Below are 48,341 nucleotides of genomic sequence, written 5' to 3'. Positions count from 1 at the left end.
GGGGGGGCCCGCGAGCGTAGCGAGCCAGAGGCAGAGCGCCGCCTTCGGCGGCTACCCACCCCCGGCCCCTCCCTAAAAGGGAGGGGAGAAGAACGGTAGCTATCGGCCGATAACGGACATTCGATTTTGTCCCTGGCCCTAACGTTCCGGCCCCAACATCGTCCGCGGATCGACCACCCGGTCGAATGTTTCGGCGTCGACATAGCCAAGGTCAAGCGCGGCCTGCTTCAGCGTGCTGCCGGTTTCATGCGCATGTTTCGCGATCTTCGCCGCCTTGTCATAACCGATTTCGGGCGCGAGCGCGGTGACGAGCATCAGCGAACGGTTCATCAATTCGTCGATACGGGCGCGATTGGGCTCGATTCCCGCGACGCAATGCTCGGTAAAGCCGGCCATGCCGATGCTCAGCAAATCGATCGAGCGCAGCACGTTCGACCCGATCAGCGGCTTGAAGACATTGAGTTCGAGATGGCCCTGAAGGCCCCCGACGGTCACCGCCTGATGGTTGCCGATCACTTGCGCGGCAACCATCGTCAGCATCTCGCACTGGGTCGGATTGACCTTGCCCGGCATGATCGAACTCCCCGGCTCGTTCGCGGGCAGGTCGAGCTCGCCGAGCCCGGCGCGCGGGCCGGAGCCGAGCAGGCGGATGTCGTTCGCGATCTTGGTCAGCGCGACGGCGAGCGTATTGAGCGCCCCCGAGAAGAAGACCAGCCCGTCGTTCGATGCCAGCGCTTCGAATTTGTTCGGTGCGGGCGCGAAGGCGATGCCGGTGCTGCGCGACAGGTCTTCGGCGATCGCCTGGTCGAAGCCCGCCGGTGCGTTGAGCCCGGTGCCGACGGCGGTGCCGCCCTGCGCCAGCTTGCAGATATCGTGCGCCAGCGCGCCTTCGATCCGTGCGGCGCAGGCGGTCAGTTGCGCGACATAGCCCGAAAATTCCTGGCCGAGCGTCAGCGGCGTCGCATCCTGCAAATGGGTGCGGCCGATCTTGACGATATCGACCCACTCGGCTGCTTTCGACGCCAGCGCGTCGGTCAGTGCCGTCAGCGCAGGCAGCAACCGCGCCGTCGTTTCGACCGCCACCGCCACATGCAGCGCGGTCGGAAAGCTGTCGTTCGACGACTGGCCCATGTTGACATGGTCGTTGGGATGCACCGGCGACTTGCCGCCGCGTGTCCCCGCCAGCGCCTCGTTGGCGATGCCGGCGATCACTTCGTTCGCGTTCATGTTCGACTGGGTGCCGCTGCCCGTCTGCCAGATGGCGAGCGGAAACTGGTCGTCATGGCGTCCCGCGACCACCGCATCGGCGGCGGCGGCGATGGCGTCGGCGAGTCCGGCATCGAGTCCATGCGCGCGATTGACGCGTGCCGCGGCGCCCTTGATTCGCGCCAGCGCATGGACGATCGGCAGCGGCATGCGTTCGTGCGGCGGGAAGGCGAAATTATGCCGGCTGCGCTCGGTCTGCGCGCCCCAATAGGCGTCGGCGGCAACCGCGATCTCGCCGATACTGTCGCTTTCCATTCGCGTGCTCATGCCACCAGCATCCTTGTTATCAAAACCGCGCCGGTCCAGATCATCGCGACGATGCCGAGCAGTTGCCAATATCCGCTGTCGCCCACCCGGCGCCGCAGCCAGGCCGCAGCGAGCCAGATGAGAACGAGCGCCGGCGTCAGGACGATCAGGCTGAAGCGCAGCAATCCGTCGGCGACCGGCCCGCGCGGATAAGGGCCTTCGAACATCGCATAGCCTTCGACCCCCCACCAGAAGGCGGCGGTCAGGACCAGCATGCCCGCGAGGGCCCAATATTGCCAGAATCGGCTGGAGCGCCAGTCGGCTCCCACGGCGCTAGCGCTTCTTGCCGAAGTCCACGGTCACGACGTTCGACCCGTCCTCGCTCGAAACGTCGGGGCGGTCGTTGTCGGCTTCGTCATGCGGCTCGGGCTCGGCCACCTCGTCGTCGCTGACCTGGAACTGCAGCCCGAAATCGACCGACGGATCGACGAAGGCGGTGATCGATGCGTAGGGGATGGTCAGGATCGACGGCGTCTGGTTGAACGACAGGCCGACACTGAAATGATCCTCGCCGACGCTGAGATCCCAGAAACGATTCTGGAGGACGATCGTCATCTCGTCGGGGAATTTGGCGACCAGATGCGCCGGAATATCGACGCCGGGTGCCTGCGTCTTGAAGGTGATATAGAAATGATGCTCGCCGGGCAGGCTGTCATACCCCTCGATCTGGCTCAGCACACGGCCGACCACGGCGCGCAGGGCATCCTGCACGATTTCGTCATAGGGAATCAGGCTGTCGCGGACGTCGTCACTCATGGCGAAGGGGGATGAACGGGCCGTGCGCGCCGGTCAAGGGGGGAGAGTCACCTTGCATGGCGAAAAGTCGCTGCTATGGGGCGTCTCATGCGTACCGCCACAGTCCAGCGCACGACCAAGGAAACCGACATCGCGATTTCCGTCAATCTCGACGGAACGGGCGATTATTCGGTATCCACCGGTATCGGTTTCCTCGACCATATGGTCGAGCAATTGTCGCGCCACTCGCTGATCGACATCTCGATGACGGTGAAGGGCGACCTGCACATCGACCAGCATCACACCGTTGAGGATAGCGCGCTCGCGCTGGGCGAAGCGATCGCCAAGGCGCTCGGCGACAAGCGCGGTATCGCGCGCTACGGCGAGGCGCACTCGCCGATGGACGAAACGCTGACGCGCTGCGTGCTCGACATTTCGGGGCGCCCGCACTGCGTCTACAAGTCGAGCTTCTCGCAGCCGCGGCTCGGCGAGATGGATACCGAAATGTTCCCGCACTGGTTCGCGAGCTTCGCGCAGACCGCCGGGATCACGCTGCACATCGAAATGCTGTACGGCGAGAACAACCATCATATCGCCGAAAGCATGTATAAGGCGCTGGCCCGCGCGCTGCGCCAGGCGGTCGAAATCGACCCGCGCAAGGGCGACGCCATCCCCTCGACCAAGGGGGTCCTTTAAGGACCGGCGTATGAGCGTCATTGCCCTGATCGACTATGGCGCGGGCAATCTTCGCTCGGTGCATAATGCGCTCGTCGCGGCGGGCGCGGCGAATGTCGCCGTCACCGCCGATCCCGATGTCGTCGCCAAGGCCGACCGGATCGTCTTGCCCGGGGTCGGTGCTTTTGCGGCCTGCATGAACGGGCTGTCCGCCATCGGCGGCCTGATCGATGCGATGGAGCAGCGCGTGCGCGGTGAAGGCGCCCCGTTCCTCGGCATTTGTGTCGGCATGCAATTGCTCGCCGACGCGGGCGAGGAGCATGGGCGGCACGCCGGGCTCGGCTGGATCGGCGGCACAGTGCGCGCGTTCGATCCGCGGCCGGGCTTGCGCATCCCGCACATGGGGTGGAACGACGTCGTTCCCGCTTTCGCACATCCGGTGATCGCGGCGGGTGAGGCCTATTATCTCCACGGCTATCATTTTGCGGGCGCCGTCGATGTCGCGGCGACGAGCAGCCATGGCGAGACCTTCACCGCCGCGGTCGCCAGGGACAATATCGTCGGCGTCCAATATCACCCCGAAAAAAGCCAGGCCTATGGCCTCGCGACATTAGAGAGATTCCTTGCATGGCGGCCCTAGTTTCCGACCTCACCATCTTCCCCGCGATCGACCTCAAGGGCGGGCAGGTGGTGCGGCTCGCCGAGGGCGATATGGCGCGCGCGACCGTCTATGGCGACGATCCGGCGGCGCAGGCGCGGCTGTTTGCGGCGGCCGGGGCATCGCATCTGCACGTCGTCGATCTCGACGGCGCCTTTGCGGGTGCGAGCGTCAACGGCGCCGCAGTCGAAAGCATCATCGCCGCCTTTCCGGGCAAGGTGCAGGTCGGCGGCGGCATCCGCGATCGCGCCGGCGTCGATCGCTGGCTGGCGCTCGGCGTCGAGCGGGTGATCATCGGCACCGCGGCGCTCAAGGACCCTGAATTTGTGAAGTCCGCCGCGCGCGATCTGCCCGGCCGGATCGTCGTCGGCGTCGATGCGCGTGACGGCATGGTCGCGACCGAGGGCTGGGCCGATGTGTCCGACGTCCACGCCCGCGATCTCGCCCGCCGTTTCGAGGATGCAGGCGTCGCGGCGCTGCTGTTCACCGACGTCGGCCGCGACGGGCTGCTCAAGGGCTGCAATGTCGAGGCGACGGTAGCGTTGGCACAGGCGGTCGCCATTCCGGTGATCGCGAGCGGGGGTGTCGCGGATATCGGCGACATTCACGCGCTGCGTCCGCATGTCGCGAGCGGTATCGAGGGCGTCATCACCGGCCGCGCGCTCTACGACGGACGGCTCGACCTGGCCGAAGCGATTGCGGCGGGGGCTTCATGACCGTCCGCGTTCGCGTCATTCCCTGCCTCGACGTCGCCGACGGACGCGTCGTCAAGGGCGTCAATTTCGTCGATCTGCGCGATGCCGGCGATCCGGTCGAGGCCGCGCGCGCCTATGATGCGGCGGGGGCCGACGAACTCTGCTTCCTCGATATCAGCGCGAGCCACCAGGGACGCGGCACCCTGCTCGACATGGTGAGCCGCACTGCCGAGGTCTGCTTCATGCCGCTGACCGTCGGCGGCGGCGTGCGCAGCGCCGACGATGCCCGCGCGCTGCTCCTCGCGGGCGCCGACAAGGTCGCGGTGAACAGCGCCGCGGTCGCGCGGCCCGAACTCGTCGCCGATATCGCCGACCGTTTCGGCAGCCAGTGCGCCGTCGGCAGCATCGATGCGCGCCGCGTCGAAGACGGCCGCTGGGAAATTTTCACGCACGGCGGGCGCAAGCCGACCAGCATCGATGCGATCGCGCATGCCGTCCGCCTCGCCGAACTCGGCGCGGGCGAATTGCTCGTCACCAGCATGGACCGCGATGGCACCAAGGACGGTTACGACCTCGCGCTCGTCCGCGCGATCGCCGATGCGGTTCGCGTGCCGGTGATTGCATCGGGCGGGGTCGGCAACCTCGACCATCTCGTCGCGGGGATCGTCGAAGGCCATGCCAGTGCGGTGCTCGCGGCGAGCATCTTCCACTTCGGCGAAGCGACGATCGCCGAGGCGCATGCGCGACTTGCCGCCGCCGGATTGCCCGTACGCGCACATTAAATCCCGCGCGGGGGTGGTCATGCCGGAAGGGGGCTGCAATAGAAGCCCCATGACATCGAAACTCCGCCTCGCCGACCGCACCAATGATCTTTTCCCGATCCTCGGCTTCGTTGCCGCGATGGCGAGCCTTGCGATGCCGCTCAACGCATGGATGGTCGCATTCATTCTGATGGGCGCGGTCGTCGCGGCGGTTCACCATGCCGAGGTCATCGCGCACCGCGTCGGCGAACCGTTCGGGACGCTGATCCTCGCGCTCGCGGTGACGGTGATCGAGGTCGGGCTGATCCTGACGCTGATGCAGGCCGAACCCGAAAAGGCGCAGACGCTGGCGCGCGACACGGTGTTCGCGGCGGTGATGGTGATCCTGAATCTGTTGATGGGCCTGTGCCTGCTCGCGGGCAGCATCCGCCATCACGAGCAAAGGTTCCAGCGCACCGGGATCGGCGCGGCGCTGGCGACGCTGACGGTGCTGACGGTGGTGACTTTGGTGCTCCCCAATTTCACCTCGAGCGTACCCGGGCCCTTTTATTCGGCGACGCAGCTCGGCTTCGTCGCGGCGGTGTCGCTGATCCTCTACGCGACCTTCGCGCTGGTGCAGACGGTGCGGCACCGCGACTATTTCCTTCCCGACGGCGATGCCGACGGCGACGGTGTGCCCGACGCGCACGCCGCGCCGCCGAGCGTCCAGCGCACCGCGATTTCGAGCGTGCTGCTGCTTGCCAGCCTGTTCGCGGTCGTCCTGCTCGCAAAGAATTTGTCGCCGGTGATGGGTGCACTCCTCGCTGATTGGGGCGCACCGCCCGCGGTGCTCGGCGTGCTGATCGCGGCGCTCATCCTCGCGCCCGAAGGGCTTGCCGCGGTCCGCGCGGCCAAGGCCGACCGCCTGCAGACCAGCCTCAACCTCGCGCTCGGCTCGGCGCTGGCGACGATCGGGCTCACCATCCCGGCGGTCGCGATCCTGTCGATCATGACCGACCTGCCGATCAGCCTCGGCCTCGACGCCAAGTCGACCGTGCTGCTGTTCCTGTCGCTGATCGTGTCGGTGCAGACGCTGGCGAACGGCCGCACCACGGTGCTGCAGGGGGTGATCCACCTGATGCTGTTCGCGATCTACCTGTTCACGACCTTCGTGCCGTAACGCATCGGCCTTTTTTGGCCGTGTGTCCCCGCGAAGGCGGGGACCCATCTCCCGCCGGCTCAAAATGGCGCCCACCGGAGATGGACCCCCGCCTTCGCGGGGGTACACAATGTGGTTTTATGTTTTGCGCACGAACACCGTCCCCGCGCTGTAGCCCGCCCCGAACGAACAGATCAGTCCGGTATCGCCCGCCGCCATATCGTCATGATTGAGGTGAAAGGCGATGATCGACCCGGCGCTCGACGTATTGCCATAGGTGTCGAGCACCGTCGGGCTCTCGTCCTCGCTCGCCTCATGGCCCAGCACGCGCTGCGCGATCAGCCGGTTCATGTTGGTGTTCGCCTGATGGAGCCACAGGCGGCGCATGTCGCCGCCTTCGAGCCCCAGCCGCTCCATCTGCTCGACGATCATGGCCGCGACCATCGGCACGACTTCCTTGAACACCTTGCGGCCTTCCTGGACGAACAGCTTGTCGCTCTTCGGTCCCGACTGGTCGATGCCGCCGTGGCCGCGGTTGAGAAAGCCGAAATTGTTGCGGATATTGTTCGAAAAAACCGTCTTGAGCTTGGTGCCGAGGATATCCCAATGCCCCGCCGGCGCGATATCCTTGTCCTCGACGAGGATCGCGGTGGCGACGTCGCCAAAGATGAAATGGCTGTCGCGGTCGCGCCAGTTCAGATGCCCCGAGCAGATTTCGGGGTTGACGACGAGCACGCTCTTCGCATGCCCCGCGCGGATATAATCGGCGGCGGTCTGGATGCCGAAGGTCGCCGACGAGCAGGCGACGTTCATGTCGAAGCCGAAGCCGTCGATGCCGAGTGCGTCCTGAATCTCGACCGCCATCGCGGGATAGGGGCGCTGCATGTTCGACGCGGCGCACAGCACGGCATCGACATCGGCGGCATCGCGGCCGGCACGGGCAAGCGCATCCTTTGCCGCGGCCACGCCGATTTCGGCGAGGATCGACAGGTCGTCGTTGCTCCGTTCGGCGATGCGCGGCGCCATATGTGCGGGATCGAGGATGCCCGCCTTGTCGACGACGAAGCGCGATCCGATGCCGCTCGCCTTCTCGATGAATTCGACGCTCGATTCAGCGAGTTCGGCGACGTCTCCCGCCGCGATCGCCGCCGCATTTTCCCTATTGTGCAGCGCAACATACTGGTTAAAACTGGCAACAAGTTCTTCGTTGGAGATGCGTTCGGCGGGGGTGAAGAGGCCGGTTGCGGAAATGACCGGCTGCGGTGCTGGCGACATGGTGGCTCTCATGTGTCTTACAGTTTCAAGACACGATGATTAAGCGCCGCCGCCGCATCGCGCAACGCCCCACGGTTCAGCTGAACATTGTCCGACATCATGGTTAACCTGCCACTAACCATTTTGGTGGCAGACTGGCAGATGCAGGCCTCCGGGGGGATGGCTCCCCGGGCGCCGTGCGGGAGCATGACCATGGCGACGCGTTCTGGACCGGCCGCAGGCGACCTGTCCCTTTCCGAGATCAAGGAATTTGCGGGTTTTCCCGCCTCCACCCAGCGCTATATCCGCCGTTCGCTCGATATCGGGCTCGAGCGCGACGATGCGATCGCACGCTGGTCGCGCGACATGGTCGAGGAAACCGCGATCCGCGTCCAGGCGCGCGTCTATCAGCGGCTGATCGATGTCCGGGCGCATATTCCCGACGATAGCGGCCTCGACGCGCTCGAACATTTCATGGCGCCGCTGATCGCGGTGTCGGCGTTCGACCTGGGGCAGGACCGGCTTCCGGCTTTCGCGCCCTATCGTTTCCTCTACGAACGGTTGCTCGGCGCGCATGCGCGGCCGTGGCTGCCCGGCGCCTTTTGCGCCGCGGCGTCGCTGCCGCACCTGCATCCCGACAAGCGCAAGATTTTGCTCCAGTCGATCAGCGAAGCCGCCGCGACCGCACCCGGCTGGTCGGCGCGCGAGCCGAGCTTCTATCCCGAATGGGTCGACAAGATCGACGAGACCAAGCCGGCGAATTAAGGGCAAGGGGCGGCTTTGGGGTGGGGAGGGGCCATAGGCACCACCCATTTTCGTCATCCCGGGCTTGACCCGGGATCCCGCTTTTTTTTGAGGGCGCCGGCGGTTTTCGAGGTCAAGCGGGACCCCGGATCAAGTCCGGGCTGACGATGGACGGGACGGCAACTCTCGGCCGCTAGCCGACGTCCCGCACAAGCGCGTCAGTCTCACATCAGCGCGCGGTAGAGTCCGAAGGCGCTCGTCGCGGTCAGCACGAAGCCGACCAACGTCAGCATCAGCTTGACCGAGAAGCGCTTCGCCATGAAGGCGCCGAGCGGAGCGGCAAGCACGCCGCCGATCAGCAGGCCGAGCGTCGCGCCGGCGACATCGGCGATGCCGAGGTTCCAGATAAAGGTCGCCGAGACGGCGAGCGTCAGGAAGAATTCGACGCTGTTGACGGTGCCGACGACCTTGCGCGGCTCGGCGCCCTGGACGAGCAGGTTCGACGTGACGACCGGCCCCCAGCCGCCGCCGCCCGCGGCGTCGAGGAAACCGCCGACGAGGCCGAGCGGCGCGATGACCGTCGGTTTCTGGATCTTGGGCGGATAAAGCAGACCGCGGACGAGCAGCCAGACGCCGATCGCCGCCAGATAGGTGAGGACGAAGGGTTTCACGATATCGGCATGGAACGACGTCAGCACATAGGCGCCGAGCACGCCGCCGATGACCCCGGGAATGAGCAGCCGCCAGAACAGCGTCCATTCGATATTGCGGTGGAGGAGATGGCTGATCCCCGACACGCCGGTCGTGAATACCTCGACAACATGGATACGCGCCGACGCGACGGCCGGCGGCACGCCGAGCACCGCGACGAGCAGGGTGTTGCAAATGACGCCGAACGCCATGCCGAGCGCGCCGTCGACGAGCTGGGCGGCAAAGCCGATGAGGATGAACGGAAGCAGCGCGGAAAAGTCGATGGCCGCAAAGTCTATCATGATGTCATCCCAACCCGGTTAGTTGACAACTCGCTGCCGCCTTTTCGGAGGATTCGCCAGCGCAATTTTTCTGCTGGCGGCAAAGGGATTTGTTTCCGGGGCCAAGCGAAGTCGGCAGGGCGCGCTATCCGGTCACGTCATCGGGCAGGTAATCGCGCACATAATCGATAAAGGCGCGCAGCTTGGGCATCACCTGCTTGCGGCTGGGATAATAGAGGAACAGGCCCGATGTCGAGCAGGCATGGTCGCCCAGCACCAGTTCGAGTTCGCCCGAAGCGATCATCGCCTTGACCACCGGCTCCGCGGTCATGCCCATCGCGACCCCGGCGCGGACAGCGACCATCATCGCAGTGAAGTCGTTGACGATCACCGGGCCGGTCACGCCGACCTCGATCTCGCGGTTCCCCTTTTCGAAAGTCCACGGCATCAGCGCGCCGCTTCCCATGCGCATGCGGACGCAGCGATGGTTACGCAGTTCTTCAGGACTTGCCGGACGGCCATGCTTGTCGAGATAGCCGGGGGTGGCGACCGCGACGAAACGAAACGGCCCGGTCAGGCGGACGGCAATGACGTCGGCGTCGAGCGATTCGCCCATGCGCACCCCGGCGTCGAAGCCGCCGGCGCTGAGGTCGGCGAGCGCGTCCTCGGCATAGATTTCCAGTTCGATCTCGGGATAGGTCTCGCAGAAGCCCGCGATGATCGGCTCGAACAGGGGCTGAACCGCACCGCGCATCAGGTTGATGCGCAGCCGGCCGGCGGGACGGTTGCCAAGATTGCGCGCCGCTTCATAGGCGTCGGCAAGGCCTGAGTAAGCGGGCGCCGCCCGCTCGAGGAACATTTCACCCGCCTGGGTGAGGCCGACGCTGCGGGTCGTGCGCATGAACAGCGGCGCGCCGACGCGCGCTTCGAGCCCCTTGATCGTCTGGCTGATCGCCGATGGCGAGACGCCGAGGTCGGCAGCGGCGGCGGAAAAGCTCCGCCTTTCCGCGACGCGCAGGAAAGCTTCGATCCCGTCGAGCGCCCCATGGGGGATTGTTAAATCCTGCTTCAAGGCACTTGCAGATTATAGAGGATTATCTATTTGCGCAAGCGCACCTAAAAAGGTTGCACAAAGAAACGAAAGGAACCTCTCCCATGGCCTATCAGCTCTCCTCTTTCCGCCGCTTCCCCTCCGCTCTTGCCATCGTCGCCGCATCGGCGCTCGCGTTCGGCGGCCTCGTCGCCTCGACCTCGCCGGCTTATGCGCAAAATGGCAGCGATTATCGCTGCGCCGGTCTCGCCGACCAGGCCTCGACCGCTGCCGAAGGCGCGAGCGCCGGCCAGAAGTCCAGCGCGAAGCGCTTTGTCGCGACCGGCAAGAAGCTGTGCGAAGCGGGCAATGAACGCGCCGCCGCCAAGCAGTTCCGCGCCGCGCTGAAGATCGCCGGCGTCGCCGAAACCGAAGGCGAAAGCCAGGTCGCGGCACGCTAAGCCACGCCATAAGCCAAACACCGCAATTCTCCGGCCCGTCCTCTCCCTCTCCCCGACGGGCTCCCAACTGGGGCGGCACTCATAACGAGGCCGCCCTATTTATTTGGGCGCAGTCCTTGCGTCCGCGTTCCAGCAATCTGCCCTAGTCGAGCCGGTTCTTGACGATCTCACCCGCGCGCATGATCAGGGGCAGCGCTTCGCCGTTGCGGGCCAGCAGGCCGATGTCGGCCAGGGGGTCGCCGTCGACGACGATCAGGTCGGCGTGAGCGCCCGGCGCGACGCAGCCGAGTTCGCCTTCCATCTGCAAGACCTCGGCGCCGATCGAGGTCGCCTGGCGCAGGATTTCGATCGGGGTGAAGACTTCGCTGCGGATCGTGAATTCGGTGCACTGGCGCGTATAGGTGTCGCCGAGCAGGTCGGTGCCGAAGCCGATCTTGACGCCCGCCTGCCGCATCCGGTCCATGCCCGAGAGCGCTTCGTCGAAGACCTCGTCGAGCTTTGCCTGGCTTTCGGGCGGGAAGCCCATCGACGGCCCGAGTTCGCGCAGCGCGAAGATGATCGCCATCGTCGGCACGATGAAGGCGCCGCGTTCGGCGACAAAGGCGGCGGTTTCATCGTCGATCAGCGTGCCATGTTCGATGCAGCGGACGCCGAATTCGACACAGCGGCGGATCGCGCTGGCCGGATGGCAATGCGCCGAGGCGTAGCTGCGCCGCTCGATACATTCGTTCACGATCGCGCGGACCTCGTCCTCGCGATACTGGTTCATCCAGATCGGGTCGGTGGGCGAGGCGACGCCGCCCGATCCCATGATCTTGATCGTATGCGCCCCGCGCCGATATTCCTCGCGGACCGCCGCGATGCAGGCGTCGACACCGTCGGCGATGACGGTCAGGCTGTTGACCTGGCCGCATTGGCAGAGGCCATGGCCTTCGCTGTGGCCATCGTGGCTCATCGGGCGCATGTCGCCGTGGCCGCCGGTCATCGACACGATGCGCCCGGCATAAAGAAAGCGCGGGCCGCGGATCAGCCCCTCCTCGATCGCGCGCCACAGCGACCAGTCGCCGCCGCCGATGTCGCGCACCGTTGTGAAGCCGCAGTCGAGCGCGTGGCCGAGCATGCGCACGGCGTGCGCGGTGCGGTGCGCGGCGCCCATCGCATCGACGCGCTGGACATTCACGTCGGAGATATAGGCATGGATGTGCAGGTCGATCAGTCCCGGCATCAGCGTGCGGCCGCCGACATCGATCCGGCGCGCCTCCGTCAGCGCGATCGAACGGTCGGACACCTCCTTGATCCTGCCCCGCTCGATCGCGACCGACATGCCCGCCGGGCAATCGGCATCCTTGCCGTCGAACAGGCGGGCGTTTTCAAGGATCGTGACCGTCATCTTCGTCTCCCTCGCCGTCGGGCGCGCCTTTTTTCGCCGACGGAGCCGCCGCGAATCTATTTCATACATAAGTGTCATAAATTGCGCGCGATGCAATATCGTTTGCGACATTCGACGGGGAAAAGAGGATAGGATGCGCCCGGGGGGCGCGAATTTTGCGCCAAATTTTTCGGTGGAGGCAGCAGAGCAGAAACGAAACCGGCAACGGGTCCGGGCTTGGCATCAGTTGCCGATTGCCACGACCGCCTCGATTTCGATCAGGGCGCCAAAATGGAGCGCGCCGCAGGGTACGATGGAACGCGCTGGGCGATGCGTGCCAAAGAACGCCGCATAGGCCCGGTTCGCTTCATCCCAATGTGTAATGTCGGTCACGTAAACCGTGCACCGGACGATATCGTCGACCCGCGCACCCGCCACCCGGGCAATGGCTGCGATATTTCCCAGTGCGAAGTTCACCTGGTCCGTAATGCAGACCTTATCGGCATTCGGGGTCTCGTTCGTTACCCCGAGTTGACCTGAAATATAGAGGGTGTCGCGGTGCAGAACAGCCTGGGCGTAATGCCCTCCCGGAGGAGGTGCCGCCGCGCAGCGAATTTCCGTCGTTTTCCTGATGGCCATTTCGATCTCCGAATTTTCTCACCACCCGCTGACACGTGGCCATTGCGTGGTCAGCGTGCCGCCGCGCAGTACGTCATATGAGGGGTAGGCTGCGCAGGTCAGGCAGGCATGATTGGGCAGAATGCGAACGCGGCTGCCGATCGGCAGCCGCGCGAACCAGCTTTCATCGGGAACCGGGACATTGCCATGTTCCTGATGCACGGTCGTCACCGCCAGCGCGCCGAGCGGCTTCAACGTCGCAGCATCGCAGACCAGACCATAGCCCGCGGGCATGAAGCGGTTGGCGCCGATGTCCTTGGACAGGGCGAGAGCGCCGGCATCGAGAATGAGGCTTGGCCCGCGTCGCTGATGACCGATCACCGTGGCGAGTACCGAGACAGCAAGATCATCCTCGGCGCATATACCGCGCGACAATTGCGACAGATCCCAGAACAGGTAGATGCCCGCGCGCACTTCGGTAACGCCCTCCAGATGCCCGGCAAGGAGCGCGGTGGGGGTGGAGCCGACGCTGACGATCGGGCAGGGGCAGCCGCGTTCGCGCAGCAATTCGGCGGACGAAACCGTGGCCAGTCTTTCAACTTCGGCAAGTGCCCTGATCGATGCGAGGTCATCGAACGCATAGGAATGTCCGGCATGGGCCATCACGCCCGCCAATTCGACGTGCGGCGCGTGGGCGCCAAGCGCTTCGGCGATGGCGACAAGCTCCGCCGAGGCGGGTTCGACTCCGCTGCGATGCTCGCCGCAGTCGATCTCGATGAGGACGCCAAAGCGCGCTCCGAGCGATGACGCCTCTCTCCCGATAGCCGCGGCAACCTCTCTGTCATCGACAATCAACAGCAGCCGCGCGCCATGTTCGCGCTGAATCCGGTCGGCGCGGGCCAGCTTTGCAGGGGCGATGGCGGTTGAATAGAGGATGTCGCGCCAGCCTGCCGCAGCGAAATATTCGGCTTCGGCCAGAGTCGAGACGGTGATCGGCCCTTGCCCGCCATCCGCGGCGATGCGGGCGACGTCGACCGACTTGGCGGTCTTGAGATGCGGGCGAAGTGCGACGCCCAGGTCGTCGCAGCGGGCACGCATGCGAGCGGCATTGCGTTCCAGACGGTCGGCGTCGAGAATCAACGCCGGTGTATATAGTCCGTCGAACAGGTCGGCCGGATTCATCGCACCAGTTCCCCGAGGGGATCGAGCGTGTCCGCGATCAGAAGCGGCCGCGCGGTGTCGGCGACGAAAGGCATCCCCGCGCGATTGTGCCAGAAAACGGGCATGCCGACCCCCGCTGCACCGGGAATGTCGGCGGGCGATCCCGCGACGAAAAGCGTCCGCGCGGGATCGGTGCCGAGCCGGTCGAGGGCGGCGCGGTACGGCTCGGGCCGCGGTTTGTAATAGCCTGTATCTTCGGACGTCACGACGACAGAAAAGGGAGCGCCGACCCGGTCTGCAGCCTGCCGACCCAGATGGGTCGAACAGTTGGTGACGACGCCGAGCCGCACGCCGGCATCCGCCAGATTGCCCAGCACCCGCTGTGCCTCCGGCCATGGCTGGAGCGTGTTCCAGCGGGTGGTCAATGCGGCGGCGGCAGATGCCGCAACGCCGGCTTGGGCGGCTGCCTCGCGAACCAGATCTTCATAGGGCCGGTAGGCACCGCACCCATAGGTCAGTTCGAGATACGCGCGGCGCCAGCGCAGCCCATCTGCCGCCGACCCTGCCGCGCCGTTCCAGAGCGACCAGGAGTCGAGAAGAGCCGTAAGGAGGTCGAAGACCACCGCTTCGACGGGAGCGATCTGTTTCATAGTCTCAAGTCCAAATTCCGCAGTGCTAGTCCAAGGTTGGCGGAAACCTATTTGAGGTCCGCCGCGTCGTGGTCGTAGCGATTACAAAGACCCGGTTGCGTGCGCCAATGCCTGTTGCGGATGGTTTCATGCCGCCTCGTACGCATGATAGCGGCCCTAGGGTCACGACCCTAGGCTGCGGCCAGCTTCCAGAACGCTTCGGCCGACTGGGATTGCCGGGCGCGGGGCCGATACAGCCGGACGTCGACGGGAATATCCCAGCGCGCGTCGCCCGCCCGCACCAGCGAGCCGGTCGCCAGGTCGTCCGCGATGATGCTGAGGGGGAGCCAAGCCAGCCCTTTGCCGTCTTTTGCCATACGGGCAAGGACCAGCGTGTGCGAGGTGAACACTGGCGTGAAGCTGACCGGTATCGCATTCTTCTCGAACATCGCTGACACGATGCGGCCCATGCCGGATTCGGCTCCATAGGCGAGCAGATGGACCGCGCCGCCGACGCGGCCTGCGTCATCCGTAAGGGGGTGGAGCGGAGCCTGCTCTTTTTCACGAGGCGCACTGACCGGCACCAGCGCGTCGGCGCCGAGGGAGAGGGACTGGAAGCCCGCGCCGTCGAGAACGGACGCGGCACCGGGATAGAAATAGCACAGGCAGAAATGCGCTTTGCCGTTCAGCATGATCTGCTCGGACGCGCCCATATTGTCGGCGGTCAGCTGAATCGGGATTTCCGTGTCCGTCATCGCTTGGAGTTTCGCGAGCCATTGCGGGAAGAAGTTCAGCGCCAACGCGTGGGTCACCAGAATCTTGACTGTCGAGGCGGAAGTTCCTGCAATCTCCTGAACCTCCCGCCGTCCATGCTCGATATCGCGCAATACCGTCTCGGCGATCATGGCGAAGCGCTTGCCTGCCGGGGTCAGCGCCATTTGATGGGTGCTACGATCGACAAGCTCGACGCCGAGCCATTCTTCGAGCGCCCGAATGCGGCGACTGAAAGCCGGTTGCGTGACGCAGCGCGCCGATGCCGCACGCGAGAAATTCCCCGCGCGAATCAGGGCGCCGAAGTCTTCAAGCCACGCCATTTCCATCGTTCGCGTCCATTTTGAGCTTTGGGTGACCGTCGTAACCTTTGCGGACCCAATCGCAACGTCTGACTGCAACACAGAGGCTGGCGTATGAAATGATCCGATTTTGGCATTGGCGCATGCCCGGTCCGGTTGCCAAGGTCCGGCCATCCACAGGGGGAAGGTTCAGATTGACATGATCAAAAGCGCCGCTTCGACGACCAGGCCCGCCGGTCCCCGTTTGGCACGACGCGGGCGGTCCACCTTCGCCACGGCGGTGCTGCTTGGCGCTTGCCTGTTTTCCGGCTGGTCGAGCGCCGCATCGGCCACCTCGCCGGCCACCTTGCCGCCATCCGCGCGCGCGGAGGCGCTTGTCCCGCGCAGCGCCCTTTTCAAAGCGCCGACCTATTCGGACGTGCAGATCAGCCCGGACGGACGGCAACTCGCCTATCTTCACCCGCTGAACGATGTTCTCAATATATGGGTCGCCCCTATCGATGATCCGGCGGCGGGTGTGCCGCTGACGCGGTTCGATAAACGTCCGCCCGACAGCTTCCAGTGGAGCCCCGACGGACGTTTCATCCTGATCATGAAAGATGTCGGCGGCGAAGAGCATAGCCAGCTCTGGATCGCGAATCTGGCAAAGGGCACCGTCGTGAATGCCACGGCGGATCCGGAGGTCCAGACCAAGATCGTCAAGACCTCCGCGCGCCGTCCCGGCGAGGTTCTGGTTGGCCTCAATATCCGCGATCGTCGCTACCGCGATATCTACCGGATCAATCTCGACACCGGCGAACGCACCGAAGTTTACCGGAATGCGGATGATTATATCGATATTGTGGCCGACCCCGATTTCAACATCCGGCTGGGAGTTCGCGGCAATAGCGACGGATCGTCGACCTATTTCCGTTTCGACCCCGGCGGCCGTAACGAGTTGATGACCATTCCGCTCGCCGCGCTGCGCAACTCGCGCTTGCTGGGGCTCGATGGCAAGGGGCAGCTGTTGATGTTCGACAGCCGGCAATCCGACAAGGCGGGCCTTGTTTCGCTCGATATCGTGTCGGGTGTGCGGACACCGATGGCGGACGCGAAGCGCGCCGATATCGTCGAGGCAATTTTTGATGAAAAGACCGGGGCTTTGCTTGCGACGCGCGAGGATCCGCTGGTCAGCGAATGGACGGTGCGTGCACCCGAAGTGCAGACCGAATTTGCGGCTATCGAAACCGCGTTGAAAGGCCCCTTCAGGATCGCCGGGCAGACGCCCGACAATGAACGATGGCTGCTCCTTGAAACCGAGCCGGGGCGTCCCGACCGATATTGGTGGTGGAACCGGAAGAGCCGGACCACCACTGCGCTGTTTTCGACGCGCCCCGAACTGGACCGTGCTGCGCTTGCCAAGCGTATTCCGGTGGCCATCGCATCGCGCGACGGCCTGACCTTGCCAAGCTATCTGACCTTGCCGACCGGTGCAAAGCTGCGCGCCGATGGCATGCCCGTCACTCCGGTTCCGCTGGTCCTGCTGATCCACGGCGGGCCGTGGCTGCGCGACGAACTTTCGTTCGACAGCCAGCATGCGTGGCTTGCCGACCGGGGTTACGCGGTCCTTTCGGTCAATTTTCGCGGATCGGGCGGGTTCGGCAGCGCTTTCATGGCGGCCGGCGACAAACAATGGTCGGGAACGATGCACAACGACCTGATCGATGCCGTCGACTGGGCAATCGGTAAGGGGGTGGCATCGAGAGATAGCGTGGCGGCGATGGGGCTGTCCTACGGCGGCTATTCGACGCTTGTTTCGCTCAGTTTCACACCCGACAGGTTCCAGTGCGGGGTCGATCTTGCCGGCCCCGGTAATCTGGTACGCCAAGTCTCGGACATGCCCGTCTGGTGGACGTGGCAACGCCCGCAATTCGTCAACCGGGTGGGTGATCCGGCAACGAAAGAGGGCGCTGCGGACTTGATGCGGCGCTCCCCGATCGCGCGGGTCGATGCGATTTCCAGGCCGTTGCTCGTCACCAATGGAGCAAATGATCCCCGGATATTTCCCAGCCAGTCGGAAGAAATCGTCGATGCGCTGAAGGTGCGGGGCAAGCCGGTGACCTATGCTTTTTATCCCGATGAGGGGCACGTCTATGCGAAGGATGCGACCAATATTTCCTTCGCCGCGGTGGCCGAGCATTTTCTGGCGCAGTGCCTTGGCGGGCGCGCGGAGCCCTATGGTCGCGACCTTGTTAATTCGGGCATCGAGGTCAGGACGGGGGCGTCGCTGGTGCCCGGACTCGAGCAGGCGCTGGCGAAGCCGGAAGGATCGGGGCCGGAATGATCGGGAGCGGAGGGCGATAAAGCCCTCCGCCATTCCACTCTCTATCTGCGCGTTGGCCGATATTCGAGGGTTTCGGTCGACGCTGCGGTGGCGCGGATTTCAGCGTCGGTGAGCGGGGTTTTCTTGAGCTCGTTGGTCTCGTGCATCATCGTCTGGTCGGCAAGATGCGGATTGCCCTTGCCCTTGGGGTCGATGAACAGATTCTGCCCGCCCGCGTCAACGACCGAATAGAGTGCGCGCCGGTCGCGTCCGATCTCCATCAGCCCGACCCAGCTTTCACCGCCATTGTGCGGTGCCATCGTCGGGCCGAGGCGCAGCACCGCCGACAGGCGGTGCTCGGGAGCATCCTCGGCCATTTGCGGGCGGTCGGGGGTTTCGAGCGATGCGTCGAAATATTTCCAGTAAATCGGCTGCTTCCATTCGGCCATGTCCTGGCCGGGGAAGCGCGGTTTGACCTCGGCGATCACTGCCTGGATCGTGTCGATCATCGTCGTAGTGCGGTCGCGTCCGTTGAAATAATCGACGCCCAGCGGCGCGCCGGCCTTGTCGCCCTGAAACGCGCGCAGCAGCAGGCTCGATTGATAGGTCAGATAGCGGTCGGCATCGATCGCTTTCCACCAGTCGCCGATATCGTCGCCGAACAGCGTTTCCGGCGCGACCTGCAGCCAGCTGCGATAGAGCGTCAGTCCCGGATTGTCGTATTTCTGGTCGGCGTCGCGGTCCTGATACAGGCCGTTGAAGCCGAGCATCAGTTCGCCGGCGCGTTTGACCTCGGGATCGTCGCTGGCGGCAATCGCCTCACGGAAATAGGGCGCGAAGAAATCGGGCGCGGCCTGATTGCGGTCGACCGCGCCCAGCGCGTTGAAGATCTTGCCGTTATACTCGCGCATGTCGAGCAAAGTCAGCGACTGGCCCGCCTTCGCAAGCCGGTCGCCCATCCAGGTGCGGAAGGTCGCGCCGATCCGCGCATTGTCGCCCTCCTGCGACCAACCCGTCGCCTTGCTGTTCCACGACATGAAATAACCTTGGCGAGGGTTGATCATCTGCGGCTTTTCCGCCGGGGTCAGGAAGCCGGTCCACTCATATTCGCCGGTGCCGGGCGTCGGCAGCCGCGGATCGACCCCCGCCGCTTTCTTGGGGAGCGCTCCCGCTTCGAAATAGGCGATCGTGCCGTCTTCGCCGCCATAGCAGGCGCCGAGATTCCAGCCGAGCCGGTCGACGCCCTTGGCCTTGAATTCGGCGAGGCTTTTCGCGCGGCCCATCTCGGCAAAGGCGACCCATGTATCGAGTTCGCGGCCGTGCACGCCCATCTGCTGCGAATAGGCGGTGCCGTTTTCGACATCCCAAGCGATCACCGGGCCGTGAATCGTCCATGCGACTTCGTGCGTGAAGGGCGCTCCGTCCTTGACCTTGAAGGCTTCGGTGCGGTGCTCCATCGCCTTCCACGCGCCCTTGTACCAATATTCGTAACGGTTCTTCGGGTTCAGCTTTTCGGCGAAGGTCGTGCCGGCCTCGCTGCTGCCCGATACCAGCAGCCAGCCATGCTGCGCGCCGCGCCCCATCGTGGGGACGCCCCAGCCGGTCGAGCCGAAGCCGGTGTTGTCAAAGCCGCCGCCCTTCAGGTGGATTTCGGGGCCGTCGGCGGTGGCCTCCAGCATCAGGACCTTGCCGCTCGCCGACTTTTCAGGGCCGATGACCAGGCAACGGCTCGCGCCCTTGACCGGCTCGGTCGGCGCCGTTTGCGCCGCCGCCGAAACGAGGTCGCGGTTCGGTGCGAGCTGCGCCGGGGAGAGGACGGGCACGGGCACCGGCCGGGCGGGGGCCAAATCGTCACCGGCGGGAATGGTCGTCGGGGAATCGGGGTCGGAGATCGGCACGACATCGTTGAAGATCTGCCACGCCTTGTCCTGACCGTAGCGCGCGGTCATCGCTTTCAGAAATTCGAGATTGCGAATCTCGTAGGTGTCGCGCCCCAGCGGCGCGGCGCTGATCAGCGCCAGATATTCGGCGAGGCTCCAGCGCGTCGGCCGGATGCCCCAGCGGATGAACTCCAGCGGCGTCAGCCGTTCGGGATCGGCACCCACTTCGTCGATGCGCTTGTTGATGCCGTCGACCATCGCCTGGATCATCTTCTGATGTTCGGGCGCGAGCGCGCGATAGCGTTGCAGCAACTGCGCGTCCGACAGCCGGCGGCCGCGCATCATCTTGTCGCTTTCGATCGCCGATTTGCCGACCAGCTCGGCACGGCGGCCCTGCGTGTTATATCGCGCGAGTTCCATCGCGGCGAGGCGGTCGCTGGCGATCGCATAGCCGGCGCCGAACATCACCGCGTCGGAGGTGTCGGCGACAACGTGCGGGACGCCATATTCGCCGCGATAGATGGTCACCTTTTCCGCCGAAGCGTCCTCGGCATGGGCGCCCGAAACCGTTGCAGAGAGAAACGCCAGACAGCTGGCCCCGCGCAAGAAGGACGAACGGTGATTCCACATTGAGGCGACTCCCTGTTATTTTATCGGGCGAGGAAATTTTCCGTGATGGCAACCCACAGCGCCGCGCCGGTCGGCGAGATGCTGTCGTCATATTCATAATGATTGTTGTGCAGCATCACCGCCCCGGGGCCGGTGTCGCCGTTGCCGAGCAGCAGGAAACAGCCCGGCACGACGTCGAGGTAGCGCGCGAAATCCTCGCCCCCCATCGCCGGCGCTTCGAGATCGATGAAGCGGTCGGCGCCGATCAGCCCGATCGCGATCTCGCGGACGCGGGCATAGACGTCGGCGGGATTGTGGAGGGCGGGATAACCGCGCTCGTAATGAAGCTCTGCCTCGGCGCCGAACGAGCGGGCGACGTTTTCGACGACGTCGCGCAGCCGCTGCTCGACGCGGTCCTGGCTCTGCCGCGACAGGGTGCGGACCGTGCCCGCGAGATGCGCCTCGTCGGCGATGATGTTGAAGGCGGTTCCCGCTTCGATCTTGCAGATCGATACCACCGCGGCATCCATCGGATCGACATTGCGCGCGACGATGCTCTGCACCGCGACGACGATGTGCGAGGCGACGAGGATCGGGTCGATGGCCAGATGCGGGCGCGCGGCGTGGCCGCCCTTGCCCTTGACGCTGATCCTGAACAGGTCGGCGGCGGCATAGAGCGGACCGACACGCCCCGCGAGTTTTCCGGCGGGCAGGCCCGGACGATTGTGGACCCCGAAGATCGCCTGCATCGGGAAACGTTCGAACAGCGCATCGCGGATCATCGCGCTCGCGCCGCCCTCGGGGTGCCCGCCGGCGCCGCTGTAACCGAGCGATTCCTCGGCGGGCTGGAAGATCAGGTGGACGGCGCCGTCGAAGTTGCGCGTTGCGGCGAGATGCTTGGCCGCCCCGAGCAGCATCGCGGTGTGCCCGTCGTGGCCGCAGGCGTGCATCACCCCGGGGGTGGCCGAGCTATAGTTCGATGCACGTGCCTCGGTCATCGGCAGCGCGTCGATGTCGGCGCGGATGCCGATGGCGCGGTCCGATTGCCCGGCGCGGATCGTCGCGACGATGCCGGTGCCGCCGATCCCGGTTGCGATCTCCTCGATCCCGAATTCGCGGAGCAGGCCGATGATGAAGGCGCTGGTGTCGTGCTCGTGAAAGCCAAGCTCGGGATGCTGGTGGATATGCCGGCGCCAGCCGGTCATGTCGGCTTCGAGGTGCGAGAGATCGACGGGCATGGTGGTGTTCCTCATGGGCGAATGTGACCCGGCAGTTGGTAGAAGACCTGCGCGCCGGGTCCCAGCGGCAAGTCGAACCCGACCCACGCGACGGTCATCGCGATCCCCATCGCCATGAAGCAGAGCGCATAGGGGAGCATCAGCGCGAGCAGCGATCCGACCCCCATGCTCTTGTCCCAGCGCTGGCAGAAGACAAGGACCAGCGGGAAATAGCTCATCAGCGGGGTCATGATGTTGGTGTAGCTGTCGCCCATGCGATAGGCGGCGGTGGTCATTTCGGGACTGATGCCGAGCAGCATGAACATCGGCACGACGACCGACGACAACACGCTCCATTTTGCGGTCGCCGACCCGATGAACAGGTCGAGCAACGACGACAGCAGCAGCACGCAGACGAGCAGCAGCGGGGCGGGGAGGCCCATGCCCCGCAATTTTTCGGCACCGCTGATCGCGATGATCGGCCCGATGCCCGACCAGTTGAACATCGCGACGAAATGCGCGGCGAAGAAGACGAAGACGACATAGGGCGCGAGAGTCTTTACGCCTTCGCGCATCATCGCGATTACGTCCGACGAGTTTTTGATCACGCCCACCGCACGGCCGAAAACGGTGCCGGTGAGCAGGAACAGAAGGAACAGCGCCGCGATGATCGAGGCGTAGAGCGGTTGCAGGCGGATCGGGCCCACGGCTTGCTGATCGATGAAGGGTGTATAGCCGGGCCAGAGGCACAGCGCGGCGAATGCCGCCACGACCAGCAGCGCGACCAGACCCGCATGGCGAAGCCCGCGGCGCTCGTCCGCACCGAGTTCGCCCTTTTCGAGGTCGGCGCGCAGCTGCTCGTCGACCTCTTCGTTCCATGTCCCCAGCCGCGGTTCGACGATCCTGTCGGTAACGAACCAGATGATCGGGGTGAAGAAGACGACGATGCCGAGGATGAAATACCAGTTGCCAAGCGGGTTCATCGTCCAGCCGGGGTCGACGATGCGCGCCGCTTCCTGCGTAAAGCCGAACAGCAGGACATCGAGCTGGCCGGGCATGATGTTCCCGGCATAGCCGCCCGACACGGCAGCCAGCGCGGCGGCAATACCGGCAAGCGGATGGCGTCCGGCCGACGCGAACAATATGGCGGAGAGCGGGATCAGCACGACATAGGCGGCGTCGGCGGCATGATGCGATACCATGCCGATCACCGCGATCAGCGGGGTCATGTAACGGCGCGGCGTGCCCCGCAGCGAACCGCGGATCAGCGCGAAGAACATCCCCGATCGCTCGGCAACCGCGGCGCCCATCATGATCGTCAGGACGATACCCAGCGGCGTGAAGCTGGAATAGGTGCGCGGCATTTCGGTGAACAGGCGCGTGATGTTGCCGGCGGAGAACAGGCTGGACGCGCGATAGGTGAGCATGCCGTTCGCGAGTTCGGCGTTCGCCGGCGCTTCCTTGCCCGAAAAGGGCAGCGAGGCGCTCCATCCGAGGGCGGCGCCAAGCGCCGAAACCAGCATGAGCACGACGATCAGATAGATGAAGATGATCGTCGGGTCGGGCAGCAGATTGCCGACACGTTCGACGAAGCCGAGGAAACCCTTTTGGCGGGCAGGGCGAAATGTTTCGGAACTCATGGTCGCACGTCCTGCATCAGCCGCTTTTTAGCCGGAGAGAGGAGTGGGAGCCCGCATGCCCGAAAGCGATGCGGGCTCCACCCCTGCCGGTTTGGGATCAGAAGTTCACTTCAAGGCCAGCACGGATCACGGGACCGAACTGATCGAAACCGCCCCCCGACGGATCGATGACCTGAACCGACTCCATTACCGGCAAGCGTACGTTGAACAGGTTGGTGACGCCAAAGGAGAACTTGGCTTCCTGTTTGCCCTGAATCGGCAGCGTGTAGGACGCCGAGACGTCATTGTAGAATTTCGACCCTGTCCGGTCGGGCGACAGCAATTCGCGGCTGATGCCCGGAGAAATGTCGGTCAGGCTCTGGCTCGACTGATACCGGCCTTGCCAGCCGACCGTCAGACCGCCGGTCGAATAGTTGAGACCCACGACGCCCTTATATTTCGGATAGCCGTAAAATCCCTCGAGCACGGTGTAGAGGTCGGGCCGCGCCTGGAAGGTAAAGGTCCGCAGGCGGTGCAGATAAGTGAAGGCCAGATTGGCCGAGATGCGGCCGCCGCCGAGCGGACGCGCGTAAAACACCTGCGTGTCGAGGCCCGACGTTTGCAGCTTGGAGGTATTGACATAGGTGCTGTTGCCGCCGGTGATGCTGAAGAAATTCGCTCCCGGCGTCATGTCGCGGGTGATCAGCGCACACAGTTCCGGATCCGGACCGTCGGCGCGATCGACGCAATTTTCGGCAATGGCTTGCGGGCTGAGGAAGCTGATCGCATCCTCGATCTTGATATCGAACCAGTCGGCCGAAATCTGGAGCCCCGGCAGGAAATTCGGGGTCAGGACAAAACCGGCGGTCCAGCTGTCCGAAACCTCGGGGCGAAGATTCTGGTTACCCGACACGACGAAGGGCACGCCAATCCCGCCGCTGACCGGGACGAAGCCCGCCGGACGGCCCAATATTGCGCAATTTGCGGCGCGATTGGGATTTTGACCGAGGTTGTTTTGCGAACAGGGGTCGTTGACGTTCGTTGTCTGGCCTTCGCTCGGGCGGAAGGCTTCGAAAATATTCGGTGCCCGAATGGCGCGGCTGAGGGTCGCGCGAAGGCGGAAACCGTCGGTCGGTTCCCAGATCGCACCGGCTTTCCACGAGGTCGCTTGACCGGCATGGCTGTAGTTGGCGTGGCGCACGGCGCCTTCGACCGACAGCAGCTTGGCAAAGGGCATGTCGGTGAGGAGCGGAATGCTGAGTTCGCCGAAGAATTCGGTGACATGATAGCCGCCCGAATAATCCTGCGACGCCGCCTGGTTGGTCACCCCGGCCTTGATCAGCGGATCGGTGGTGCGGCCGTTGCTTTCCTTGCGATACTCGGCGCCCAGCGCGATGCCGATCGACCCGCCGCCGGGCATCGTCAGGAATTTGCTTGTATCGCCCGAGAGCGAGAAGCCGGCGGTGGTCTGCCGCACAAAGGCATTCGATACCGTGGTGGTGCTGACGAAGTCGCGCGCTTCCTGCGAGCTGGCGGTCGAGCCGAAGGGATTGAAAGGAGCGCAGGTTCCGCCGCCGACGATATTGGGCCGCACATAGCCGGCCGGCTGCAGCGCGGGCACGTCCATGCGGCATCGCACCTCTTGCGTGACGGGGTCGATCACCGCATCGAGTGCCGCGCTGAGGTTGGGCAGCAGCATCCGGTTGTAGCCCGTGAACTTCGCCTTGGTGCGGCCGTAGGTGCCGTAGATATCGTAGCGAAGATCGGAGAAACCGGTCTCGAACTCGCCCTTGAGGCCGCCGACGAACGACAGGCTGTTGCGATCGACCTGGCTGAAGCGCTGGCCGACGTCGGTGAACAGGCGGTCGAGCAGCAGCGTCGTCGCGCCGGCCGCCAGAAGATCCTGGCGGAAATCCTCGTTGAGGAACGCATTTTGCGCGATGTTGATCGGCATCGCCGACCGCAGCACCGGCTGCCCGCGGCCATAGCTCGACGTATTGTTGTAATCGGCGCTGACATAGGCCGTCACATGATCGCTGATATCATAATGCGCGCTGAGGTTGAGGTTGTACCGCTCGATATCCGGCACCAGCGAAATCGAATCGTCGAAGCGGAAGCAGGCTTCGCCGCAATTGTCGAATTTGCCGAACAGGCTGCCGTCGGTGAAAAGCGGCGTCGGCGCGGGGCGCGGGGTGCCGTCATCGTTGAAGATGAACTCGCCGAGCCCGCCGGTATCGCCGCGCACGCCGACCGACCCATAGCCGGAGAATTGATAGGCTTCGCCGCCGGGGATGATGATCAGGTCGGGAATGCCGTCGTTGGGGCCGGTATCGGCGGGATTGATCATCGCGACATTGTTTTTCATGTCGGCCTGGCGCGGGGTGATTTCCTTCACCTTCGTATAGTCGGCCGCGACGGTGATGTTGCCGCGCCCGCCGGCGAAATTATGCCCCGCGAGGATGCTGCCGCCATAGGTGAAGCCTTCGGGCCCGCGCGCCGGCTGCGATCCGTTGAAGGACAGGCGAACGCCGTCGAAATCATCCTTGAGGATGATGTTCACGACGCCCGAGACCGCGTCCGAACCATAGATCGCCGATGCGCCGCCGGTGATGATCTCGACGCGTTCGATCAGGTTGGGATTGATCGAATTGAGGTCGACCGCCGCGCTGTCGGTGGTGCCCGACACCCGGCGCTTGCCATTGACGAGCACGAGGGTGCGGTTCGAGCCGAGGCTGCGCAGGTCGACGACGGCGAGGCCGCCGCTGGTTTCGCCGCGCGAACCCGACGCGCCGCCCTGCTGGCTCTGCTGCATGCTGCCCGAAAAGCCGATCGCGGGTTGCTGGGCCAGCGCGCGCCCGATGTCGAATTGCGCATTGTTGTTTTCGAGGGTTTGGGAGCTCACCACGCCGACCGGAGTCGGCAGGTCGAGCACGGGGCGTCCGATGCGCGAGCCGGTCACGACGATGTCGGTGCCGGCTGCGGCGTCTTCGCCGGCGACGCTATCGCCGGGCGTGTCCTGCGCCGCGGCGGGAGCCGCCATTCCGGCCAGCATCGCGATCGCGAGAAGCGAGCTGGAAATCCTGAATTGCTTGTCGAATTTGCTATGTGCAGTCGGCCCCTGGATCATGTTAATCTCCGCCCTTTGACCCCTCTGCCACTCGTTCCGTTCGTCGGGCGATGCGGGGGCCCAGCCTGTCTAGGTAAACAGTGGTGGCGATCCCAATGCCGGTTCGACATAGAATTATTCACGCAGGGATTTTGCTTTAATATCCGATATATAGCGTGGACAAGCGGGCGGCTTGATCAGGACGGGGCCTCTTCGGGGCGCTTTTTGAGCCGGCTCCAGAACGCCTCGACGCTGGGGCTGCGCCGCGCGATCGGCTTGTATATCCGGATCTCGATCGGGACATGCCAGCGGGCGTCTCCGGCAGCGACGAGCCGGCCGCTTTCCAGATCGGCCTCGGCGAGGCTGAGCGGCGTCCAGCAAACGCCGCGTCCGTCGCGGGCCATCGACAGCAGCGCCGATGCCATATGCGAGCGGAAAACGGGGCGGAGCATCGCAGCGCCCGCCGACACGACCTTGGCCGCCTGAAGAATGCGTCCCATTCCCGACCGGTCCTCGAATTCGAGATAGGGCAGGGGATGCTCATCGGAACCGGGCAGCCGGTGGACCGGCGTCCCGTCGGACAGCGGCGCGGCGACCGGCAGCAGGACATCGGTGCCCAGATGGAGCGAGGCAAAGCCGGCGGGGTCGAGGCGGTGCGATGCGGCGGCATGGTGGTGGCACAGCAGGAAGTCGGCCTTGCCTTCCAGCATGAAGCGTTCGCACGCGACCATATGATCGGCGATCAGGGTGATCGTGCCGGCCTCCTGCCCGTTGTCGAGGCTGCGCAGCCAGGACGGGAAGAAGGAGGTCGACAGGGCATGCGTCGAAGCAAAGCGGATTTCGTTGCTCAGCGTACCGCCGATTTCGCGGACATTGTCGCGGCCGAGCGCAAGCCGCCGCAGGATATCCTCGGCCAGCACGCGAAAGGCCAGCCCCGCTTCGGTCAGCGCGATCCGGTGGGTGTCGCGGTCGACCAGCGTCGCGCCGACCCAGTCTTCGAGCGCGCGAATCCGCCGGCTGAACGCGGGCTGGGTCAGGTTGCGCGCCTCGGCGGCGCGGGAGAAATTGCCTTCATCAGCGAGCTTGATGAAGTCCTCTAGCCACATGATATCCATAAGAATCCATCTGTCGCATCAATTGATACTGTCCCGGCATTGGCTTCGCCGGAACAGGGCAAGCTAAGCCCTGCCTCGCGAAACCGCATGAAGGGCAGAGGTATGTCGTCGCCAAAGACGCTTTACGACAAAATTATCGATCGGCACCGGATATTGTCTTTGGGCGGCACCGAAGGCGCGGGTGAGCGCCTGTTGCTCTATATCGATAGAACCGTGCTCAACGAATATACAAGCCCGCAAGCCTTCAGCGGTCTGCGCGACGCGGGGCGCAAGCTCTGGCGGCCCGCGGCGTCGCTTGGCGTCGTCGATCATGTGAACTCGACGGCCCCCGTCCACGGCGAAGGCACGGTCGACGACGGTGCGCGGCGGCAGATCGAATATCTGATCGAGAACGGCCGCGATTTCGGAATCGAGATTTTCGACGTGCTGGACCCGCGGCAGGGAATCGAACATGTCGTGATGCCCGAACTGGGGCTGGTGCTGCCCGGAATGGTCATCGCCGCCGGGGACAGCCATTCGACGACTTATGGCGCCTTTGGTGTCGTGGGCTTCGGGATCGGCACGTCGGACATCGAACATCTGCTCGCCAGCCAGACGCTCGTCTATCGACGGCTGAAGACGATGCGCGTCACGATCGATGGCGATCTGGCGCCAGGCGTGACCGCCAAGGACGTCATCATGGAAGTCATTCGCCGGATCGGCGCTGACGGTGCGGCCGGACATGCGGTCGAATTTGCGGGCAAGGCGATCGACGCCATGGGGGTCGAGGCGCGCATGACGATTTGCAACATGGCGGTCGAATGCGGCGCGCGCGTCGCGCTGACGGCCCCCGACGACAAGGTGACCGACTATATTGCGGCCTGCCCGCGCGCGCCGTCGCCGACGATGCTCGATCGCGCGCGCGACATATGGCAAGCGCTGCGCAGCGACGCCGGGGCGCGATTTGACGCCGAACTGTTCGTCGCTGCCGGGGATGTGCCGCCGATGGTCAGCTGGGGCACCAGTCCCGATCAGGCGCTCGCGATCACCGACCGCGTTCCCGATCCCGCCGACCTCCCCGCGGAGCGCCGCGAGGATGCGAACCGCGCGATCACCTATATGGGGCTCGCACCGCGCATGGCGCTTCAGGATATCGCCATCGACCGCGCCTTTATCGGTTCGTGCACCAACGCGCGGCTGTCGGATATTCGGGATGCGGCGCGCATATTGAGGGGGCGCAAGGTTGCGCCGGGGGTGCGCGCGATGATTTCGCCGGGAAGCAGCACTGTGCGCCGCGAAGCCGAGCAAGAGGGACTGGACCGCATATTCCGCGACGCGGGTTTCGAGTGGCGCCAGTCGGGCTGCTCGCTCTGCCTCGCGATGAACGACGATATGCTCGCGCCGGGTGAGCGCTGCGCATCGAGTACCAATCGCAATTTCGAGGGGCGGCAGGGGATTGGCGGGCGCACGCATCTGATGAGTCCGGCGATGGTCGCGGCAGCGGCAGTGACCGGAAAGCTGGCCGATGTTCGCGCGTTCGCGGTGCAGGAGCCGCTGTGATGGAGCGCTTCCTTCGCCTGTCGGGCGGCGTCGCGGCAATGCCCGGGGCCAATATCGATACCGACGTCATCATGCCCAAGGCGTTCCTGAAAGGGATCGACCGATCGGGGCTCGCCGACGGACTTTTCCACGACCTCCGCTTCGATGCCGCGGGCGCGCGCCGCAACGACTTCATCCTGAACCGGCCCGGCATGACGGATACCCGTTTCCTGCTAGCGGGCCCCAATTTCGGATGCGGATCGTCGCGCGAACATGCGGTATGGGGGATGCTGCAATATGGCATCCGCGCCATCGCCGGAACCTCGTTCGGGGCGATATTCTCGGACAATGCGGCGAACAACGGACTGCTGCTCCTCACCCTTCCGGGGTCCGATATTGCCTTGCTGTCGGATATGCTGGACGATGGTGCCGGACAATGGACCATCGACCTTGAACAGGAACGTATCGAGATCGCCGACCGCATCATCCGTTTTGACGTCGACCCGGCGGCTCGTCAGGCGTTGATGCTGGGCCTCGACCGGATCGGCGAGACGCTGACCCATGCCGCGCATATCCGCGCGTTCGAGCAAGCCTATTTCGCAAGCAATCCATGGCTGGCCGGGCCAGCCGGCGGATGACCGCGCGGCCTGAATATCCCGATTTGCTGCCCGGCTTTCGCTGGCAGGATGTCGATGCGGCCGGCATCCGGATTCGCGCCGCGATCGGCGGTGCCGGGCCGCCGCTGCTGTTGCTGCACGGTCATCCGCAAACGCATCTCACCTGGTACAAGGTCGCACCCGAACTGGCGAAGCGCTTCACCGTCGTCGCGACCGATCTGCGCGGCTATGGCGACAGCGACAAGCCGCCGGGCGATGCCGATCACCGCAATTATTCCAAGCGCGCGATGGCGGCCGATCAGGTGTCGGTCATGGCGACGCTCGGTTTCGATCGCTTTGCAGTGGTTGCACACGACCGCGGCGCGCGCGTTGCGCACCGCATGGCGCTCGATCACCCCGAACGGATCAACCGTCTGGTCCTGCTCGACATTGCACCGACGGCGACGATGTACGCCGAAACCAGCCGCGCGTTCGCCACACGCTATTTCTGGTGGTTCTTCCTGATCCAGCCTTTCGACTTGCCCGAGCGGCTGATTTCGGCCGACCCCGATTTCTTTCTCGACCGTCATATTTCGGGGCAGACTAAGATAGCGGATTCGCTCGATCCGCGCGTGCTCGCCGAATATCGCCGCTGCTATCGCGACCCGGCAACGCGCCATGCGATCTGCGAAGACTATCGCGCCGCGGCCAGTATTGACCTTGAGCACGACGATGCGGACCGTGATCGCAAAATCGAAGCGCCGCTCCTTGTTCTCTGGGGTGGGCTTGGGACCGTTGGGGCGCTGTTCGATGTTCTGGAAACATGGCGGCCGAAGGCGCGCCATGTCGTGGGACATGCGATTGCATGCGGCCATAGTCCGCAGGAGGAAGCGCCGGATGCCCTCATGCTGGCGCTGAAGGATTTTCTTGTGGACGAGGACGACAGCTAGCCCCCCGAGCAGTTCCCTTGTTTTCGCCGCTCGTGACCGGCCGCTTTTCAGGTTTGATCCCCGAAAGCAGGCAGTCTGCTCTGGCCAGCCTCGGTCATCTGGGTAGAGCATCTCGTTTACACCGAGAGGGTCTGCGATCCGCTCTTTTTTGGAATCTCATCCATCGCGATGGCGATGTCGGACCGCACCTTCGGTGGCAGCGCCTTGTTGCCAAGCGCCGGTATCCCTATTTACGCCTCCAGCGAAAATACCAGACCTCATGGCCCTGCGCGCGCGCCTTGGCCTCATAGCGCGTTTCGGGCCAGCCGCCGGGGCGGACGAGGAAATCCTGCGCGTCCTTCGCCTGCCATTCGAACTGGTGGCGATGGCGCCGCATCACCATCAGCGCATGCGCAAGATAGATGGGATGGTCGGTGCCGAAACGGAACTCGCCGCCGGGTTTCAGCTTCGCGGCGATCAGGTCGACCGGGCCGTCGTTCATCATCCGCCGCTTCGCATGGCGCGCCTTGGGCCAGGGATCGGGATGGAGCAGATAGGCGAAACTCAGGGCGCCGTCGGGAATCCGTCGCAGCACTTCGAGCGCGTCGCCATGATGGATGCGGACATTGCCGAGCGGAAGGCGCTCGCCCCCCTCTTTTGCCAGATGGCGATCACCCGCGACATGGACGAGCGCCTGCGCGACGCCGTTGACGAAGGGCTCGGCACCGATGAAGCCATGGTCGGGCAGCATGTCGGCGCGCCCTGCCATATGCTCGCCGCCGCCGAAGCCGATTTCGAAATGCAGCGGCCGGTCGTAACCGAACAGCCGTTCGGCGGTGATCTCTCCGTCGGCGGGCACCGCGATCTGCGGCAGCAGATTGTCGACGAGATCCTGCTGGCCGGCGCGCAGCGGCTTGCCCTTGGCACGGCCATAGAGGCGGTTGATCGTCGTCGGGTCGCCGGGTTTGTAAGCGGTCATGCCGGGCGCCCTAGCCGAGCCGCGGCGCTCCGGTCAACGCAGCCCCTTGGTGCGATCCCGTCAACGCGGCGGCCAGGTCGTAGTGACGCCAGTCGGCCGGTCGCCATCGGCGAGCGCGAGGACGCGCCGGGGGGAGGGCAGGCGGTCCTGCGCCACGAGGAGGAAGCTCTGCGATGCGGTGATGAAATTGACCGAATAATAGCCGCCCGGCGTCTGCGGCTGCACCGCGAACGCCTTGCCATTGTCGCCGCGCGCCAGCAGGTAGCGGTCGCGCGTGTCGGCCGGACGATAGAGGGCCTGATTGCCGGCGACGACATGGTCGAAACACCAGCGCGCGGGTGTCATCCGCGCGGCCGGGGTCTGGACGCCGGCGGTCAGTGCGGCGGGCGCCAGCGTCGAATCGGCGGCTTCGGGATTGAAATTCAGCCGCTCGCCGCAATCGGCGATCGGTTGCACCGCGGCGGCCGGGTCGGTGCGCGGAAAGCTGATCCCGGCCAGCGCGGTTTCCATCCACGCCGACAATTCTTCGGGCCCGAGCGTGGCGGAGGTCGCGCGCAGCTTCACATACCAGTCGCCGACGGCGAACAGTGCGACCCCGGTGCTGCGGATACCTTCGACCCCCGCCGGCGCAAAAACCGCCTTGAGCCCGCTGCCGGCCGCGCGGCCCGGCGGGGTGAAGGCCGTCGGCGGCAGCGCCAGCGCGGGGTTCTTCAAATCCGCGCGCAGGCTGATCGCGCGCTGCGCCTGCGCGAACCATAGCGGCACCGACCCGTTGGTGTTGCGGAAGATATAGAGGGTGAGCTGCTGCCGCCCGTCGCTCGACCCGAAATTCTGGCTGATGTCGAGTTGGGGCTCGGCAAAGCTCGTCGCGCGCATGCGGGCGAGCTCGTCAAGCGTCGCGGGGATGGTGATGCCGCTGTGAATATGCGTCCATGCGGCCCCCGTTGCGACGGGCAGCGGTTGCTGTGCCCATGCCGCGGGGGCACAAAGCATCGCGAGCCCCGCCGCCGACAAGAAACTGAAAACGCGAATATTTGCCATCGCCATTCCGTCGCGAACCGTTCGCCTTTGCTGTCAGATCGGGCCGGTGATGGCAAGCGGCGTTGCGTCGGTGGTGCAATGCTGTGCTGGGCAGGGAGGCGTCTTTTTGCAAACCCGGGAATGGCTGTTTCCGGCCAATTGCAGCCATTACCCTTATCGTCACCCCGGACTTGATCCGGGGTCCCGCTGGACGTCGAAACCTGCGCTACCTTCAAAAAAGCGGGATCCCGGGTCAAGCCCGGGATGACGAAGGTGAGTAGAGCTCATGGCAGCTCTCCACCCCAAAGCGGAAGCTATTATGGGGGTGCAATCGACATAATCGTCGCAGCTATTCAGGCCAGATCGCCATCCGCGCCTCAGGCCGCAAGCGCAGCCTTCAGCTTGTCGACGAGGTCGGTGCGTTCCCACGGGAAGCTGTCGCCTTCCGACGTGCGGCCGAAATGGCCATAGGCGGCGGTCTGCTTGTAGATCGGCTTGTTGAGGCCGAGGTGGGTGCGGATGCCCTTCGGCGTCAGGCGCACGAGCTGGGGGATGATCGCCTCCAGCTTGCCTTCATCGACATTGCCGGTGCCGTGCAGGTCGACATAGATCGACAGCGGTTCGGCAACGCCGATCGCGTAGGAGAGCTGGATCGTGCAGCGGCGCGCGAGGCCGGCGGCGACGATATTCTTGGCGAGGTAACGCGTGATATAGGCAGCCGAGCGATCGACCTTGGTCGGGTCCTTGCCGCTGAAAGCGCCGCCGCCGTGCGGGCTGGCGCCACCATAGGTGTCGACGATGATCTTGCGGCCGGTCAGCCCGGCGTCGCCGTCGGGGCCGCCGATCTCGAACCGGCCCGTCGGGTTGATGTGATAGACGGTGTTCGCGGTCAGCAATTCGGCGGGCAGCACATCGGCGATCACGCCGAGCACATATTTGCGCAGCTCGATATATTTCGCCTCGTCGCCTTCGCCATTGTGGAAATAATAACCCGGCGCATGCTGGGTCGACACGACGATCGCGGTCGCCTCGACCGGGCGTTCGTTGGCGTAGCGCAGCGTGACCTGGCTCTTGGTATCGGGTTCGAGGAAGGACGCGGTGCCCGCCTTGCGGTCGGCGGCCATGCGCTCGAGGATCTTGTGGCTGTAATCGAGCGTCGCGGGCATCAGGTCGGGGGTTTCGTCCGACGCATAGCCGAACATGATGCCCTGGTCGCCGGCGCCTTCGTCCTTGTCGCCGCTTTCGTCGACACCCTGCGCGATATGCGCCGACTGGCCGTGAAGATTATTTTCGAAGCGGAAGGTTTTCCAGTGGAAGCCGTCCTGTTCATAGCCGATTTCGCGAACGGTATTGCGGACGGTCGCTTCGATTTCCTCGAGCGCGCCCGGAGCCCATTCGCCATTTTCGAACACGCCCTTGCAGCGGATTTCGCCGGCGAGCACGACGAGCTGGGTCGTGGTCAGCGTTTCGCACGCAACGCGGGCTTCGGGATCCTTCGACAGGAACAGGTCGACGATCGAATCGCTGATCTGGTCGGCCACCTTGTCGGGATGCCCTTCGGACACGCTTTCGGAGGTGAACAGGAAGCTGTTGCGCATGGGAGACCTTCTATGACTCGGATATAAAGGATGCTTTATGTCAGGCCGCTGTTAGCGTCCGCGACGACGAAAGGCAATGGCCGCCACGAGCAGCAGCAACGCGAATCCGACGGGCAGCGCATTGCCGTAACGCGCGAAGAGCGTGGGCGGATGGGGTTTGGGAACGAAGCTGTCGATGCGTCCCGCCTGGTGCATCGGCAGCGACGCGAGGATGCGGCCGTCGGCATCGATGACCGCGCTGATTCCGGTGGGGGTCGCGCGGACGACGGGCAGCCCTTCCTCGATCGCGCGCAACCGCGCCTGCGCCAGATGCTGCGGCGGACCCCAGGCGCCGAACCACGCATCGTTCGACGGATTGAAGATGAAATCGGGGCGATGGTCGCGGTCGACCACCTGCCCCGAGAAGATGATTTCGTAGCAGATTTGCAGTCCGGCGCGGCCGAAGGCCCCCAGGTCGAGGGTGCGAGCCCCGGGGCCGGGCCAGAAATCGATGTCGCCGGGGGCGAGCCGCGACAGGCCGATGGCGGACAGGATCGGACGCATCGGCAGATATTCGCCATAGGGGACGAGGTGCGACTTGTCGTAACGCGCACCAAGCGTGCCGTCGGCATGGACGGTCATTACCGCATTGCGCGCGCCGACGGCATTGCCTTCGCGATCGAACTCAAGCTTCAGCGCGCCAAGCAGCATCAGGTCGCCGGGGTTCATCAGGCCGGTCAGCCGCCCGCGTGCGGCGGCGGGCGAGCGGTCGTAATAATAGGATGGATAGCCGGTTTCGAGATAGTCGGGGATCGCGGCTTCGGGCCACAGGATCAGGCGCGGCTTGTCATCCTTGGGCGCCGTCAGCCGCGCGAGCTTGGCGAAATTGGCTTCGGCCTTGCTGCCTTCCCATTTGTCCTGCTGTCCGACATTGGGCTGGACGACGGTGATGGCGATAGGCTTTGCGCCTTTGGAGCGAACGGCGGCGTCGACGTCACCGCTCATTTGCGCCAGAAATGCGGCGCCCCACAAGACGAGCAGGCTGGCGAACAGCGCGGCGGCGGCGACGCGGCGGCGAAACCAGGCCAGGATCAGGACGGCCGCGAGCAGGCAGATGACCCCGCTCATGCCATAGCTGCCGATCCAGCGCGCGGGCGCGGCGACGTGCGGGACGGCGATCACGCCCAGCGGATTCCAGGCAAAGCCGGTGAAGACCCAGCTGCGCAGCCATTCGGTGAACGTCCACAGGCCCGCGAAGGCCAGCAGATAGGATGGCGCCGCGAAATGCGCATCGGCTCTGGGTCTCATCATCCAGGCGCCCCACGCCGCGAGAGCGGGGTAGACCGCCAGATAGAGCGAGAGCAGCACGACCGCGATCCAGCCGAGCCACGCGGGCATCGCCGCCTGATAGGTGAAGGCAGTCGCGATCCAGTTGAGACCGATGACGAAATGGCCGACGCCGAACGCCCAGCCGAGGCCGAGCGCGCGCCAACCCTGCGGACTGCGCGCGACGAGCGCCATCCAGCCGGCGAGCGCGAGCAAGGTCAGCGGCCAGAGGTGGAGCGGCGCGAAACCGGTCGCCGAAACGGCGCCGAGCAGCAGGGCGAGAAGCTTTGGCCAGCGGTCGGCAAAAGCGGCGATGCGGGAGGAGGTCGCGGTCACACGCGCTGCTTTAGCGCTGCGTCTTCGGCCCGACAATGGCGCTTGCGTGCCGTCGGCAAGAAGTCTGTCGGCAGATGACTGGGTGCTGCCACAACTCAAGACCGTCGCCCCCGCGAAGGCGGGGGCCGCTATCGGCCTAGCGTAAGATTGCCAGCGGCCCCCGCCTTCGCGGGGGCGACGGATGGGCATGGGGCATCCGCTCCCCCAAAGCCGCCCTGAACGGCGCCAGTTCTCTACAGCATATATTTCATCTTGATCGACTGGCGCAGGTCGCCCGTCACCGCGAAGCTGGCCGACTTGAAACTCGGCGGGCCGACGGTGATCGCCGGGTTGCGCGAAAAGCCGAAGCCCTCCTTGGGCAGGAAGAGGGCGACATCCATCTTGTTGTTGCTGTTCTCGTCATGGACGACCGCGATCGCATAGGTGCCGGTGGCGGGCGCGTGGATCAGGAAGTCGCCGGCGTCGGCGGCCTTCACCGCCATCCGCACCGACGTCTTGTCCTTGCTGCAATCGGGGAACGCCTTGCGATTGGTGGTCAGGCAAACCAGGACCTGCCCCTTCGCACTGCGCAGCCCGGTGACGCTGACTTCAACCGTCGGCGCGGGCGCGCTCGCCGCGATCAGCAGCGGCAAAAGAGCCAAGCCCGATATCCGTGCCGCACGCCTTGTCCCAAAAACGGAAATAAAGCCCATAATTCCCCCGGTAAGCGGCGTGATGCTGTTCATGGTGCGTCGCGGTTATCAGCCAGCGCCCCGCGGGTCCATGAACAAGCGCGCGCGGGAACATCTCCCACCCCATATGATTGCCGACTCCCATGACGGTCATGATGGCGAGCACCAGTCCCAGCACCGCGACATGGATGGGGGTCAGGAAGACGAGCGCCGGGATGACGATCGCACCGGTGATCGCCTCGACCGGATGAAAGCTCATCGCCGCCCACGCGGTCGGCGGGCGGCTGTCGTGATGCACGCTGTGCGCGATACGAAACCAGCGGGGCCGGTGCATCCAGCGGTGCGTCCAATAGAAATATGTATCGTGGATCAACAGATAAGCGAACAGGCTGACCGGCAGGTACCAGAGCGGAAAGGCATGCACATCGGTGTAGATGCGCGTCCAGCCATGCGCCTGCCATCCCCAGGCGACGACGCCCGCCGGAACGCCATAGATGGCGGCGCTCGCGAGGCTCCAGCCGATCTCGCGCCGCATCTGCCGCTCGAGCCCGCGATAGAGGCCGGGATGCCTGCGCTTCGTCGCGAAGGCGAAGGCGCCGCTGGTGATCAGATAGCGCACGCCGACGATCACGGTCATCGCGAGCGCGGAATACAGGATCGCCCAGCCGGTCATGCGGCAAGGCTAGCCGCTTGGCGCGGCGTTGCAATGGCTTTGCGCCCGCGCGTTCCGGGAGCTAAGGCGGGGGGATGGCCGGGCGAACCACGGACAGATGCGATATTGCGATCGTCGGCGGCGGGCTCGCCGGCGGGCTGGCGGCGCTCGCGCTCGCGGCGAAGCGGCCCGACCTCGACGTGCGGCTGATCGAACCGGGGCCGGTGGGCGGCAACCATGTCTGGTCCTTCTTCGACAGCGATATCGCCAAACAGGACCGCTGGCTCGTCGCGCCGCTCGTCCGCCATCACTGGCCGAAATATGACGTGCGCTTTCCCTCGCACCAGCGCAGCGTGCGGATGGGATATAAAAGCATCACCGGCGAGGCATTGGCCGAGGCGGTCGCCGCCGCGCTGCCCGATGGCGCGGTCATCGCCGATCGCGCCAAGCATGTCGCGCCCGATCATCTGCTGCTGTCGCGCGGCGGGCGCCTGTCGGCGAAGCATGTCATCGATGCGCGCGGCGCGGTGAAATTCCCGACTTTGGTCTGCGGCTGGCAGAAGTTCGTCGGCCGCGCGCTGACGATCAAGGGCGGGCATGGGGTCGAGCGTCCGGTGGTGATGGATGCGACCGTCGAGCAGGCCGATGGCTATCGCTTCGTCTATCTGTTGCCCTTCGATGCCGAGACCCTGTTCGTCGAGGATACCTATTACAGCGACGACCCCGATCTCGACATCGCGGCGATCGGTGATCGCATCACCGCCTATGCCGCGGCGCAGGGCTGGGAGCTCGCGGCGACGGGGCGCGAGGAGACGGGGCGCGAGGAGACGGGGGTGCTGCCGGTGGTGATCGCGGGCGACTTCGAACGGCTGTGGCCCGCGTCCGACCGCACCGCGCGGATCGGGGTGCGCGCCGGGGCGTTCCATGCGACGACCGGCTATTCGCTCCCCGATGCGGTGCGCACCGCGGCGATATTGCCCGATCTGGCCGGCCGGCCCGATCTCCCCGCGATCCTTCGCGACCGCGCGGCGGCGGCGTGGCGGCGCCAGCGTTTCTATCGCATGCTCGGCGCGATGCTGTTCCGGGCGGCCGAACCCGATGCGCGCTATCGCATCTTCCAGCGCTTTTATCGCTTGCCCGCAGGGCTGATCGCGCGCTTCTATGCGGGGCGGTCGCGGACCGCGGACAAGCTGCGCATCCTGGCGGGGAAGCCGCCGGTGCGTGTCGGCCGCGCGATCGCGGCGCTGCGCAGTTTCGACTGGCAATGACCCGCCGCGCGATCGTCATCGGCGCCGGCTTCGGCGGCCTCGCGCTCGCGATCCGGCTGCAATCGGCGGGCGTTGAAACGACGATCGTCGAGGCGCGCGACCAGCCCGGCGGGCGGGCCTATCACTGGAAAACGGACGGTTTTATCTTCGATGCCGGGCCGACGGTGATTACCGACCCGCCGTGCCTGGAGGAACTTTGGGCACTGAGCGGGCAGGACATGGCGGGCGACGTCGATCTGGTGCCGGTCATGCCCTTTTACCGGCTGAACTGGCCCGACGGGACGAATTTCGACTATTCGAACGACGAGGCCGCGCTGCGCGCCGAAATCGCCAAGCTCCACCCCGCCGATATCGACGGCTACGACCGCTTTCTTGCCTATTCGAAGGGCGTCTACGAACAGGGTTATGTGAAACTCGGCGCGGTCGCCTTTCTCGACTTCGCCTCGATGATCCGCGCGGCGCCGGCGCTGATGAAATATCAGGCGTGGCGCAGCGTTTATTCGATCGTTTCTTCCTATGTGCAGGACGAGCGGCTGCGGCAGGCGCTGTCATTTCACACCTTGCTGGTCGGCGGCAATCCGATGACGACCAGCGCGATCTACGCGCTGATCCACACGATCGAAAAGGACGGCGGCGTCTGGTTCGCGCGCGGTGGCACCAACGCGCTGGTCGGCGGCATGGTGCGATTGTTCGAGCGGCTGGGCGGGGCGCTGAAGCTCGGCGATCCGGCGCTGAAGATCGACACCGCCGGCGATCGCGCGACCGGCGTGACGACGGCGGGCGGCTGGCACGCCGACGCCGACATGGTCGTATGCAACGGCGACCTGATGCACAGCTATAAGGCGTTGCTCGCCGGTCATCCGCGCGGCGCCAGGGTGGCGAAGTCGCTGACGCGCAAGCGCTGGTCGCCGTCGCTGTTCGTCGTCCATTTCGGGGTGAAGGGCGACTATCCCGACATCGCGCATCACAGCATCCTGTTCGGTCCGCGCTACAAGGGACTGCTCGATGATATTTATGGCGGCGTCGTTCCGCCGGACTTCTCGCTCTATCTTCATCACCCGAGCGTCACCGACCCCGGCATGGCGCCGCCGGGGCATTCGACCTTCTACGCGCTCGCCCCCGTCGCGCATCTCGGCAAGGCGCAGGCCGACTGGGACGGCGACTTCGGCGCGCGTTTCGCCGATGCGATATTGGACGAGGTCGAGCGCCGCGTCGCGCCCGGCCTCCGCGCCAATATCGTCACCCGCTTTCACTACACCCCCGCCGATTTCGGCCGCGACCTGTCGGCGCATCTCGGCAGCGCGTTCAGCCTCGAGCCTGTCCTGTGGCAAAGCGCCTGGTTCCGCGCCCACAACCGCGACGACCTGATTTCAAACCTTTACTTCGTCGGCGCCGGGACGCATCCGGGGGCGGGTATTCCGGGGGTCGTAGGCAGCGCCAAGGCGACCGCCCGATTGATGTTGGAAGATATATGAAACGCCTTGCCGTCTATTGCGGGTCCGCAACCCCCGAGGATCCGATCTATATCGAAACCGCGCGCCATGTCGGGCGCACGCTGGCGACACGCGGCATCGGGGTCGTCTATGGCGGCGGCCGGCTCGGGCTGATGGGTGCGGTCGCCGACAGCGCATTGGAAGCGGGCGGCGAGGTGATCGGGATCATTCCCGAGGCGCTCGTCGGCGCCGAGGTCGCGCACCGCGGTTGCACCGAATTGCACGTCGTCAGCGGCATGCACGAACGCAAGCGCATGTTCACTGACCTCTCCGACGGTTTCCTGACCATCCCCGGCGGGGTCGGGACGATGGACGAACTGTGGGAAGCGATCAGCTGGGCGCAGCTTGGCTATCATGCGAAGCCGGTCGGGCTGCTCAATGCCGCGGGTTTTTACAATGAACTGATCGCCTTCAACCGCAAGATGGCCGAGGTCGGCTTTGTCCGCGCCGCGCACGCCGGGATCATGATCGTCGATGCGGGGCTCGACGAACTGCTCGAAAAAATGGCGGCCCATGTTCCGCACAAGACGATTTTCGCGATGAAGGCCGACGATCTTTAATGGCCGAAGCGGGGGCCTATGACGCGCATGCCCTCCACGGTTTCGCGCACGACAGCATCGCGCGCGGATCGAAAAGTTTTGCCTTGGCCAGCCAGCTCTTCGACCGCGAAACGCGCGAACGCGTCTGGCTGCTCTACGCCTGGTGCCGCGCCGCCGACGATCTGACCGATGGGCAGGATCATGGCGGCGCGATGACGCCGAACCATGACCCGGCGGTGGCGGTCGCGCATATCCGGGCGCAGACCGACCGGGCGTTCGCGGGCGATCCGATCGGCGATCCGGCCTTCGACGCGCTCGGTTTCCTGCTCACCGAAGTGGCGATTCCGCGCGCGGTGATCGACGATATCGTCGCCGGTTTCGAACTCGATGCCCGCGACTGGCGACCGCGCAGCGAGGCGGACCTGCTGCGCTATGCCTATCATGTCGCGGGCGCGGTCGGCGTCGCGATGGCGCTGGTCATGGGCATCGAGCCCGCCGACGAGACGACGCTCGACCGCGCGTCGGACCTGGGCATCGCGTTCCAGCTCGCCAATATCGCGCGCGATGTCGCCGAGGATGCCGCCGCCGACCGCTGCTATCTGCCCGTCGAATGGATGGTCGAACTCGACATCCCGCCGGGGCAGCATATGCACCCCGCCTTTCGCGGGCGGCTGTCGGTGATGGCGAAATGGCTGGCCGAAATGGCCGAGGAATATGAAGCATCGGCGCGCTGGGGCGCGCGCAAGCTCGGCCCGCGCAGCCGTTGGGCGGTGCTAGCTGCGGCAGGCATTTATGGCGACATCGCGCGCGAGGTGCGGGCGCGCGGCGATCATGCATGGGACCACCGCGCGGGGACGTCGCTGTTCGGCAAGCTTGGCTGGGTCGCACGAGCCGGCTGGTCGGTGCTGCGCCGCCCGCCGCAGCGGCGGATCAGCCGCGAAGGGCTGTGGACACGGCCCCGGCTTGGCGCGGCTGAATGAGCGAGATTGAATGGATCGCGGCGGCGCTGGTCCTGATCAACGTCGCGCTCGTCGCGCTGCGCAGCGTCTGGAATTATCCCTTCGCGCTCGTCGCGGTCAGCCTTTACGCGATCGTCTTCTATGAAGCGCGGCTCTACAGCGACATGCTGCTCCAGGGCTTTTTCCTTGCGCTCAACCTCTATGGTTGGGCCGCCTGGATGCGCGCGCGTGACGAGAGCGGCGTTCCCGTCGGCTGGATGACGCCGCGGGCGCGCGCCGCGTGGGGCGGCACGACGGTCGCGGCGTGGGTCGGGTGGAGCTATATGATGCACCGCCATACCGACGCCGCCGCGCCGTGGATCGACGGCGCGGTCGCGATGCTCAGCATCACCGCGCAATGGCTGCTCGCGCGGCGCCGGGTCGAAAGCTGGTTTCTCTGGATCCTCGTCGACCTGATCGCGATCCCGCTCTTTGCATGGCGCGGGCTTTACGCGACGAGCGCGGTCTATGTCGTGCTGCTCGGCCTGTCGATCGACGGGCTGATCCAGTGGCGCCGCGCCGCCGCGCCCGGCCGGGTGGCGGCATGACGCGCCATATCTGCCTCCACGGCGCCGAAAGCACCGGCAAGTCGACGCTGGCGCCGCGGCTCGCGGCCCGGCTGGGCGGCGTGGTCGTGCCCGAATATGGCCGCATCTATAGCGAAGCCCATGGCACCGACTTCGACGCCGCCGACCTGCTCGCGATTTTCGAGGGGCATGTCGCGGCAACCGAGGCGGCGCTGGCGGCAAAGCCTGCCTGGCTCGTCTCCGACACCGATCCGCTGATGACGCAGGCATGGGCGATCATGCTGCTCGGGCGGCGCCTGCCGCGGATCGATGCATGGGACGCGGTGGCCGACCTCTACCTCGTCCCCGCGATGGACCTTGCGTGGGAAGAGGATGGCACGCGGCTGTTCGGCAGCGACCTGGCGCGGCGCCAGTTCATGGACGTCGCGATCGGCGAACTCGACCGGCGCGGGCTGGCATGGGCGTGGGTCGAGGGTGAGGGCGACGCGCGGCTCGAGAATGCGCTGGCGGCGATCGGGGCGGCGGGGTTGGGGTGAGCTGCTCAGCAGAAGGGGGCGAGTGGCGGTTTTGGGCTGGAGAGCGGACGTTTTCTTCATCGTCACCCCGGACTTGATCCGGGGTCCCGCTTGCTGTCGAAAAACTGCTTAAGCTTCCAAAAAGCGGGATCCCGGGTCAAGCCCGGGATGACGAAGGGAAAGGGCAGGAAGCGGCCGAAAGCTACCGCGCGTAGCTGTCCCGCAATTCGCGCTTCAGCACCTTGCCGATCGGGCTGCGCGGCAGTTCGTCGACGACGGTGAGGCCGCTCAGCCGCTGCGTCTTGCCGACCTTGGCGTTGCAGTCGGCGCGCACGGCTTCGGCATCGGCGCCGTCCTTCAAGACGGCGAAGGCGACCGGGGTTTCGCCCCACTCCTCGCTCGGCATGCCGACCACGGCGGCCTCGACGACGCGGTCGTCGGCGAGCAATATGCCTTCGAGGTCGCTCGGGAAGATGTTGAAGCCGCCCGAGATGATCATGTCCTTGGCGCGGTCCATCAGCGTCAGGAAACCCTCTTCGTCGATGCGGCCGATGTCGCCGTGGCGGTAGAAGAGATTTCCGTCGGCGTCGTACCAGTGCATCGCCTTCGTCGCGTCGGGGCGGTTGTTATATCCCGTCATCATCGCGGGCGAGCGCCCGACGACTTCGCCGACCGAACCCTGCGGCAGTTCATTGCCGTCCTCGTCGATCACCTTCGCGACATGGCCCGGCGCCGGGCGGCCGACGGTGTGGAGCTTGTCGGGGAACTGGTGCGCTTCGAGAATGAACGCCGCGCCGCCCTCGGTCATGCCATAGATTTCGACGAGCCCGCCCGGCCAGCGTTGCAGCACATCGGCCTTCAGCGACGCGGCGAAGGGCGCCGAGGTGCAATATTTCATGATGAAGCTCGACAGGTCGAAGCTTTCGAAATCCTCGAGCGCCATGATGCGGCGATATTGGACCGGGACGAGCATCGTGTTGGTCGCGCGTTCGCGCGCCGCCAGTTCCAGAAAGCCGCGCGCGTCGAATTTCCGCATCAGCACGGTCTGGCCGCCCGATCCGATCGTCGGCATGAAACTCGCCATCGTCGTGTTCGAATAGAGCGGGGTCGAAAGGATCGTCACCGCGGCGGGGCCATAAGCGGGAGCGCCGCGGATGATATGCTGCCAGCGGAGCGCATGGCTGTGGATGATGCCCTTCGGCGTGCCCGTCGTTCCCGACGAATAGATGATGTTGAAGCCGTCTTCGGGCTGAATATCGACCGCCACCGGCGTGTCGCCGGCGAGCGCCAGCCAGGCATCGAGCGGCGTGCCCGCGGCGCTGCCGTCGATCGCGATCCGGTCGCTGGCGGTCACCACCTGCCCCTCGAGGCTGGCCGCGGCGGCGCTGTCGAGGAAGAGGTGACGGGCGCCGGTGTCGGCGATCATCGCCGCCATCTGTTCGCCGGTCGCGCTGTTGGTCACCAGCCCCGCGACCCCGCCGGCGCGCAGCGTGCCGAGGATGGCCGCCATTTGTTCGACGCTGTTGAGCCCGGCGACCGCAGTACGGTCGCCTTTCGCGAAGCCGTCCTGCTGCAACCGCGCGGCGATACGGTCCATCAATGCGTCCAGTTCGGACCAGCTCAGCCGTCGCGCGGGGTCGGCGGCGGCTATGGCATCGGGACGTTCCGCGGCGTGGGCGCGGATCAGGTCGGGAAGCGTGGCGAAGTCGCCGGCGAGCAGGTCGGTGCTTGTCATAGGGCGATTCGTTAGCACAGCCGCGCCATGGTGCAATGGCACCGGGCGGGCCGGTGCCGGGCACGGGGGAAGGCGATGGGGCAGAGCGACGCAAGCGCCGCGACCGGCCCGCCGCTCGTCGCCATCCACCATCCGCGCGAGGAGCGCGCCGCAACGCTGGTCCGCGCGGCGGCGGCTGCCGGTTATCGCACCATCCTGTTGCCGTCGCCGGCGACCGGGCTGCGCCTATGGCATGATTGCTGTTTCGACCTGCTGGTCGTCGATCCTTTCCACGGCTGGCAGGAGCCGTCGATGTTCGTGCGGCTGGCCGAATCGATCGCCCGGCGCCGTCCGCTGCTCATCCTGACCGACCGCGACAGCCGCGAGGATCGTATGACCGGGCTCGACGGCGGCGCCGACGATGCGGTCGGCTGGGCCGACGACCCGGCCGAGGTGATTGCGCGGATGACGAGCCTGCTGCGGCGGAGCCGGCTGGCAGCGGGCCAGCTTGGCGGGGGCGAATTGCGCATCGATCTGATCGACCGGCGGGTCGAGCGGGCGGGGCGGCCAATTCGCCTGCCATTGCGCGAATTCGACCTGCTCGCGAATCTGGCCCGCGTTCCCGATTGCCCGATCTCGCGCGGCGCCCTGCTGAAGGCGGTGTGGCGGATCGACTTCGATCCCGGGACCAACCGGGTCGAGGTCCATATGTCGCGGCTGCGCGCCAAGGTCGACCGCGGCTTCGCCTGGCCGATGCTCTACACCGTCAAGGGGCACGGCTATGCGCTGCGCTCGCGTCCCGACTGAGCGGCGGAAATCCGGGTCGCCCGTTTGCACGATCTTTCGCCGCTTTTTGCGTATTTTTGACATGGGCGGCGCAATCGAGCCCATGCGTGGCGGCGTCGCTTGACCAAAAGTTTCAGCTTGCTACTGATCTTCGACATAAAGAAACCAATAACCCCCCTTGGAGATGATGGCCTGATGCACCCGTCCGTTCATGCCCGTGCGAATCCTGAAAAACCCGCGATCATCGTGGCCGAGACGGGCGAGGCGATCAGCTATGGCGACCTTGATGCGGCGTCGAATCGGGCCGCGCAATTGTTCCGCGCGCATGGACTGGGGCACGACGATGTGGTCGCCTTCATGCTCGACAACACGCCGCATTATTACGGGCTGACCTGGGGCGCGCAGCGGTCGGGCCTGCGTTACGTCTGCATTTCGTCGCGGCTGACGCAGGACGAGACGGACTATATTCTCGAAAATTCGGGCGCCCGGATTCTCGTCGTGTCGGCCAGCCTCGCCGCGGCGGCGCAGCAGTTGACGACCGGGATCAGGCGTTTTGCGATGGGCGGTACAATAGCTGGCTATGAAAGCTGGGAAGACGCCGTGGCCGCGATGCCGGCGGCGCCCGTCGCCGACGAACGCGCCGGGGTCGACATGCTTTATTCGTCGGGCACGACCGGCCGGCCGAAGGGGGTGCGTGTGCCGCTGCCCGAAGATCCGGCGATCGACGCGCCGAACAGCCTCGTCATGCTCGCCTCGGCGGTGTTTCAGATCGACGCGAACAGCGTCTATCTGTCGCCGGCACCGCTCTATCACGCTGCGCCGCTCCGCTGGTCGATGACGGTCCACCGGCTTGGCGGCACCGTCGTCCTGATGAAGAAATTCGACGAGGAAGCGGCGCTTTCCTACATCGAAAAATATCGCGTCAACGCCAGCCAGTGGGTGCCGACGCATTTCGTGCGTATGCTCAAGCTGCCAGCCGAGGTCCGCGCGCGCTATGACCACAGCAGCCTGAAGGTCGCGATTCACGCTGCCGCGCCGTGCCCGGTCCCGGTCAAGCAGGCGATGATCGACTGGTGGGGGCCGGTGCTCTTCGAATATTATGCCGGGTCCGAGGGCAATGGCATGACCTTCATTTCCAGCCAGGACTGGCTGGCGCACAAGGGGTCGGTCGGCCGCCCGATCCTCGGCGCGATCCATATTGTCGGCGAGGACAATGAGACCGAACTCGGCGTGGGCGAGGAAGGCTGCGTCTTCTTCGAAAGCGAGAATGTGTTCGAATATCACGGCGACAGCGAAAAGACCGCGTCGAGCCGCAATTCGAAGGGCTGGTCGACGCTTGGCGATGTGGGCAAGGTCGATGAAGATGGCTTCCTCTACCTCACCGACCGCAAGAGCTTCATGATCATCTCGGGCGGGGTGAACATCTACCCGCAGGAAATCGAAAACCACCTCGTCACCCATCCCAAGGTCGCCGACGTCGCGGTGGTCGGCGGTCCGCACGAGGAAATGGGCGAAGAAGTGATCGCGGTCATCCAGCCCGCCGACATGGCCGACGCGACCGATGCGTTCCGCGACGAGCTATGCGCCTATGCGCGCGAGAAATTATCGGGGGTGAAAGTGCCGCGCCGGATCGATTTCATGGAGGCCCTGCCGCGCCACGACACGGGCAAGCTATACAAGCGGCTGCTGCGCGACCAATATTGGGCGCGGACGAATTGACCGCGCGAGTCGGCGACGGACCGACGGGCCGTCGCCCCCTATTCGGGAGGCCCATATGAACACCCATATGAACAAGGCGATGATGATGACGGCGGCGCTTGCGCTCGCCGTGGGACTGGCAGGGTGTGGCAAGAAGGATGCGCCGCCTGCCGAAGATAGCGCAACCGCCGACCCGGCGGCGGCGACGCCCGCGGCGCCGATGGCGGCGCCCGCCGCGACTGCGGGGGCGGCGGCGATCGACCCCGCCAAGCCGAACGCCTGCGCCAAGCTGACCGACGTCAAACTGGCGGCGACGATCGACAAGGCGACCAATATGCTCAAGGTCAGCGGCACCGCCAATGCGCCGACCGGCGGCTTTGTGACCGGGTTGCAGGCCGGGCCGCTCGACAAGATGAACCCGCCGAACCAGGTCGTGCTGCTGCGCGCCAATGCGCCGGGCGGCATGGCGACGCAGGCGATCACGCCGGTGACGCTCAGCCTCGACATTCCGAACGCGCTGCCTGCGTATAAGTCGGTGCGCGTCGCCTGTCCGGGGTCGCCCGATGTCGAACTGAAGGTCGGCTGAAGCCGATGACGGGAACCGGGGCGACCGACGAACGCGTCGAATTCTTCTTCGACCTGTCGTCGCCCTGGACCTGCCTGGCCTTCCATAATCTGCCGGACATGCTCGAACGGACGGGCGCCACCGCGCGCTACCGGCCGATCCTCGTCGGCGGCGTGTTCAACGCCGTGAACCCGGCCGTTTATGCGGCGCGCGCGCAGACCGGCAACCGGCGGATGGACCATGGCTGGAAGGTGCTGAAGGACTGGGCGCGGCTGGCGGGCGTGCCGATGAACTTCCCGTCGCAGTGGCACCCGGCGAAGAGCGTCCATGCGATGCGCTTTGCCGCGGCGCTCGAGGATGATCAGGCAGCGCTGGTGCGTTTTGCGCGCGGCGCGTTTGCCAGCTATTTCGGACGGCAGGAGAATCTCGACGACCCCGCGGTGCTCGCGGCGGTCGCCGATGCCGAGGGGCTCGATGGCGCGGCGCTCGCCGCAGCGGCGGGCAGCGACGCGGTCAAGGCGCGGCTGCGTGCCAACACCGATGAGGTCGTCGCGCGCGGCGGCTATGGTTCGCCGACGATCTTCGTCGACCGGACCGACATGTATTTCGGCAACGACCAACTGCCGCTCGTCGAAGCGGCGCTCAGCAAGGACAAGAAGTGAAAGACCGTATTTCGATCACCATGCTGGACGGCGGCATCGCCGACGTCCGCCTGATCCGCGCCGACAAGATGAACGCGCTCGACCCCGCGATGTGGGAAGCGCTCGCCGAGGCGATCGACCAGTTGAAGGCGACCGCGGGGCTGCGCGTCGTCGTGCTGTCGGGTGAGGGGCGTGCCTTTTGCGCCGGGCTCGACCTGTCGAGCCTAAGCAATGATCGCGACCCCGGCGCGAGCAGCGCGGGCGGGACGCTGTCCGACCGCACGCGCGGACTTTCGAACAATGCCCAATATGCCGCCTGGGGCTGGCGCGAAATCCCGGTTCCGGTGATCGCCGCCGTCCATGGCGTGGCGTTTGGCGCGGGCAGCCAGATCATGGCGGCCGCCGACATCCGCATCGTCCACCCCGACACGCGCATCGCGATCATGGAGATGCGCTGGGGCCTCGTCCCCGATGTCGCCGGCATGGCGCTGTGGCGGACGCAGGTCGCTGACGATGTGCTGCGCGAGATGATCTATACCAACCGCGAGTTCAACGGATCCGAAGCCAAGCTGCTCGGCTTTGCGACGCATGTGTCGGACGA

General features: G+C 65.4%; 46 protein-coding genes (1 of these 46 only partly in view). 22 read left to right on the top strand and 24 right to left on the bottom strand.

Going from position 1 to position 48,341, the window contains the following annotated elements; all coding sequences use genetic code 11:
• Positions 1 to 138: 138 nt before the first annotated feature.
• The 3 genes from fumC to FHR22_RS20530 are packed head-to-tail and all read right to left on the bottom strand — an operon-like array spanning position 139 to position 2,328.
• Positions 139 to 1,533 (bottom strand): class II fumarate hydratase, encoded by a 1,395-nt coding sequence (gene fumC, locus FHR22_RS20540; RefSeq protein ID WP_166945756.1) that lies wholly within the window; start codon positions 1,531 to 1,533, stop codon positions 139 to 141.
• Positions 1,530 to 1,787, bottom strand: coding sequence for a hypothetical protein (locus FHR22_RS20535; protein ID WP_166945796.1), 258 nt, complete (start codon positions 1,785 to 1,787; stop codon positions 1,530 to 1,532). Before FHR22_RS20535 ends, fumC begins: the two co-directional genes overlap by 4 nt.
• A gap of 58 nt (positions 1,788 to 1,845) precedes the next feature.
• Positions 1,846 to 2,328 (bottom strand): SspB family protein, encoded by a 483-nt coding sequence (locus FHR22_RS20530; RefSeq protein WP_166945754.1) that lies wholly within the window; start codon positions 2,326 to 2,328, stop codon positions 1,846 to 1,848.
• A gap of 87 nt (positions 2,329 to 2,415) precedes the next feature.
• On the opposite strand from FHR22_RS20530, the gene hisB reads away from it, so the two are divergent.
• From hisB to FHR22_RS20505, 5 genes are read left to right on the top strand one after another with little or no spacing between them, the layout of a single operon-like run.
• Positions 2,416 to 3,003 carry an imidazoleglycerol-phosphate dehydratase HisB gene (gene hisB / locus FHR22_RS20525; protein ID WP_166945752.1) on the top strand — a complete coding sequence of 196 codons (588 nt, stop codon included), beginning with the start codon at positions 2,416 to 2,418 and terminating at the stop codon, positions 3,001 to 3,003.
• Between the two features lie 10 nt (positions 3,004 to 3,013).
• A complete protein-coding gene (gene hisH / locus FHR22_RS20520; protein WP_166945750.1) occupies positions 3,014 to 3,622 on the top strand; it encodes an imidazole glycerol phosphate synthase subunit HisH in 609 nt (202 codons plus the stop codon).
• A complete protein-coding gene (hisA, locus tag FHR22_RS20515; RefSeq protein WP_166945748.1) occupies positions 3,610 to 4,356 on the top strand; it encodes a 1-(5-phosphoribosyl)-5-[(5-phosphoribosylamino)methylideneamino]imidazole-4-carboxamide isomerase in 747 nt (248 codons plus the stop codon). The genes hisH and hisA overlap by 13 nt, the downstream gene beginning before the upstream one ends.
• The gene (gene hisF / locus FHR22_RS20510) at positions 4,353 to 5,117 is read left to right on the top strand and encodes an imidazole glycerol phosphate synthase subunit HisF (RefSeq protein ID WP_166945746.1); all 765 of its coding nucleotides are present in this window, start codon (positions 4,353 to 4,355) and stop codon (positions 5,115 to 5,117) included. Before hisA ends, hisF begins: the two co-directional genes overlap by 4 nt.
• A 49-nt stretch (positions 5,118 to 5,166) precedes the next feature.
• Positions 5,167 to 6,255 carry a calcium:cation antiporter gene (locus tag FHR22_RS20505; RefSeq protein WP_166945744.1) on the top strand — a complete coding sequence of 363 codons (1,089 nt, stop codon included), beginning with the start codon at positions 5,167 to 5,169 and terminating at the stop codon, positions 6,253 to 6,255.
• A 117-nt stretch (positions 6,256 to 6,372) separates the two neighbouring features.
• Here FHR22_RS20505 and FHR22_RS20500 read toward each other — a convergent pair whose 3' ends face one another.
• Positions 6,373 to 7,509, bottom strand: coding sequence for a beta-ketoacyl-ACP synthase III (locus tag FHR22_RS20500; RefSeq protein ID WP_166945742.1), 1,137 nt, complete (start codon positions 7,507 to 7,509; stop codon positions 6,373 to 6,375).
• 192 nt (positions 7,510 to 7,701) lie between these two features.
• Between FHR22_RS20500 and FHR22_RS20495 the strand changes: the two genes are divergently transcribed.
• Positions 7,702 to 8,253, top strand: coding sequence for a hypothetical protein (locus FHR22_RS20495; RefSeq protein ID WP_166945740.1), 552 nt, complete (start codon positions 7,702 to 7,704; stop codon positions 8,251 to 8,253).
• Between the two features lie 203 nt (positions 8,254 to 8,456).
• Here the strand turns inward: FHR22_RS20495 and FHR22_RS20490 are convergent, their stop codons facing one another.
• Together FHR22_RS20490 and FHR22_RS20485 are read right to left on the bottom strand one after the other, a co-directional pair.
• The gene (locus FHR22_RS20490) at positions 8,457 to 9,224 is read right to left on the bottom strand and encodes a sulfite exporter TauE/SafE family protein (protein WP_166945738.1); all 768 of its coding nucleotides are present in this window, start codon (positions 9,222 to 9,224) and stop codon (positions 8,457 to 8,459) included.
• A 124-nt stretch (positions 9,225 to 9,348) separates the two neighbouring features.
• A complete protein-coding gene (locus FHR22_RS20485; protein WP_166945736.1) occupies positions 9,349 to 10,275 on the bottom strand; it encodes a LysR family transcriptional regulator in 927 nt (308 codons plus the stop codon).
• Positions 10,276 to 10,358: 83 nt separating this feature from the next.
• On the opposite strand from FHR22_RS20485, the gene FHR22_RS20480 reads away from it, so the two are divergent.
• Complete coding sequence (locus FHR22_RS20480; RefSeq protein ID WP_166945734.1) at positions 10,359 to 10,694, top strand: hypothetical protein; 336 nt, start codon at positions 10,359 to 10,361, stop codon at positions 10,692 to 10,694.
• Between the two features lie 142 nt (positions 10,695 to 10,836).
• Here the strand turns inward: FHR22_RS20480 and FHR22_RS20475 are convergent, their stop codons facing one another.
• The 6 genes from FHR22_RS20475 to FHR22_RS20450 all read right to left on the bottom strand — a co-directional run bounded on the left by FHR22_RS20475 (position 10,837) and on the right by FHR22_RS20450 (position 15,943).
• Positions 10,837 to 12,084: a metal-dependent hydrolase family protein gene (locus tag FHR22_RS20475; protein ID WP_166945731.1), complete on the bottom strand. Its 1,248-nt coding sequence runs from the start codon at positions 12,082 to 12,084 to the stop codon at positions 10,837 to 10,839.
• A gap of 222 nt (positions 12,085 to 12,306) precedes the next feature.
• A complete protein-coding gene (locus FHR22_RS20470; protein WP_166945729.1) occupies positions 12,307 to 12,702 on the bottom strand; it encodes a RidA family protein in 396 nt (131 codons plus the stop codon).
• 18 nt (positions 12,703 to 12,720) lie between these two features.
• A complete protein-coding gene (locus FHR22_RS20465) occupies positions 12,721 to 13,863 on the bottom strand; it encodes an alanine racemase (RefSeq protein WP_166945727.1) in 1,143 nt (380 codons plus the stop codon).
• Entirely contained in the window at positions 13,860 to 14,492 is a 633-nt protein-coding gene (locus tag FHR22_RS20460) for an HAD family hydrolase (protein WP_166945725.1), read from the bottom strand. The genes FHR22_RS20465 and FHR22_RS20460 overlap by 4 nt, the downstream gene beginning before the upstream one ends.
• Before the next feature lie 170 nt (positions 14,493 to 14,662).
• Entirely contained in the window at positions 14,663 to 15,571 is a 909-nt protein-coding gene (locus FHR22_RS20455; RefSeq protein ID WP_166945723.1) for a LysR family transcriptional regulator, read from the bottom strand.
• A gap of 162 nt (positions 15,572 to 15,733) precedes the next feature.
• Positions 15,734 to 15,943 carry a hypothetical protein gene (locus FHR22_RS20450; protein ID WP_166945721.1) on the bottom strand — a complete coding sequence of 70 codons (210 nt, stop codon included), beginning with the start codon at positions 15,941 to 15,943 and terminating at the stop codon, positions 15,734 to 15,736.
• A 19-nt stretch (positions 15,944 to 15,962) separates the two neighbouring features.
• On the opposite strand from FHR22_RS20450, the gene FHR22_RS22715 reads away from it, so the two are divergent.
• Positions 15,963 to 17,867: an alpha/beta fold hydrolase gene (locus FHR22_RS22715; RefSeq protein WP_166945719.1), complete on the top strand. Its 1,905-nt coding sequence runs from the start codon at positions 15,963 to 15,965 to the stop codon at positions 17,865 to 17,867.
• 41 nt (positions 17,868 to 17,908) lie between these two features.
• On the opposite strand, the gene FHR22_RS20440 is transcribed toward FHR22_RS22715, so the two are convergent.
• From FHR22_RS20440 to FHR22_RS20420, 5 genes are all read right to left on the bottom strand, one after another.
• Complete coding sequence (locus FHR22_RS20440; protein WP_166945717.1) at positions 17,909 to 20,356, bottom strand: penicillin acylase family protein; 2,448 nt, start codon at positions 20,354 to 20,356, stop codon at positions 17,909 to 17,911.
• A gap of 20 nt (positions 20,357 to 20,376) precedes the next feature.
• Positions 20,377 to 21,573, bottom strand: coding sequence for a M20 aminoacylase family protein (locus tag FHR22_RS20435; RefSeq protein ID WP_166945715.1), 1,197 nt, complete (start codon positions 21,571 to 21,573; stop codon positions 20,377 to 20,379).
• An 11-nt stretch (positions 21,574 to 21,584) separates the two neighbouring features.
• Positions 21,585 to 23,192: an AbgT family transporter gene (locus FHR22_RS20430; RefSeq protein WP_166945712.1), complete on the bottom strand. Its 1,608-nt coding sequence runs from the start codon at positions 23,190 to 23,192 to the stop codon at positions 21,585 to 21,587.
• Positions 23,193 to 23,289: 97 nt separating this feature from the next.
• A complete protein-coding gene (locus FHR22_RS20425) occupies positions 23,290 to 26,298 on the bottom strand; it encodes a TonB-dependent receptor plug domain-containing protein (protein ID WP_166945710.1) in 3,009 nt (1,002 codons plus the stop codon).
• A gap of 176 nt (positions 26,299 to 26,474) precedes the next feature.
• Positions 26,475 to 27,392, bottom strand: coding sequence for a LysR family transcriptional regulator (locus FHR22_RS20420; protein WP_166945708.1), 918 nt, complete (start codon positions 27,390 to 27,392; stop codon positions 26,475 to 26,477).
• Positions 27,393 to 27,494: 102 nt separating this feature from the next.
• Between FHR22_RS20420 and leuC the strand changes: the two genes are divergently transcribed.
• The 3 genes from leuC to FHR22_RS20405 are packed head-to-tail and all read left to right on the top strand — an operon-like array spanning position 27,495 to position 30,456.
• The gene (leuC, locus tag FHR22_RS20415; RefSeq protein ID WP_166945706.1) at positions 27,495 to 28,931 is read left to right on the top strand and encodes a 3-isopropylmalate dehydratase large subunit; all 1,437 of its coding nucleotides are present in this window, start codon (positions 27,495 to 27,497) and stop codon (positions 28,929 to 28,931) included.
• Entirely contained in the window at positions 28,931 to 29,548 is a 618-nt protein-coding gene (gene leuD, locus FHR22_RS20410) for a 3-isopropylmalate dehydratase small subunit (RefSeq protein ID WP_166945704.1), read from the top strand. The genes leuC and leuD overlap by 1 nt, the downstream gene beginning before the upstream one ends.
• Complete coding sequence (locus tag FHR22_RS20405) at positions 29,545 to 30,456, top strand: alpha/beta fold hydrolase (protein WP_166945702.1); 912 nt, start codon at positions 29,545 to 29,547, stop codon at positions 30,454 to 30,456. Before leuD ends, FHR22_RS20405 begins: the two co-directional genes overlap by 4 nt.
• A gap of 226 nt (positions 30,457 to 30,682) precedes the next feature.
• Here the strand turns inward: FHR22_RS20405 and trmB are convergent, their stop codons facing one another.
• The 6 genes from trmB to FHR22_RS20375 all read right to left on the bottom strand — a co-directional run bounded on the left by trmB (position 30,683) and on the right by FHR22_RS20375 (position 37,017).
• Positions 30,683 to 31,414: a tRNA (guanine(46)-N(7))-methyltransferase TrmB gene (trmB, locus tag FHR22_RS20400; protein WP_166945700.1), complete on the bottom strand. Its 732-nt coding sequence runs from the start codon at positions 31,412 to 31,414 to the stop codon at positions 30,683 to 30,685.
• A 60-nt stretch (positions 31,415 to 31,474) separates the two neighbouring features.
• The gene (locus FHR22_RS20395) at positions 31,475 to 32,455 is read right to left on the bottom strand and encodes a hypothetical protein (protein WP_166945698.1); all 981 of its coding nucleotides are present in this window, start codon (positions 32,453 to 32,455) and stop codon (positions 31,475 to 31,477) included.
• A 356-nt stretch (positions 32,456 to 32,811) separates the two neighbouring features.
• Complete coding sequence (gene metK, locus FHR22_RS20390; RefSeq protein ID WP_166945696.1) at positions 32,812 to 34,032, bottom strand: methionine adenosyltransferase; 1,221 nt, start codon at positions 34,030 to 34,032, stop codon at positions 32,812 to 32,814.
• 51 nt (positions 34,033 to 34,083) lie between these two features.
• Positions 34,084 to 35,673 carry an apolipoprotein N-acyltransferase gene (lnt, locus tag FHR22_RS20385; RefSeq protein ID WP_341787066.1) on the bottom strand — a complete coding sequence of 530 codons (1,590 nt, stop codon included), beginning with the start codon at positions 35,671 to 35,673 and terminating at the stop codon, positions 34,084 to 34,086.
• A 233-nt stretch (positions 35,674 to 35,906) separates the two neighbouring features.
• Entirely contained in the window at positions 35,907 to 36,314 is a 408-nt protein-coding gene (locus FHR22_RS20380; RefSeq protein ID WP_243853903.1) for a DUF2141 domain-containing protein, read from the bottom strand.
• Positions 36,262 to 37,017: a sterol desaturase family protein gene (locus tag FHR22_RS20375; RefSeq protein WP_166945690.1), complete on the bottom strand. Its 756-nt coding sequence runs from the start codon at positions 37,015 to 37,017 to the stop codon at positions 36,262 to 36,264. The genes FHR22_RS20380 and FHR22_RS20375 overlap by 53 nt, the downstream gene beginning before the upstream one ends.
• A gap of 74 nt (positions 37,018 to 37,091) precedes the next feature.
• Here FHR22_RS20375 and crtY point away from each other — a divergent pair, with 74 nt between their 5' ends.
• The 6 genes from crtY to FHR22_RS20345 are packed head-to-tail and all read left to right on the top strand — an operon-like array spanning position 37,092 to position 42,357.
• On the top strand, positions 37,092 to 38,264 hold the full coding sequence (gene crtY / locus FHR22_RS20370; protein ID WP_166945688.1) for a lycopene beta-cyclase CrtY: 1,173 nt from the start codon (positions 37,092 to 37,094) through the stop codon (positions 38,262 to 38,264).
• Positions 38,261 to 39,739 carry a phytoene desaturase gene (locus tag FHR22_RS20365; RefSeq protein ID WP_166945686.1) on the top strand — a complete coding sequence of 493 codons (1,479 nt, stop codon included), beginning with the start codon at positions 38,261 to 38,263 and terminating at the stop codon, positions 39,737 to 39,739. Before crtY ends, FHR22_RS20365 begins: the two co-directional genes overlap by 4 nt.
• Positions 39,736 to 40,317 carry an LOG family protein gene (locus FHR22_RS20360; RefSeq protein WP_166945685.1) on the top strand — a complete coding sequence of 194 codons (582 nt, stop codon included), beginning with the start codon at positions 39,736 to 39,738 and terminating at the stop codon, positions 40,315 to 40,317. Before FHR22_RS20365 ends, FHR22_RS20360 begins: the two co-directional genes overlap by 4 nt.
• Positions 40,317 to 41,276, top strand: a complete 960-nt coding sequence (locus tag FHR22_RS20355) for a phytoene/squalene synthase family protein (RefSeq protein ID WP_166945684.1) — start codon at positions 40,317 to 40,319, stop codon at positions 41,274 to 41,276. Before FHR22_RS20360 ends, FHR22_RS20355 begins: the two co-directional genes overlap by 1 nt.
• Positions 41,273 to 41,842: a nicotinamide riboside transporter PnuC gene (pnuC, locus tag FHR22_RS20350; protein ID WP_166945683.1), complete on the top strand. Its 570-nt coding sequence runs from the start codon at positions 41,273 to 41,275 to the stop codon at positions 41,840 to 41,842. The genes FHR22_RS20355 and pnuC overlap by 4 nt, the downstream gene beginning before the upstream one ends.
• Positions 41,839 to 42,357, top strand: a complete 519-nt coding sequence (locus FHR22_RS20345) for an AAA family ATPase (RefSeq protein ID WP_166945682.1) — start codon at positions 41,839 to 41,841, stop codon at positions 42,355 to 42,357. Before pnuC ends, FHR22_RS20345 begins: the two co-directional genes overlap by 4 nt.
• A gap of 181 nt (positions 42,358 to 42,538) precedes the next feature.
• On the opposite strand, the gene FHR22_RS20340 is transcribed toward FHR22_RS20345, so the two are convergent.
• Complete coding sequence (locus FHR22_RS20340; RefSeq protein ID WP_166945681.1) at positions 42,539 to 44,071, bottom strand: class I adenylate-forming enzyme family protein; 1,533 nt, start codon at positions 44,069 to 44,071, stop codon at positions 42,539 to 42,541.
• A gap of 75 nt (positions 44,072 to 44,146) precedes the next feature.
• On the opposite strand from FHR22_RS20340, the gene FHR22_RS20335 reads away from it, so the two are divergent.
• The 5 genes from FHR22_RS20335 to FHR22_RS20315 form a co-directional block, all read left to right on the top strand.
• Positions 44,147 to 44,857 (top strand): response regulator transcription factor, encoded by a 711-nt coding sequence (locus FHR22_RS20335; RefSeq protein WP_243853902.1) that lies wholly within the window; start codon positions 44,147 to 44,149, stop codon positions 44,855 to 44,857.
• A gap of 174 nt (positions 44,858 to 45,031) precedes the next feature.
• Positions 45,032 to 46,555 carry an acyl-CoA synthetase gene (locus FHR22_RS20330; RefSeq protein ID WP_166945680.1) on the top strand — a complete coding sequence of 508 codons (1,524 nt, stop codon included), beginning with the start codon at positions 45,032 to 45,034 and terminating at the stop codon, positions 46,553 to 46,555.
• 55 nt (positions 46,556 to 46,610) lie between these two features.
• The gene (locus tag FHR22_RS22155; RefSeq protein ID WP_208417836.1) at positions 46,611 to 47,120 is read left to right on the top strand and encodes a hypothetical protein; all 510 of its coding nucleotides are present in this window, start codon (positions 46,611 to 46,613) and stop codon (positions 47,118 to 47,120) included.
• A 5-nt stretch (positions 47,121 to 47,125) separates the two neighbouring features.
• The gene (locus FHR22_RS20320) at positions 47,126 to 47,761 is read left to right on the top strand and encodes a 2-hydroxychromene-2-carboxylate isomerase (protein ID WP_166945679.1); all 636 of its coding nucleotides are present in this window, start codon (positions 47,126 to 47,128) and stop codon (positions 47,759 to 47,761) included.
• Positions 47,758 to 48,341, top strand: the 5' portion of a protein-coding gene (locus FHR22_RS20315; protein ID WP_166945678.1) for a crotonase/enoyl-CoA hydratase family protein. The gene runs 220 nt beyond the window's last position; only the first 584 of its 804 coding nucleotides appear in the window; the start codon lies at positions 47,758 to 47,760; the stop codon falls past the right edge of the window. Before FHR22_RS20320 ends, FHR22_RS20315 begins: the two co-directional genes overlap by 4 nt.

Origin of the sequence: Sphingopyxis panaciterrae (genome assembly GCF_011762125.1) — a bacterium.
In the GTDB taxonomy this organism is placed as follows: Bacteria; Pseudomonadota; Alphaproteobacteria; order Sphingomonadales; family Sphingomonadaceae; genus Sphingopyxis; species Sphingopyxis panaciterrae.
Note: the sequence above shows the minus strand (reverse complement) of the source record. Positions and strands in the feature narration are given on the sequence as shown.

Excerpts from the sequence above, each read along its gene's own strand:
- fumC (WP_166945756.1), bottom strand. The coding sequence starts at position 1,533 with ATGAGCACGCGAATGGAAAGCGACAGTATCGGCGAGATCGCGGTTGCC.
- FHR22_RS20535 (WP_166945796.1), bottom strand. The coding sequence starts at position 1,787 with ATGCTGGTCCTGACCGCCGCCTTCTGGTGGGGGGTCGAAGGCTATGCG.
- FHR22_RS20530 (WP_166945754.1), bottom strand. The coding sequence starts at position 2,328 with ATGAGTGACGACGTCCGCGACAGCCTGATTCCCTATGACGAAATCGTG.
- hisB (WP_166945752.1), top strand. The coding sequence starts at position 2,416 with ATGCGTACCGCCACAGTCCAGCGCACGACCAAGGAAACCGACATCGCG.
- hisH (WP_166945750.1), top strand. The coding sequence starts at position 3,014 with ATGAGCGTCATTGCCCTGATCGACTATGGCGCGGGCAATCTTCGCTCG.
- hisA (WP_166945748.1), top strand. The coding sequence starts at position 3,610 with ATGGCGGCCCTAGTTTCCGACCTCACCATCTTCCCCGCGATCGACCTC.
- hisF (WP_166945746.1), top strand. The coding sequence starts at position 4,353 with ATGACCGTCCGCGTTCGCGTCATTCCCTGCCTCGACGTCGCCGACGGA.
- FHR22_RS20505 (WP_166945744.1), top strand. The coding sequence starts at position 5,167 with ATGACATCGAAACTCCGCCTCGCCGACCGCACCAATGATCTTTTCCCG.
- FHR22_RS20500 (WP_166945742.1), bottom strand. The coding sequence starts at position 7,509 with ATGTCGCCAGCACCGCAGCCGGTCATTTCCGCAACCGGCCTCTTCACC.
- FHR22_RS20495 (WP_166945740.1), top strand. The coding sequence starts at position 7,702 with ATGGCGACGCGTTCTGGACCGGCCGCAGGCGACCTGTCCCTTTCCGAG.
- FHR22_RS20490 (WP_166945738.1), bottom strand. The coding sequence starts at position 9,224 with ATGATAGACTTTGCGGCCATCGACTTTTCCGCGCTGCTTCCGTTCATC.
- FHR22_RS20480 (WP_166945734.1), top strand. The coding sequence starts at position 10,359 with ATGGCCTATCAGCTCTCCTCTTTCCGCCGCTTCCCCTCCGCTCTTGCC.
- FHR22_RS20475 (WP_166945731.1), bottom strand. The coding sequence starts at position 12,084 with ATGACGGTCACGATCCTTGAAAACGCCCGCCTGTTCGACGGCAAGGAT.
- FHR22_RS20470 (WP_166945729.1), bottom strand. The coding sequence starts at position 12,702 with ATGGCCATCAGGAAAACGACGGAAATTCGCTGCGCGGCGGCACCTCCT.
- FHR22_RS20465 (WP_166945727.1), bottom strand. The coding sequence starts at position 13,863 with ATGAATCCGGCCGACCTGTTCGACGGACTATATACACCGGCGTTGATT.
- FHR22_RS20460 (WP_166945725.1), bottom strand. The coding sequence starts at position 14,492 with ATGAAACAGATCGCTCCCGTCGAAGCGGTGGTCTTCGACCTCCTTACG.
- FHR22_RS20455 (WP_166945723.1), bottom strand. The coding sequence starts at position 15,571 with ATGGAAATGGCGTGGCTTGAAGACTTCGGCGCCCTGATTCGCGCGGGG.
- FHR22_RS20440 (WP_166945717.1), bottom strand. The coding sequence starts at position 20,356 with ATGTGGAATCACCGTTCGTCCTTCTTGCGCGGGGCCAGCTGTCTGGCG.
- FHR22_RS20435 (WP_166945715.1), bottom strand. The coding sequence starts at position 21,573 with ATGCCCGTCGATCTCTCGCACCTCGAAGCCGACATGACCGGCTGGCGC.
- FHR22_RS20430 (WP_166945712.1), bottom strand. The coding sequence starts at position 23,192 with ATGAGTTCCGAAACATTTCGCCCTGCCCGCCAAAAGGGTTTCCTCGGC.
- FHR22_RS20425 (WP_166945710.1), bottom strand. The coding sequence starts at position 26,298 with ATGATCCAGGGGCCGACTGCACATAGCAAATTCGACAAGCAATTCAGG.
- FHR22_RS20420 (WP_166945708.1), bottom strand. The coding sequence starts at position 27,392 with ATGGATATCATGTGGCTAGAGGACTTCATCAAGCTCGCTGATGAAGGC.
- leuC (WP_166945706.1), top strand. The coding sequence starts at position 27,495 with ATGTCGTCGCCAAAGACGCTTTACGACAAAATTATCGATCGGCACCGG.
- leuD (WP_166945704.1), top strand. The coding sequence starts at position 28,931 with ATGGAGCGCTTCCTTCGCCTGTCGGGCGGCGTCGCGGCAATGCCCGGG.
- FHR22_RS20405 (WP_166945702.1), top strand. The coding sequence starts at position 29,545 with ATGACCGCGCGGCCTGAATATCCCGATTTGCTGCCCGGCTTTCGCTGG.
- trmB (WP_166945700.1), bottom strand. The coding sequence starts at position 31,414 with ATGACCGCTTACAAACCCGGCGACCCGACGACGATCAACCGCCTCTAT.
- FHR22_RS20395 (WP_166945698.1), bottom strand. The coding sequence starts at position 32,455 with ATGGCAAATATTCGCGTTTTCAGTTTCTTGTCGGCGGCGGGGCTCGCG.
- metK (WP_166945696.1), bottom strand. The coding sequence starts at position 34,032 with ATGCGCAACAGCTTCCTGTTCACCTCCGAAAGCGTGTCCGAAGGGCAT.
- FHR22_RS20375 (WP_166945690.1), bottom strand. The coding sequence starts at position 37,017 with ATGACCGGCTGGGCGATCCTGTATTCCGCGCTCGCGATGACCGTGATC.
- crtY (WP_166945688.1), top strand. The coding sequence starts at position 37,092 with ATGGCCGGGCGAACCACGGACAGATGCGATATTGCGATCGTCGGCGGC.
- FHR22_RS20365 (WP_166945686.1), top strand. The coding sequence starts at position 38,261 with ATGACCCGCCGCGCGATCGTCATCGGCGCCGGCTTCGGCGGCCTCGCG.
- FHR22_RS20360 (WP_166945685.1), top strand. The coding sequence starts at position 39,736 with ATGAAACGCCTTGCCGTCTATTGCGGGTCCGCAACCCCCGAGGATCCG.
- FHR22_RS20355 (WP_166945684.1), top strand. The coding sequence starts at position 40,317 with ATGGCCGAAGCGGGGGCCTATGACGCGCATGCCCTCCACGGTTTCGCG.
- pnuC (WP_166945683.1), top strand. The coding sequence starts at position 41,273 with ATGAGCGAGATTGAATGGATCGCGGCGGCGCTGGTCCTGATCAACGTC.
- FHR22_RS20345 (WP_166945682.1), top strand. The coding sequence starts at position 41,839 with ATGACGCGCCATATCTGCCTCCACGGCGCCGAAAGCACCGGCAAGTCG.
- FHR22_RS20340 (WP_166945681.1), bottom strand. The coding sequence starts at position 44,071 with ATGACAAGCACCGACCTGCTCGCCGGCGACTTCGCCACGCTTCCCGAC.
- FHR22_RS20335 (WP_243853902.1), top strand. The coding sequence starts at position 44,147 with ATGGGGCAGAGCGACGCAAGCGCCGCGACCGGCCCGCCGCTCGTCGCC.
- FHR22_RS20330 (WP_166945680.1), top strand. The coding sequence starts at position 45,032 with ATGCACCCGTCCGTTCATGCCCGTGCGAATCCTGAAAAACCCGCGATC.
- FHR22_RS22155 (WP_208417836.1), top strand. The coding sequence starts at position 46,611 with ATGAACACCCATATGAACAAGGCGATGATGATGACGGCGGCGCTTGCG.
- FHR22_RS20320 (WP_166945679.1), top strand. The coding sequence starts at position 47,126 with ATGACGGGAACCGGGGCGACCGACGAACGCGTCGAATTCTTCTTCGAC.